This is a genomic window from Collinsella sp. AM36-4AA, from assembly GCF_003467795.1.
Classification (GTDB): domain Bacteria; phylum Actinomycetota; class Coriobacteriia; order Coriobacteriales; family Coriobacteriaceae; genus Collinsella.
Window position 1 is genome coordinate 1 of the sequence record NZ_QSHS01000008.1, and the last position, 57,671, is coordinate 57,671.

The following is a 57,671-nucleotide window of genomic DNA, read 5'->3' on the forward strand; positions in this document are numbered from 1 at the left end:
TGCGCGCGGTCCGGGCACGAGGATGCCCCGAGTCAGTTCCCTTTCCTATACGCCATGCGGCCCCCAGGGCACGTAGATGAGACCCAGGACACCGTAACGGTGGGCGCCGCCCACCGGGCAGCGGCCAGAGCATGGGGGGCACGCCCGGTCCCGTTCCGAACCCGGAAGCTAAGCCCCATCGCGCCGAGAGTACTGCGGGGTCAGCCCGTGGGAGGCCAGGGCGCCGCTGACCGGTGGACGGCACCGAGCCGTCATCGAGATTGAAGAAGGGGGGGGGCTCGCGGCCTCCCCCTTTTTTGCGTTTTATAGAGAGCTGTAATACAAGAACTCGCCTTCTTTTAGCTTGTCTTACTGTTTGGCTGTATTTTGAGTCCTTCTTTTGTATTTGCGCGATAATAACTCCCATTGGCGTTAGGGAGGACTTGATGTTTACCGTTTTTGTCTTGGGCAATATTGCTTCGGGTAAGTCGACTGCCTGCCGCTATCTCGAATCTCATGGCGCCATGCTCATCGATCTGGACGAACTTGCCAAATCACTGTATGTGCCAGGCTCCGATATCGTCAATGCCCTCGCGGAAGAATTTGGCTGGGATATTTTGGACGAGGAGGGCGGCGTTCGCCGTAACATACTCGCTTCTCGAGCTTTTGTTTCTCCTGATGCGGTCGCGAGGCTCAATAGCATTGTGCACCCCGTTCTCATTGAGCAGCTGTCACTGAGGATTCTTGATCCGGTTTGCTGCACGGTTTCGTCCCCCCGTTATCCCTTTGCGGTGGTCGAGGTTTCTGCTCCGACTGGTTTTGAGGATGCATTTGGCTTGGCTGATGAAATTCTGGTCATCAGCGCCCCTTTGTCAGTTCGTCGCGAGCGTGCTATTCAGCGTGGCATGGAGCCATCTGATTTCGATGCCCGTTCTGCTTGCCAGCCCGATGAGTCTGCGCTGTGCAATCTCGCTACAACGGTGATTGATAATGCCGCAGGCGATAATTCGCTCTTTAAGCAGCTTGACTCATGGCTTGCATGCCATGGGTTTATAGACACTGCGAATAAGGAGGATGCCGATGCCTAAGACACGTTTCTTTGCGTGGTATCGCCTTATTCCGCTGGCTGCCGTTTTTGCCTTCGGCCTTATCTCATTCGTTTACTCGTGTGCTCCCGCGGCTTTCTTTAAGCCGCTGTATCCCATTGACTACGAGGCGTATGTAAAGCAATCGAGTATTTCGCATAATCTGGATCCGTATCTGGTGTGCGCTGTCATTAAGTCGGAATCGAATTGGGATCCCGAGGCTGAGTCGAATCAGGGTGCTCAGGGATTGATGCAGCTGATGCCCGAGACTGCCCAGGATATGATCGCCAAGGGTCTTGTCGACGGTGGGGAGTATTCGGCCGACAACCTTAACGATCCGGCTACGAATATCGAGTTTGGCTGCGCGTACCTCTCGTATCTCATAACGTACTTCAACGGGTCGACGGATAGCGCTATTGCCGCCTATAACGCCGGTATGGGCAATGTCGACGGATGGGCGCAGCAGAACACGTCACTCCATAATGCGATTACCTTCCCTGAAACTCAGGCTTATCTGATTCGTGTCAATAATGCCTGGGTTCGCTATAAGACCCTCTATCCCGATCGGTTCGTATAGGACTATGCCTGCCGCCTGCGTATACTGCAGATATATGAGTTAGGAGTATCTATGGCGGAATTTGAAGTAGAACGCGTTGGCGGTGAACTTAAGCGCTTTGGCGTTGAGGGCGCTGAGGTGCCGTTTGAAGTCGTTTCTCCCTATGAGCCTGCAGGTTCTCAGCCTAAGGCCATTGAGTCGCTTGTGCAGGGTGTGAGGGACGGAGATCGCTATCAGGTTTTGCTGGGCGTGACTGGTTCGGGCAAGACCTTCACGATGGCTAAGACTATTGAGGCCCTGGGGAAGCCGACGCTGGTCATGGCTCCCAATAAAACGCTCGCCGCTCAGCTTGCGAGCGAGCTCAAAGAGTTCTTTCCCAACAACGCTGTGGTCTACTTTGTCTCGTACTACGACTACTATCAGCCCGAGGCGTATGTGCCGCAAAGCGATACATATATCGAGAAAGACTCCTCGATTAACGAAGAGGTCGAGATGCTGCGCCATCAGGCGACCGCATCGCTGCTATCTCGACGCGATGTGATCGTTGTCGCATCGGTCTCGTGTATCTATGGCATTGGCTCTCCTGAGGACTATGCGGGTCTGGCTCCAAACGTCGACAAGAAGGTGCCGCTCGAGCGCGATGACTTTATCCATGCGCTTATCGACATTCAATATGATCGCAATGACTATGACCTGGCGCGCGGCACGTTCCGCGTGCGCGGTGATGTCGTCGACGTGTATCCGCCTTATGCCGAGCATCCGTTGCGGTTTGAGTTCTTTGGTGACGAGGTTGAACTGATAGCCGAGATCGATGAGGTCACCGGTGAAATGCTGCGTGAGTACGAAGCAATTCCCGTGTGGCCGGCCTCGCATTACGTGACCGAGAAGCCAAAGGTCAAGGCCGCTCTGAAATCAATCAGTGAAGAGTGCGAGAAGCGTGTGGCCGAGCTCAAGGCGACTGATAAGTTGCTCGAGGCACAGCGTCTGCAGCAGCGCACCGACTATGATCTCGAGATGCTCGAAACGATGGGCTTTTGCAACGGCATCGAGAACTACTCGCGTCATCTGGACGGGCGTAAGCCGGGTGAGCCGCCGTTTACCTTGATTGACTACTTTCCCAAGGACATGCTCTGCATCATCGACGAGAGCCATGTGACGGTGCCGCAGATTCGCGGTATGCACGAAGGCGACCGATCGCGTAAAGTGACCCTGGTGGAGCATGGTTTTCGCCTGCCCTCGGCGCTCGACAACCGTCCGCTTCGCTTCGATGAGTTTGAGGCAAGGATACCCCAGTTTATCTATGTTTCGGCCACACCGGGCGACTACGAGCTGCGGGTGAGCCAAAACGACGTGGAGCAGATTATTCGTCCGACCGGTCTGCTCGACCCCAAGATCGATGTGCGTCCGGTTCGTGGGCAGATTGACGATCTTGAGGACGAGATTCGCGAGCGCGTTGCCCGCAAGGAGCGCGTACTGGTGACCACGCTCACCAAGCGCATGGCCGAGGATCTGACCGACCATCTGCTTGATGCCGGCATTAAGGTCAATTACATGCACTCCGATACAGCGACGATGGACCGTGTCGAGATCCTGCGAACGCTGCGCGAGGGAAAGATTGATGTTCTCGTTGGCATCAACCTGCTTCGCGAGGGCTTGGATCTCCCCGAGGTCTCACTGGTGGCAATTCTCGATGCCGATAAGGAAGGCTTCTTGCGCAACCGCCGTTCGCTGATTCAGACGATTGGCCGCGCGGCCCGTAACGCCGATGGCGAAGTCATCATGTATGCAGACGTTGTGACCGATTCGATGAAAGAGGCCATCGAGGAGACGCAGCGCCGTCGCGAGATTCAGATGGCATATAACGAAGAGCATGGCATTGTGCCCAAGACGGTGCGCAAGGCCATCAACGACATCTCAAGTTTTATTGCCGAGGCCGAAAAAACCGTGGGTTCCAAGGGACGCTCGAAGGGCGACTCTCTCGGCCATGGCGCATTCTATACGCCCGATGAGTTGGGCGAGGGTGGCGTGCCGGAAACGGTGGCGCCCGAGCAGACACTTGCGGAGCAGTTGGAAGAACTGCCGCATGACGAGCTCGTGCGGATCGTCGAAACCATGGAAGAGGATATGCGTAACGCTTCTGCCGCCATGGACTTTGAGGAGGCGGCGCGCCTGCGCGATGCCGTCGTTCAGATTCGGGCGATGCTCGAGGGTGCGTCTGAGGACGAGACGATCGAGCGCTTACGTTCGCAGGCCCGCAAGGGTTCCACGTTCGCATCGGGCAGAAAACGCCAGGGTGCACGGTTTAAGAAATAGTGAACAGGCCCCGAGTTCCCTGTGGAGCTTGGGGCCTGTGTCTTTTGCGCGCTGGAATTCGTGCGTTAGAGGTCTGCGATCAGGGCTTCGGCACAACGGATGCCGTCGGTGGCCGCGCTCATGATGCCGCCGGCATATCCAGCTCCCTCACCACAAGGGTAGAGGCCCGGGGTCGACACGGCATGGCACGTTCGGTCTCGGGTGACAGTGACCGGTGAGCTCGAACGAGTCTCCACGCCGGTAAGAACGGCATCGGGGCAGTCGTAGCCGCGTAGCTTTTTTCCGAGTAGGGGAAGTCCCAGGCGGAGCGACTCGATGATATGCTGCGGCAGGGCTTCGTCAATTGCCGTCCAGGTCACACCGAGCGGATAGGTGGGCTTTACCTTTCCGGGCGCCTTACTGGCGCGTCCTGCGAGGAAATCTCCGACAAGCTGTGCTGGTGCGTTCCAGTTGGAACCGCCCAGGCGATAGGCGGCCGCCTCGCAGGCACGCTGGAGCTCGATGCCGGCGAGCGGGTCATTGTTGGGAAGGTCCTCAGGCGTGACGTTAACGAGCAGGGCGGCATTTGCGTTGCGTCCGTCGCGGGCATTGAGACTGGCCCCGTTGACGCACAGATGGCACGGTTCTGAAGAGGCGGCAACAACCTGTCCGCCGGGGCACATACAAAACGAGAACACGCTGCGGCCGTTGGGAAGATGGGCAACAAGTTTGTAGGGGGCTGCCCCGAGCGCTGGATGTCCCGCCGAGGCTCCATATTGGGCTCGGTCGATGTCGCGTTGCGGATGCTCGATGCGAACGCCCATGGCAAAGGTCTTTTGTGCGAGGGCCACGTTGTGGTCCTTAAGGAGCTCAAAAATATCGCGAGCAGAATGCCCGCAGGCGAGGATGAGGTGCTTTGTCTCGATTGACTCGTAAGCGGCGTCTTGGGACGATTGGACATCAATGCCGGTGATGGCGCCAGACGCGTCGATGCGAATGTCGACGAGCTTCGTTCGATAACGGACGACACCTCCGAGCTGCTCGATGCGCTGGGATATAGCGGTGACAACCTTGGGAAGGATGTCGGAGCCAATGTGCGGCTTGGCATCCCACAGAATATCGCGGGGCGCACCCGCCTCGACGAAGGTTTCGAGGATAAGACGATGGGCGGGATTTTTTGTTCCCGTATTGAGCTTGCCGTCCGAGAAGGTCCCCGCGCCGCCCAGACCAAACTGGATATTGCTCTCGGGGTCGAGGATGCGCTCCTTTAGAAAGAGGTCGATCGCCCGCGAGCGGCGAAATGCCGGGTCGCCGCGCTCGATGAGCAAGGGCTTAAGACCTGCTTCGGCGAGCGTAAGCGCAGCGAAAAGGCCGGCGCATCCGGCGCCGACAACGACAGGGCGTTCTTGAGGTGCGTCGGAGGCGGGGGAGGGGAATGAAGGCTCATAGTCTTCTATCGCGCGTACGCGCGAGCGGTCACGCTCGGCAACGCTGTCGATCGCTTCTCGCTCGAGGTGGGGACTAGTCAGCTCAACACGAAAGCTCAGGATAAAATGGACGTCTCGTTTTTTGCGAGCGTCGATTGACTTGCGGTGGAGCTCGATGGACTTGATCTCGGAGTCCTTGCAACGTAGGACGCACTTGGCGACTCGCTTGCCAACAATGAGACAGGCATTTTCATCGCCGGCTTCATCGAGCGACGCGTTGACTTGGGTGATTTCAATCATCGAGGTCTCCTTAGAGGCAAGAAAGAGGCCGTCCGGTATCCCAGACGGCCCGAATGCGTTTTTGATTATAGACTGCGCGGCTACAGGCTGCTTGCAGCGCGAATGCCCGAGATCCAGGCCCACGCAAGGTTAAAGCCTCCGCAATCGGCGTCGATGTCGAGCGCTTCACCGCAGACGTAAAGCGGGGCGTCGACAACGCTGCGCGCGCGTAGGCTGGGTGTTGAGATGCTCTCGACAAATATGCCACCACGCGTGACCTGTGCTGAGCGCTCCTCGGCTGTTCCCTCGACGAGCAACTTAAAGTGTTTGAGGATCGAGACCAGGTGGATGACATCGTTGGAGCCTGGATGGCACTGCTCGAACGCTGTGCAGACGACGCGGGAGAGTTGCGGGGCGAGCATGCCGTCGAGCCAACGGGGATCGCGGGGTGAAAAGCGGCCGAGCAGTTCAACGCGTCGGTTGAGCGTATCGAGCAGCTCGTCTTTGGAGAGGTCGGGGAAAACGTCGAGCAGGATCGTATCGCCGTGCTGGATACGACGAGAGAGGTTGAAGACAGCGACACCCGAGATACCGAAGGTTCGAAACAGCACTTCACCGTCTTCGTGCCAGAGCTCATTATGATTGCGGGCGAGCGTCAAGCGGGCACGGACGCGCAGGCCATCCAACGTCTTGAATGCCGCCCGATCGCCAACGACCGTTGCCGATACGGGGCAGAGGATGGGGCGCAGTGAAGTGAGGGGGAGGCTAAACGTATCGGCGATACCGGTGGGGTTGCCGCCCGTGGCGATAATTACGGCATGTGCCTGCAGGGCCTCGTTCTTGCGAGGGACATCGGCGAGCGCTTTCCGAAGCGAGCGGAGCTCCGATTTTCGGTCGTCGTGCTTTTTTGCCTTGAGTGCCCGCGCTGGACGGTCTATTTGGAGTGCCCAGCCTTCGGAAGCTTTGTGCGCCGAGGCAACGTTGGCTCCGCAGATTAAGGTGATACCTAGGCGGTCGCAAACGCTGAGAAGCGCGTCGCGCACCGATTCGGCGCGAAGGGAGCGCGGGTACAGCCGGCCTTCCTCGGAGGTTGTCATGATGCCCAGCGAGGAGAAGAAACCCATAAGCTCTTGTTCGGGCTGGGGGCCCATGACGGATGTGACGAATGCTGGGTGGTTATACCGCTGAGGATCGATCGATTCGTTGGAGAGGTTGCAGCGGCCGTTACCGGTCGCAAGGAGCTTAAGGCCGCAGGCGACATCGCGCTCAACGATGCAGACGCTTTTGCCAGCGCGTGCGGCCGTAATGGCGGCGGCGAGGCCTGAAGCCCCGCCGCCGATTACCAAGACGTCATAGAGGGCGCTCGCGTTCACTTAGGCCTCGTCGGTCTCGTGCGGGGTAATAGCCTCGACGGCAGAGACCGCCTTGGGCAACATGCCATCGGGCAGCGCGGTCTCGACCTCGCCCTTATCGCAGGCCTCGGCGAGTGCCGGATTAATGGGAAGCTGGCCCAAGATGTCGAGGTTATAGCGCTCTGCGACCTCGGGGAGCTTGCTCTTGCCAAAGACCTCGATCTTCTTGCCGCAGTCGGGGCACTCAATATAGCTCATGTTCTCGACAATGCCCAGAATGGGGACGTTCATCTTCTCGGCCATGTTGACCGCCTTGGCGACGATCATCGAGACCAGATCCTGCGGGCTCGTGACGATGACGATGCCGTCGACCGGCAGCGACTGGAAGACGGTGAGCGCGACGTCGCCTGTTCCCGGAGGCATGTCGACCAGCAGGTAGTCGATGGGGCCCCACGAGGTCTCGCTCCAGAACTGCCTAATGGCGCCTGCGATGACCGGACCGCGCCAAAGGACGGGGTCGGTCTCGTTTTGGAGCAGCAGGTTGGAGCTCATGACCTTGACGCCGTGCTCGGAGATTTCGGGCAGCATAAGGTTGCCAAGGGCATGGACGTGGCGTCCACTCATACCGAACATCTTGGGGATAGAGGGACCGGTGATGTCGGCATCGAGGACGCCGACCTTGTGGCCGTGACGGGCAAGCTCGGTGGCGATGGCACCGGTGACAAATGACTTGCCGACACCGCCCTTGCCGGAAAGCACGGCGATGACGCGCTTGACCTCGGACAGCGTGTTCTCCTCAAATTGCGACGGCGACGTTTGTCCGCCGGCGGCCTGTGCGTGTTCGCAACCCATGTATGACTCCTTTGTATATGCTGGGGCCGGGGCCCCGCGATGTGACACGAGCGTCATTGTACCCTCGTTTGCGAGCGGGAGTCATTTGCGATGCGTTTGGGCCGAGCGTGCTTGCAATACGATGGGCCCAAGCGAATGGGCGGGCTTACTGAACTTTGCTGGCGAACTCGAGGTATTGCATGCGCTGCAGCTTGTCGATCGTCGAGGCGTAGGGGCTGTCTTCCGATTCCAAGTCGTAGCGCAGCCCGTCGGCACCGAGATAGCCGGCGACATTGATGGTGGGCACATCTGACCTTGTCGCAAGCAGGGCCTTTTGGTAATTGGTGAGCGGGGCGCCGATCTTATTAAGGGTAATGGCTGCAATCTCGTTTGCCCCGACGGTGTCGTAGACGTTGAGCTCGGTATTGCCGGCGATCTCATAGTTAGCCCAGACGAGATATGTCGACTGATAGATACGGAAAGCGTGGCTTGCCGTATCTTCCTGAGGGTACAGCTCGTCGTTGAGAGTCGTTGCGGCGCTCGGCTGATGGTCGCCAAAAAAGACAAGAACAACCGGTCTGCCGATGTTGCGGAGCTCGTTGATAAAGTACTCGAGGTCCCGGTCGGATGCGTTGATGCAGGTGAGATAGGTGTTGAGCGCGCTGTTGGCGCCTTCGCTGGCTCCCTCGACCCAATAGTTTGTCAGCTCTTCGGCGGGAACGGTGCCATAGTCGTAGCCGCCGTGATTTTGCATCGTGACGTCAAAGATGAACTGCGGCGCTTCGTCGGTTCTAAGCAGGTCGAGTATCTTGTCGTAGGTGGCGTAGTCGCATACGCCGGCATGGTAATAGGGCGCACCTTCGAAATCGCCGATTGAAAGAAAGTCTCCAAAGCCCAGCTGCTGATAGATTTTATCTCGATGGTAGTTGACGGGGTTTTGCGGGTGCATAGCGGTAGTGGTATACCCAAGCTCTTTAAGGTCCTTTGCCAGGCTGTTTACGCCATTCATCTGATACAGCTGATAGGGGATCTTGCCTAATCCGACAAAGGCCGTTGTCGCTCCGGTCAAAAATTCGAATTCGGAGTTCGCCGTTCCGCCACCGGCGACCGAAGCGAGCATGGTGCCGCGAACAAGTGTGTCGGGAAGCGAGTTGTAGAATGCGGGGCCGGAGTACCCGGCCGCCTGGAGCTGCTCAAAGCACGAAAGGTCGCTAAAACTCTCGTTCATGACGGCAACAATCGTCGGCTTGATTTCATTGAACTGGGCAACGGCCGCCGCGCGCTGTTCGCTCGAGCCATATGTGCTGTCGTAGACGGCGGCGAGCTCCTGCTCGATGCTCTGCGCCTCATCGGGCGTATAGTCTTCGGGCTTCTCAATGGGCAACTCGTTGACCATTTCGGTGAACGAAGTGATAAAACCCTGAGACGCATACGTGGTGATGGGCTGCCAACGGTCAAATCCAAAATCCAGCGCCTGCTCCAAGTCGATGTTGGAAAAGCCTGAGAGCCCCACAACGGTCACGAGCAGAAAAGCACAGAGGTTAGCGGCGATAGCGGGGAAGACATGGGTGGGCGTACGGAGCTTTCGCGGTCGGATGAGCGAAAGAAGCCCCAGGGAAATCTCCAGCAGGGCGAGAGAGGTTACGATTCCGGCGGTAAAGGTAAACTCGTATCCCTCGCTGACTTCCATTGCGGTGCCAAGGGCCAAGATATCGCTTGGCAGGATGGCTTCGCCTTTAAACGTTATGACGAAGTGCTCGGCAATGCCAAGGATGCAGCAGACGACGGGCACGAGAGCCATGACGCCTCCATGACGCTGTCCCAGCAAATAAAGGGAGAGCAGAACCGTCGCGAGCAGCCCGACGGAAAACCCGAATGAGTTGGCGGGAATGCGATAGAACGTTTCGTTGCAGGCAATTTCGAGTGAAACGAACGAGAGCGCTGAAACAGCGGCGATGACAAGGATGTCACGGCAAATACAGGCAACCGTTCCCGTCGCAAGGTCGGTTTGGTCGATAAGTCCCGAAACCAAGGGCTCGACAAGAAGCATGACGGCGACAGCACCGAGCGCCGAATAAGAAAGGATCCATAGGGAGCTGCCCTCATTTACGAGCAATTGATTCGTAATCCATGCAGCTACCACGCCGAGCGGGACGAGGAGCGTCGCGCACCAAAAGACGCGGGCAATGGGTGGCTTTTCGTTGCGTTTGATTGAAAAATACACGCGCACGACGACGGCGGCCACGATAAGGACGGCGATGAATATGGGCAGATTGGCCATGTCGCTCGAAGTGATTTCAAGGGGGATATCTTCGGTCATGGACGTTCCTCTGGTACAGCAAATTAAGTTCAGTATTAGATTACTGTAACCTTTCCACGGCATTTCGAGAAACAAAGCACCCGATACGCAAAGCTAAAGGTCTGCGAATCTTGTATTACGAACATCTGTGCGCGTCGAGTGCGCTAAACTCATCGGCAGTATGATTCGATGCAATAGGAGGCAAGGAGCTTCCATGTCTGATTCTTCTATCGTTATTCGCGGCGCCCGTGAGCACAACCTCCGTGATATCGATGTTTCCATTCCGCGTGACCAACTCGTGGTCATTACCGGTCTTTCTGGCTCGGGCAAGAGTTCGCTGGCATTTGACACTATCTATGCCGAGGGCCAGCGTCGATACGTCGAGAGTCTTTCGAGCTATGCGCGCCAGTTCTTGGGACAGATGGACAAACCCGACTTGGATTCAATCGACGGCCTTTCGCCGGCGGTGTCGATCGACCAAAAGACGACGTCTAAAAACCCTCGCTCGACGGTTGGCACCGTAACCGAGATTTATGACTATCTGCGCCTGCTGTTCGCCCGTGTGGGCACCCCGCACTGTCCCGAATGCGGCCGTGTCATTGAGCGCCAGACGACCGACCAGGTTGCCGACAAGGTCTTGGCGGCGGGGGAGGGCCGCCGCGCGTTTGTGCTGGCACCGGTAGTGCGCGGGCGAAAAGGCGAGTACGCCAAGCTGTTTGAGGACCTTCGCGCCGAGGGCTTTAGCCGCGTGCGTGTCGACGGCGAGGTTCGCTCGCTTGATGACCCTATCGATTTGGATAAGAAATTCAAGCACGATATCGAGGTCGTGGTCGACCGCATCGTGATCCGTGAGAACTCGCTGGGCCGTATTGCCGAGTCCGTTGAACAGGCGACTGCGCTGGCGCACGGCAATGTGAACGTATACTTGCTGCCCGACCGCGACGCTCCCGAGGGGACCGAAGGCGAGTTGCTGGAGTATTCGCTGGCGTTAGCGTGCCCGGAGCATGGACACTCCATCGATGACCTGCAGCCGCGTGATTTCTCGTTCAACGCGCCCTATGGCGCGTGCCCAGAGTGCGATGGCCTGGGCTTTAAGAAGACGGTCGATGCCGAGGCCCTAATCGAAGACCCCTCGAAGTCGATCGCCGACGGGGTTTTTGGCAGCCTGTTTGGCAACTCTAACTACTATCCGCAGATTTTCGCTGCGGTCTGCAAACACTTTAAGGTGAGCGTCGATACGCCGTGGGAGGATCTGCCTCCGCGGGTGCGTCGCGCGTTTTTAGACGGCATGGGCGACCAGAAGATTTCGGTCGACTATCAAAAGCTCGATGGGCGCCGCAGCCAGTGGGACACCAAGTTTTCGGGCGTGCGCAATATCCTGTACGAGCGCTATACCGAGACGACGAATGAGAACACCAAGGCGCGCTTGGAGAAGTACATCCGCGAGGAGCCGTGCTCGAGTTGCCATGGTGCTCGTCTGCGCCCCGAGATGCTCGCCGTTACCGTAGGCGGTAAGTCCATTTACGAGGTCTGCTGCCTATCGTGCCGCGAGTCGCTCGAGTTTTTTGAGGGCTTGGAGCTTACCGAGCGCCAACAATTTATCGGTGGGCGCATCGTCAAGGAAATCCTGGAGCGCTTGCGTTTTCTGGTCGATGTCGGACTCGACTATCTGACCCTCGATCGTGCCTCGGCGACGCTTTCCGGAGGCGAGGCCCAGCGCATTCGCCTGGCAACGCAGATCGGCGCCGGCCTCATGGGTGTGCTGTACATTTTGGACGAGCCATCGATTGGCCTCCATCAGCGCGATAACGAGCGCCTGATCAAGACGCTTGAGCGCCTACGCGATATCGGCAATACCGTCATCGTCGTCGAGCATGATGAGGATACGATTCGTGCTGCCGACTATGTGATCGACATGGGCCCCGGCGCGGGCGTGAACGGCGGACACGTAGTCGCGGCGGGAACGCCTGCCGATATCATGGCGTGTCCCGAGTCGATGACGGGCGCTTATCTGACCGGCAAACGAATGATCCGGGTTCCCGATGAGCGCCGCAAGCCCGGTCGCGGCTGCCTTAAGATCACGGGCGCCCGCGCCAACAACCTCAAAAACGTTACCGCCAAGATCGAGTTTGGTACGCTTACGGTCGTTACCGGCGTGTCGGGATCGGGTAAGAGCTCCCTGGTTACCGACACTATCGCACCTGCCCTTACGAATGCCATTCACCGTTCGACGCGCCCTGTGGGTCCGTATAAGAAAATCGAGGGCATCGAGTGTATCGATAAGGTTATCGATATCGACCAGTCGCCGATTGGCCGCACGCCGCGTTCCAACCCTGCTACGTACATTGGCCTGTGGGATGATCTTCGCGCGCTGTTTGCGAGTACGCCGGAGTCGAAGGCGCGCGGCTACTCGCCGGGACGTTTCTCCTTTAACGTGAGCGGCGGTCGCTGCGAAGCATGCAAGGGCGACGGACAAATTAAGATCGAGATGCACTTCCTTCCCGATATCTATGTCCCCTGTGAGGTCTGCGGCGGCAAACGCTATAACCGCGAGACGCTTGAGGTCACCTACCGTGGTAAGACCATCTCGGACGTGCTCGACATGAGCGTCACCGAGGCACTGGCCTTCTTTGGGAATATCCCGCAGATTAAGCGCAAGCTCCAGACGCTGTACGATGTAGGCTTGGGCTACGTGAGCCTGGGCCAGCCCGCTACGACGCTCTCGGGCGGCGAGGCGCAGCGTGTGAAGCTCGCCAAGGAGCTTCATCGACGCCAGACGGGCAAGACGTTCTATATTTTGGATGAGCCGACGACCGGCCTTCATTTTGAGGACGTCCGCCAGCTGCTCGATGTGCTGCAGCGCTTGGTCGATGCGGGCAACACGGTGCTGGTGATTGAACACAACCTTGATGTCATCAAGGTTGCCGACCGCCTGATCGATATGGGCCCCGAGGGCGGTAACGGCGGCGGAACCGTCGTGGTTTCGGGCACACCGGAGCAGGTTGCGGACTGTCCGCAGAGTTATACGGGCAAGTTTTTGGCGCCGTTGCTCAGGCGTGACCGGGAGCGTCAGGCTCAACTTGATGCTCAATAAATAGGCGATTCAGTTTATGGGCGCCATCGACTCCTTGTGATTCGATGGCGCTTGCTGTGTCGAAGTGACGTATGCAGCCGAATTGGACATATACTTAATCCTTGCGTCCGAATGCGAGGGAAAGGATATGCCATGGCAAAGGCTGTAAAGACGCCAAAAACCAATGCGATGCGCGAGCTGGAAAGCGCCGGCATTTCCTATGTTCTACATACGTACGAAGACGATGGTGATGAGTCGGCGGGCCTGGGGGTCGCGATTTCGGAGCAGCTTGGCGAGGAGCCCGGACAAGGATTTAAGACCTTGGTCTGCGTGACGCCGTCCAACGACCACGTCGTGTGCTGCATCCCTGTTGCCGACGAGCTCGATCTAAAGTCCGCCGCGCGTGCCGCGGGGGAGAAGTCCTTGGCCATGATGCATGTGAAGGATTTGCTTGCGGCGACTGGCTACGTTCGCGGCGGCTGCAGTCCGGTCGGTATGAAAAAACGCTACCGGACGCTCATTGATGAGACATGTGTCCTTTGGGATACCATTTTTATTTCGGGAGGCAAGCGTGGTTATCAGCTTGAGCTTGCACCTGATGATTTAATTGCATTTTGCGGGGCGACGGTCGCCCCGATTACGAGAGAGGACTGAGCGATGCCGCAGGAAGAATTGAAGTGCGGAGCTCATTTTGCAAAAGAATCTGCGCCTCAGACACCCTCATCCGAAGCTTCTTCGTCGCGAGACGACACTGACGACATGGGCTCGTCGGACTACTCCACGGTTGGTCGTTCCGCCGGGCTTATGACCATCCTGACCATCGTGTCTCGCGTCACCGGTTTTATCCGCACGTGGGCAATGGCGGCCGCTATCGGCATGTCGCTGCTCTCGTCTTCCTATCAGGTCGCCAACAACCTGCCCAATATGCTCTACGAACTCGTGATGGGCGGCATGCTCGTGACGGCGTTTTTGCCCGTGTACATGGGCGTGAGGCGTGAGCAGGGTCGCGAGGCCTCTAACGAGTACGTGGGCAACCTGCTCGGTATTCTGCTATTGGTGCTGGGTGGCATTTCGTTGCTGGGGACCGTGTTCGCCCCGGGCTTTATCTGGACGCAATCGTTCCTTTCGGGTGACGGCGGCAGCATGGATACCGCTGCGTTCATGTTCCGTTTCTTTGCCATCCAGATTCTGTTTTATGGTTTGGGCTCGGTGTTTTCGGGCGTCCTCAACGCACACCGCGACTACTTCTGGTCGACGTTTGCCCCGGTCCTCAACAATGTGATCGTCATTGCGAGCTTTATGGGCTTTGCGCCCGTGTCCGCACAGTTTGGCGAACGTGCCGGCATCATCTTGATTGCGGCCGGTACGACCCTCGGTGTCTTTGTTCAGATGGCATGTCAGATCCCCGCGCTTGGCAAGCACGGCGTGCATCCCCATATCCATATCGACTTTAAGGACCCCGCACTGCGCCAGACGATTGCGCTCGGTATCCCGACGCTGCTCGCCACGGTGTGCATGTTTGTCTCGACTTCTATCACCAACGCTGCTGCGCTGGTGGTCCAGCCCGAGACTGGTCCTTCCGTCATCGCCTATGCGCGCCTGTGGTACACGCTGCCCTACGCGCTGATTGCCGCCTCGCTTTCGACGGCGCTCTATACCGAGCTCTCTCACGACGCACAGGAGAAGGATTACGACAGCGTCCGCACGGGCATTTCGCGTGGCGTCGCCCAGATGCTGTTCTTCCTGATTCCATTCGCGCTGTACCTGATTGTCTTCGCGCGTCCGCTCAACATGATCTACTGCGCTGGCAAGTTCGATGAGTCCGGTGTGGCGCTGGTGTCGGAGTTCCTTATCTACCTGGCACTTTCCCTGCCGCTCTACGGCGTGGTCGTGCTGATGCAGAAGAGCTTCTCTGCCTTGCTCGACATGAAGCCCTATAGCCGCTATTGTCTGTATTCCGCCATCGGCCAGGCCGGCTCGGTTCTGCTGTTTGGCGTTGTGCTGGGCTTCGGTATGCCGGCAATCGCGCTTTCGTATGTCGTCGACTACGTGATCTTGGTCGGTTGCTCGCTGTGGTGGCTGCGTCGTCGTCTGCGTGGTCTTCAGGTTAAATCTATCCTGCATGGCGGTTTCTTTGGCCTTTTGCTCGGTGGCCTGGGTGCTGCCGCAGGCGCCGGCGTCATGTGGGCGCTTGAGCACTTTGTCGGGGCACTTGGCGGCTCGATTCTGATTACTCTTGGCTACGTTTGCGTTGCGGGTGTCGTCTCGCTTGCTGTTACCTTTGGCCTTGCCGTCGTCCTTAAGATGCCCGAGGTCTCGGCGCTGATTCGTCGCAAGTAGGTGCGCGTGGCCGGTCACGACAACATTCCAACGCTTGCCGAGCAGGTTTCGCGCGTTCCCACGCAGCCCGGCTGCTACCTTTGGAAAGACGCCAAGGGCGATGTCATCTACGTGGGCAAGGCGAAAAACCTGCGCGCCCGTATGCGTCAGTACGTGACGCTGCAGGACGAGCGCCAGAAGATCCCGCTGATGATGCAGCTGGTGGCGAGCTTTGACTATATCGTGGTGGAGACCGAGCACGAGGCGTTGGTGCTCGAGCGCAATTTGATTGGTCAGTACCATCCGTACTTTAACGTCGACCTCAAGGATGACAAGAGCTACCCCTTTATCGCCATTACAAAGGGCGACCTGTATCCCGCTATCAAATACACGCGTGAGCGTCATAAGCCGGGAACGCGCTATTTTGGACCTTATACCGATAGCCGCGCGGCACGTGAGACGATAGATACGCTGCGCAAGGTTATCCCCATCTGCTCCGCATCCTGTGCGGAGTGGCGTCGTTGTCGCCGTATCGTCGAGTCCCACAAGGGCGAGGAAGACATCGTCAATATGATTTGCGCGCAAAACGGGCGCCCCTGCTTTGACTACCATGTCGGGCGCGGCCCGGGTGCGTGTGTCGGCGTGATTTCCCCGGCAGACTATGCCAAGAACGTCAAGCGTGTCGAGCGCTTTTTGTCGGGCCATCGCAAGGATGTCGTCGATGAGCTGACCTCCGAGATGACGGATGCCGCTGAGGCGCTCGACTTTGAGCGCGCGGCACGCGTCAAACGTCGTTTGGAGGTCATCAGGGGTCTGGACGATCGTCAGCAAGTCGTTTTTCCCTCCAGTGTCGATATAGATGTCATCGGTTTCTATCGCGAGGAGACCATCTCCGCCGCTTGCGTCTTCGTCGTTCGCGAGGGCCGAACAGTTCGCACCTGCGAGTTCATTCTCGACAAGGGTCTTGATGTTGACGAGGAAGAGCTCCAGTCGGGCTTTCTTAAGCGCTATTACGACGAGACGGCTGATATTCCAGCTGAGGTCAACCTTTCCGTCGAGCTTGAGGATGCGGAGGCGCTGGGGGAGTGGCTTGCGGGCAAGCGTGAGCGTTCCTGCCATCTCCATAGGCCGCAGCGTGGCGAAAAGCACCGTCTGCTCGATATGGCATCCAAAAATGCGCGCCATGCTCTCATGCGCTACATGATGCGAACGGGGTACGCTGACGACCGCACCAATCAAGCGCTCCTGGAGCTCGAAAGTGCGTTGGCGCTGCCATCGCCGCCGTTGCGTATCGAGTGCTTCGATATCTCTACACTGCATGGCACCTTCACGGTCGCCTCGATGGTGGTGTTTACCAACGGGCGCGCCGACAAGAGTCAGTATCGTCGTTTTAAAATTCAGGCCGAATTGGACGAGGCAAACGACTTCGTGTCGATGTCCGAGGTTTTGGGACGACGTTATGCTCCCGAGCGTATGGCCGACGAGCGCTTTGGCTCGCGCCCCGATTTGCTCGTTGTCGATGGCGGTAAGCCGCAATTGACCGCTGCGATCAAGCAACTTGAGGCTCTTGGGCTCGATATACCAGTTTGTGGCTTGGCAAAGGCCGATGAGGAGGTTTTCGTGCCTTGGGACGAGACTCCAGTCGTGCTGCCGACCGGGTCCGCGTCGCTCTATCTAATTAAACAGGTGCGCGATGAATCGCACCGTTTTGCCATCACGTTCCATCGCGAATTGCGCGATAAAGCCATGACGGTTTCGGTACTCGATGACGTTCCAGGCGTGGGACCCACCAGAAAACGTGCCCTTATGCGCCATTTTGGCTCGATGAAGCGTTTGCGCGCGGCGAGCGAGCAAGAGATCGCGGAAGTTCGAGGCATTCCTGCCGATGTCGCCAAAGCGGTTCACGAGGCGCTCGTTGCATGGAATGCCGAGCGCGCCGAGGCGGCGGCAAAGCAATCCGAAAACTAAACACGCCTCTAAACAACTGATATACATGATTGCGTGATTTTCAATCATTTATTTCACGGCGATTACCAGCCGATTTCGGGTTTAATTAACGCTAAAACGTTTGACTAGCCATGGTGAACAACCCTGCTATCCTGCGGGTTGACGAAGACTGATATCTCACCTCGTCGATACATACTGTCTGGCGAATCGTTTGTCAATGAATTCGGTGAACGGTAGTAAATACCGTTCAAGCGTATGTATGTATCGGTCGCCGAGCGCGGCACCTCAGTTGGGTTCGTCGGTAGGTAAGGTATATATCGTCCGCAAGTTGCGCGGGGGCACGTCTAGGTGCTCCCGGGTAAGATTCTCTATTGATAGGAGAAGACATGGCCATCATCAACAAGGGTATGTCCAGGCGTTCGTTCCTCGGCCTCACCGGCAGCGTCGCTGCTGTCGCAGGGCTTGGTCTCACCGGCTGCGGTGGCAGCTCCAACGACGAGGGTTCCGCTTCCGGTTCCACCGATTCCGCCAACCGTGGCGGCGGCGTGATCACCGCTGGTTCCGCTTACGCTCCGTCCAGCTTCGATCCCGCCAGCACCGGCTCCGCTGTGGGCCTGGGTGCTAACTGGCACGTCGTCGAGGGCCTCTACGGCATCGATTACCACGACTACAGCACCTTCAACGAGCTCGCCACCGACGATCCCAAGTCTGTGGACGACACCACTTTCGAGGTCACCATCCGCAAGGGCGCCAAGTTCTCCGATGGCACCGAGGTCACCGCTGACGATGTCGTTGCCTCCTACACCGCTTGCGCCGCTTCCGCTACCTATGCTCCGTTCTTCCAGCCCTTCGAGTCCATCGAGGCCAAGGACGCCAGCACCGTGACGGTCAAGACCAAGGTCCCCAACTTCTCCCTGCTCAAGGATCGTCTGGCCATCGTCCGCGTTACCCCGGCCACCCAGACCGAGGAGGATCGCGCCAAGCAGCCGATCGGCTCCGGCCCCTGGATGTACGACTCTATCTCCGATACCGAGATCACCCTGGTTCCCAACCCCGAGTACAACGGTGAGTATGCTGCCGAGGATAAGAAGATCCAGTACAGCATCCTGACCGACCCCACCGCTCGCGTTACCGCTCAGCAGGAGGGCTCCACGCTCGTTATGGAGCTCGTTACCGCTGACGCCGTCGACCAGCTCGAGAGCGCCGGCTGCAAGATCGATAACGTTCAGGGTTTCGGCACCCGCTTCATCATGTTCAACGTCGCCAAGGAGCCTTGGAACAACGTCAAGGTCCGTCAGGCTGTCATGTATGCGCTCGACACCGAGAAGATGGTCAGCAACACCTTCGCCGGCCTTGCCACCGCTGCCAGCTGCTACCTGCCCAAGAGCTTCACCAACTATCATGAGGCTTCCACGGTGTACAAGACCGACGCCAAGAAGGCTAAGAAGCTCATCGAGGAGTCTGGCATCACCCCGGGTGCCATCACCCTGCGCACCACCGACAACGAGCAGATTAAGGGCATGGCCGCCCAGGTCAAGAACGACCTCGACGCTCTCGGCTTCGATGTGACCATCCAGACCGATACCTCGCCGGCCACCTACGCTGCCATCGACGGCGGCGAGGCCTACGATATCCTCCTTGCCCCTGGCGATCCTTCCTGCTTCGGCGCCGACCCCGACCTGCTGCTCAACTGGTGGTACGGCGACAACGTCTGGATGCAGACCCGTTGCCCGTGGAAGGAGTCCGCTGAGTGGCAGAAGCTCCACAGTCTCATGGACGAGGCTCTTGCCGCCGAGGGCGACGAGCAGCAGAAGAAGTGGAACGAGTGCTTCGACATCATTGCCGACAACGCCGTTCTGTACCCCGTTGTCCACGTCAAGACCGTCTCCGCTTCCTGGGACGATCCGTCCACTGCGCCCAACGGCGAGGCCCTCGATGGCTTCAAGGGCATCGGCACGACGAGCATGTCCTTCAGGGGCGTTGCGACCGTCAAGGCGTAAGACTCGCTTGAGTCTGTATGCAGGATGTCGGTCGTTGGGACCGTATCCTCATAGTTGAAACAAAGACCCGGGCGACCTCGATGTCGCTCGGGTCTTGTAATGAGTATCCGTACTCATATACCAGTTGGTCCTACCGACAAAAGAAAGGGGAGAGAACGTGAACAACTTGCTACGTTTGATTGGAAGGCGTCTTGTGGCGCTGCCGATCATGGCATTGGGCGTCACCGTCCTGGTGTTCTTCCTTATGTCGTTCTCCAAGACCGACCCCGCCTACACGGCGTTGGGTGACGGTGCCTCGCCCGAGGCGGTTGCCGAGTACCATGAGAAGTATGGTCTGGACGACCCCTGGCCCGTGCGCTACGTGCGCTATATGGGCGATTTGATCCATGGCGACATGGGCACCTATGGTGCTGCTCGCAACTCCGTTGCCAAGCGCATCTCCACGGCCCTGCCCGTCACGATGCAGCTGACCTTCATCGGCCTTGCCATCGGTGCGGTCGTTTCGTTTTTGCTCGGCGTCATCGCGGCACTGTATCGCGACAAATGGCCGGACCAAGTGATCCGCGTCTTTTCCATCGCCGGCTTGGCAACCCCGTCGTTCTGGCTTGCCGTTCTGTTGATCCTGCTGTTCTCTTCCTACCTTAAGGTGCTCCCGGCATCGGGTGCTCTGCCTCACTTCACCACGAATCCGGCTGGTTATCTGGGCCGCATGATTATGCCCGCCATCGCCTTGGCATTTCCGCTGACGGGCCAGATGACTCGTATCGTGCGTACCGCCATGGTCGAGGAGCTCGACAAGGACTATGTCCGTATGGCTCGCGGTGCCGGCGTTCCCGAGAAGGTCGTCGTCGGTATCAACGTTCTTCGCAATGCGCTGATCACCCCGGTCACTACCCTCGGTCTTAAGATCGGTTACCTCATGGGCGGCGCCGTCGTCATCGAGGTTATCTTCAACCTCCCCGGCATGGGCACCGCGATTCTGCAGGGCGTTCAGGGCAACGAGGCGAACCTGGTTCAGGGCGTCGTTATCGTCGTTGCTCTTGCCTTCATCATCATCAACATCGTGGTTGACATGCTCTACCTGCTCATCAACCCGCGCATCAGGACGGTGTAGATTATGGTAAAGATTCGAGAGAAGCAAACCGAGCAGCTCGAGAAGGCTGCCTCCAAGGGGCTCAAGCTCGGTGGCTGGAAGAAGATGACGCTGTCTTCTAAGATTGCCGCCGTCGTGCTGGTGCTGGTCGCCCTGACTGCGATTCTGGCGCCCCTTCTTGCCCCCTATAGCCCGGTCGAGATCTTTACGGCTCGCCAGGCTCCCGGCAACGGATTTATCTTCGGTACCGACGATAAGGGTCGCGATATTCTGTCGCGTATGCTCTACGGTGGTCGTTACTCGCTGATTATCGGCTTTGGCGCCACTGCCATGGCTCTGGTCTGCGGCTCGGTCGTGGGCGCCCTTGCAGCGGTTTCGCGCAAGGCCGTCTCCGAGACGATCATGCGTATCTTGGACATCATCATGTCCATCCCGGGCATCGCCCTCGCGGCCGTCTTCGTCTCCATCCTGGGCAACTCCGTGCCGTCGATCATCTTCGCCATCGGCTTTATGTACACTCCGCAGATTGCCCGTATCGTGCGCGCCAACATCGTGTCCGAGTACGGCGAGGACTATGTCCGCGCGGTCATCGTTTCCGGCGCCAAGGCTCCGTGGATTTTAATCAAGCATGTTCTGCGTAACTGCATCGCCCCGATCATGGTCTTCACCGTTACCCTAGTCGCCGACGCCATCATCTTCGAGGCTTCGCTGACGTTCATCGGCGCTGGTATCCAGGAGCCCACCGCTACCTGGGGCAACATCCTCGCCGACGCCCGCGGCGGCGTGCTCGCCGGCCGTTGGTGGCAGGCGTTGTTCCCGGGCCTGGCCATCATGATCACCTGCCTGGCGCTCAACATCCTCTCCGAGGGCATTACCGACGCCATGGCCGCTGCTCCCTCCGCCGCCCTGGATCCGACCGATTCCTCCAAGCGCCGCGAGGCCGACCTGCTGGTCTCCGACCCCGTTCGCGCCTACAAGGAGCAGGCCCAGTCCCTCTCCGCTCGCCTTGGCGCCCTGCGCGATGTCGAGCTCAAGCGTGACGATCGCCATGTGCCCGACGAGTCTGTCGAACCGATTCTCTCGGTCCGCGATTTCTGCATTCAGTTTGAGCATCACGGTGATATCAACGTCGTCGACCATGTCAACTTTGACGTCCGTCCTGGTCAGACCATGGGCCTGGTGGGCGAGTCCGGTTGCGGTAAGTCCATCACCACGCTGGCCATCATGGGCCTGACCGACGATGACGAGCACCTTTCCGGCGAGGTCCTCTGGGAGGGCCGCGACCTGCTCAAGATGAGCAAGAAGGAGTGGTTCGGCCTGCGCGGTACCGATATCGCCATGGTCTATCAGGACGCCCTGTCCTCGCTCAACCCCTCCATGCTCATCTCTGCCCAGATGAAGCAGCTCACCAAGCGCGGCGGCACCCGCAGCGCCGAGGAACTCCTGGAGCTCGTGGGCCTCGACCCCAAGCGTACGCTCGAGAGCTACCCGCATGAGCTTTCCGGTGGCCAGCGTCAGCGTGTTCTGATCGCTATGGCCCTTACCCGCGACCCCAAGCTGGTCATCTGCGACGAGCCCACGACCGCCCTGGACGTTACCGTCCAGAAGCAGGTCATCAAGCTGCTCAACGACCTTCAGGCCAAGCTCGGCTTTGCCATGATCTTCGTCTCGCATGACCTGGCGCTGGTCGCCGAGGTCGCCCATAACATCACGGTGATGTACGCCGGTCAGGTTATCGAGCAGGCGCCCACCAAGGAGCTGCTCACCAACCCGATCCACGAGTACACCCGCGGTCTTCTGGGTTCCGTCCTGTCCATCGAGAGCGGTTCGGGCCGCCTGCACCAGGTGCCCGGCGCCGTTCCGAGCCCGCGCGATTTCCCCAAGGGCGATCGCTTCGCGCCCCGCTCGAGCCATCCGCGTATTGGCCTGGACACCCGTCCGGTCTTCAAGCGCGTGCCTGGCACCGAGCACTTCTATTCCGAGCTCCCCGACGAGGTGCTCAAGGCAAATGGTTTGACCCCTCACGCGGAGGTGATGTAGATGAGCGAGACCGCAGTCAACGGCGTCGAGCCGATCATCTTCCTTGATGACGTTCACGTCACCTTTAGGACCCGTACCGGCTCGATCCTGCACCCCAACCTGGTTCACGCCGTCCAGGGTGTAACGATTAAGCTCATGCCCGGACAGACCATCGGCATCGTCGGCGAGTCCGGTTGCGGTAAGTCCACCACCGCCAACGTCATGTGCGGCCTGCAGGCCCCCACGAGCGGCAAGGTCTACTTTAAGGGCAAGGACGTTACCAAACGTACCGCCGAGGACCGTCGCCACATGGGTCGCGTCATCTCGGTCGTGTTCCAGAACCCGGCCACGGCGCTCAACCCCCGCATGGTCGTTCGCGAGCAGCTGCTCGATCCCATGCGCGTCCACAACTTGGGCACCGAAGCCGAGCAGGAGAAGCGCGTCAAGGAACTCCTGGAGCTCACCGGTCTGCCCAGCTCCGCCGCCGAGGTTCTTCCCGGTCAGCTTTCGGGCGGCCAGCGCCAGCGCGTCGCAATTGCCCGTGCCCTGTCGCTGAACCCCGATGCCATCATCGCCGACGAGCCCACCTCGGCTCTGGACGTTTCGGTCCGCGCGCAGATTCTGAACCTGCTGACCGACCTTAAGAAGGAGCTCGGCCTGGCCATGGTGTTCATCAGCCATGACATCCAGACGGTCCGCTATATCTCTGACGACATCATCGTTATGAATGGCGGCAAGATCGTCGAGCAGGGCGAGGCCAAGCAGGTCTTCCAGCACCCCCAGGACCCCTACACCAAGATGCTGCTCGGCGCTGCGCCGTCGCTGCTGCATCCCAAGCTCGGCGAGTAGCCTCGCTTTCCCTCCCGTGCGCCCGGTTCCCTTGCCGGGCGCACCTCCGTTGCGATTTCGAAAGGTTGGGTTCACGAGCCATGCCAAGTGCTCAGGAGCTACAACAGCAATTTGGTGAATATCGAGGCGCTATGCCCCGTCCATCGGATTTCGATCTCTTTTGGAAGGACCGCATGGCCGAGGCCGACGCCGTCGGGCTTGACTATGCGATCGAGACGGCATCGGTCACCGATGCCGTGACCTGCCAGCTTTTCGACCTCTGGTATACCGGCATGTGTGGCGCTCGCCTGCATGCCAAGTACCTTAAACCCGTCTCGGACGAGCCCGTGCCATTGGTACTTCAGTTCCATGGGTATCCGGGTGCAAGCCGCAGCTGGTTTGAGCAGGCGTCGTTTGCGGGCATGGGCATGGCACTCATCGCCCTCGACTGCCCCGGCCAAGGAGGTCCCTCCGAGGACATTGGTGGATTTGAGGGCACAACGGTCGCGGGCCATATCGTCGCCGGTATCGACGGCGATCCGGCCAACCTCTACTATGTCCGCTTGCACCAAGATATTCGCATCCTGTGCCGCATCGTTCGCGAGCTCGAGGGCATCGATCTTGCCCGTGTGTTTGTGAACGGCGCGTCGCAGGGCGGCGGTTTGGGCATTGCGACCTGTGCACTTAACAGCGAGCTTATCAATCGCGCCGCCATCCTCTATCCCTTCCTGTCGGATTTCCGCCTGGTCTGGGATTTGGATGCCGACGACATTGCCTACGAGGGCCTGCGCTATTGGTCTCGCTGGTTTGACGAGGACTCGACTCGTATCGACGAAGCCTATGCCAAGCTGGCGTACTTCGATTCCAAGAACTTTGCCCCTATGGTCAAATGCCCCGTGCTGTTTGGCACCGGCACAGCCGATACCGTCTGTCCGCCAGCGACGCAGTTTGCGGTCTATAACAACCTGACCTGTGAAAAGCGTCATGAGTTCTTTGAAGGCTTTGGCCACGAGGAGATTCAGGATTTTGACGATCTGATCATTCCGTTTTTCTGCAAGGGAGGGGAGGCTCATGTCTAAGTGCGAGAGCAATGTCAATGAGCTGATTGTCTCCGACCTTGTGGGGATTCCCGGAACGGTCTCGTCAAGGCTCGCTGATTTCCGGGATTGGCGCGGTGATGCTTCTGCGGATGTTTCCGAATTAGAGATAGCCGCTTCGGACCTTGAGGTTTGCGGGCCGAGTATTACGGCGATCGATTTTGCCAATCCGTATGCCCGCTACTCCGAGGTTTCCTTTGAGCTTGGTGGCGATGTGGTCCACGCACGTTTGATCGAGCCTGCCGGTCGCGCCCGAGCATCCGAGCTTGTGCCGCTATGTCTGATGTTTCACGACATCGACCGACCCGTGCGGGGATGGCATCACATGACGAGGTTTGCGGCCATGGGATATGCCGTGCTTGCGCTGGACGATGAGGCGATTGGATCCAGCGAGCTGCAGCAGGGGATTGCCTCTCCTGCTTTTGTCAAGCGCGTCCGTTGGGGTTGCGCGATGGCGAAGGTGGCGCGCAATCTTGATGGCGTGGACCCCGACCGCATCTTTGCATGGGGCGAGGGCCTTGGCGGCGGAGTCGCGCTGGCGGTTTCTGCTCTGGACGAGCGGGGCCTCGCCTGCACGGCGGTTGCCAATCCAATTCCCGGTGGCCTCGAGGCGTTGTCGTCTCGGGTGCGTGGATCGGTGCTCATGGGCACATCGCTCATGGATGCCGTGAGTGATCCCAAGGGCCAGTTTGCCGTATTCAACGGTCTTGAGTGTGACCGGAGGCATATCATCTATGCCAAATACGCTCATGAGCGCATCAACGCGTTCGAAAACGAAGTCATCGACTTTTTTAACCAAACGTTCTACCCGTGTTCTTTGGCCTAGACGGCCTGGACACTGCCAACAAGAGTGGGTGGCATAGGGCCGCCCGCCAGACAACTAAGGAGATTCTTGTGGCAACTCAGAAATTCACCGGCGTTATCCCTCCCGTCGTTGTTCCCGATACCGAAGATCACCAGCTCGATGTTGTCTCCTTTGAGCGCAGCATCAACCGCATGATCGATGCCGGCGTCGATGGCCTGTTCTTCCTGGGATCCTCGGGCGAGGTCGTCTTCTCCACCGACGAGCGCCGTCGCCAGATTATCGCCGAGGCCGTGCGCATCGTCGATCACCGCGTGCCTGTTCTGGTCGGCATCATCGATACCGAGACCGAGCGCATGATCGAGCACGGTAAGGTCGCTCAGGAGCTGGGCGCCGATGCGCTTGTCGCCACCTGCCCGTTCTATGCCCTGCAGGGCATGACCGAGGTCGAGGAGCACTTCCGCATCCTGCACGAGGAGCTCGACCTGCCCATCTTTGCCTATGACATTCCCGTCTGCGTTCACACCAAGCTCCCCTGGAAGCTCCTTGCCAAGCTCGGCGCCGAGGGCGTCCTTGCTGGCGTCAAGGATTCCTCGGGTGATGACATCTCGTTCCGCTACCTCGTTCAGGAGAACGAGAAGAACGGCCATCCGATGAGTATCCTCACCGGTCACGAGGTTGTCGTCGACGGCGCTTACCTCGGTGGCGCCGACGGTTCTGTCCCGGGCCTTGCCAACGTTGAGCCCGAGGGCTACGTGCGCCAGTGGAAGGCCGCTCAGGCCGGTGACTGGGCTACCGTCAAGGCCGAGCAGGATCGCCTCAACGAGATCTCCCACATCTGGGATGTCACCTCGGGCGTCCAGGGCTATGCCGGTGGCGTCGGCGCCTTCAAGACCGCTATGAACCTCATGGGCATCTTCGACAGCCCGACCATGCCGCGCCCGGTGAAGGCCATGACCGGCGAGAACGTCGAGGCGATTAGGAAGGTCCTTCAGGACAACGGTCTCCTGTAAAGCTTCCCAGGCACCCGACCTCGCCGTTCAACCGTGTGGCCATGACCCATTAGGTCAATGGCCACACGGTTTCTCGGCGATCTCGGACACCTGGAAAACCTTTACTGCGCTGTGACGGCTAGCCTGACGGCGCATTTCCTGTAGTTGTTTTTATCTCCGAAGGAGAGCGACATGGAGAACAAGTACGTCTGCTCTGTCGATATCGGCGGAACTAAAATTGCGACTGCCATCATGGAGTACCCGGCTGACGGTAGTGTGCCCCATCCCGTTTTTGAGGCCGAGGTTCCCACAGAGGCCCAAGAGGGCGGCGAGGCCGTCTTCCAGCGTATCGAGGCGTCTATCAAGGCCGCTCTTGAGGCGAATCCCGATGTCGAGGTTCTCGGTGTCGGTATCGGTGCCGCAGGCGTCGTCGATCCCAAGACGGGCGCCATTGCGTATGCCAATGAGATCATGCCCGGCTGGTCCGGCGTTCAGTTGGGGCCGCGTCTGCGCGAGGACCTTGGTCTTCCCGTTGCCGTTGTGGGCGACGTGCAGGCTCATGCTCTGGGCGAGGCCCACTGGGGTGTCGGCAAGGGCAAGTTCTCCGTCTTGTGTCTTGGCATCGGTACGGGTATCGGCGGCGCATATGTCGAGAACGGCCGCGTGATGCAGGGCTTCCATGGTGCTGCTGGCCATATGGGCCACATCGAGTGCTCGGCTGCCGCCGGCATTCCCTGCGCCTGCGGGCGTTCCGGCCATCTGGAGTCGGTTGCTTCGGGCACTTCCATTGGTCGTATGTACGATGAGCGCTTTGGCCGCGTCGACCCCAGCCGTCCTTCGGTCGGTCGCGATGTGAACGACCTGTGCCGTGCAGGCGACGCAAAGGCGACCGAGGTCATCCATGATGCCGGCTTTGCGCTGGGTGCCAGCTTGGGCTCGCTCGCTAACATCCTGGACCCTGAGGTCATCGTGCTTTCGGGCGGCGTGATTCACCAAGGTCCCGATTGGCGTTCGCAGACGTGGAAGGATTCGGTGCACGAGGGCTATGCCAGCCAGGCGCTCGATCCGCTTCAGGACACGCCGATCCTCATCGGTTCTCTGGAGGGCGATGCTCCGCTCATCGGTGCCGCTGAGCATCTTCTTGCCTCGTTGAAGTAAACATAACTACCAAGTGCGCCTTCTGAGGTGCCGCAGATTGACGTGAAAGAGGAGCGAAGCGTACTTCGGTACGCGAGCGACGGTTTGAACGTCAAGGTGCGGTGTCTCAGAAGGCTGTTTTGAGAAAGGTTGAGTCGCACATGACCGTTGATCCTTTGATTCAATCCCTGAAGGGCAAGCTCGTCGTGAGCGTTCAGGCGTATATGGGCGAGCCGCTTCGTACGCCCGAGACCATGGCTCAAATGTCTCGCGCTTGCGAGCTTGGCGGCGCCGCCGCCATTCGCTGTCAGGGCCTTGCCGACATTGCCGCTATTAAGGGTCGCTGTGAGGTTCCCGTCATCGGCCTGTGGAAGGATGGACACGAGGGCGTTTACATCACGCCGACGCTGCGTCACGCTCGCGCCTGCGTTGCTGCCGGTGCCGATATCGTGGCGATCGACGCCACCGATCGTCCGCGTCCCGATGGCAAGACCGTCGAGGATACCTTCCGCCCGCTGCACGAGGAGGGCGTGCTCCTGATGGCGGATTGTGCCACCATCGAGGACATTCGCCGTGCGGTTGATATGGGCTTCGACCTGGTATCCACCACGCTTTCTCACGGCGTCGCCGCCATCGACTGCACCATGGCCGATGGCCCCGACCTGCCACTCCTGCGTCAGGCGACCGAGGAATTCCCCGGTCTTCCCATCATCTGCGAGGGCCGCGTGCACACGCCCGAGGAGGCTCGCGCTGCGATCGATGCTGGCGCCTGGGCCGTTGTCGTCGGCACCGCCATCACGCACCCCACGAGTATTACGAGTTGGTTCAAGGCTGCGCTTGAGGCGTAAGACAGGCCTCGTATCCGCTCGGGGCGGTATACTCAATATAGGCAATTGACCGCGCGGGATCTGGGTTGCTGGGTCCCGCGCTTGTTTTTGGGAGGCAGCACATGCAAAAGGGAGATGCCATGGATGCGGCGGAGCGCTCGGAGCGCATCCCCGATATCGTCATCATCACCGGAATGTCCGGATCGGGCCGCACGCAGGCCATGCACGTGTTCGAGGACATGGGCTATTTTTGCATCGATAACCTGCCTCCGCGTCTGATCGCCCAGCTTGCCGAGCTCGTCGGCATTAATACGGGCGTGGGCAGGCATCTCGCCGTCACCTGCGATTTGCGTAGCCAGGGCTTGTTCGATGAGCTGCTCGATGCGGTCGCCGCGCTCGAAGAGCGCGAGATGAGCTGCGACATCGTGTTCCTGGAGGCTTCTGACGAGGTACTGATTCGTCGCTACAGCGAAAATCGCCGCCGTCATCCCATTGCCAAGCCGGGGGAGACTACGGCCGATGCGATTCAGCGCGAGTGCCTGCAGCTGCAGGGTGTGCGCGATCGAGCCGATATGATTATCGACACGAGCCGCCTACGCACCTCTGCGCTGCGCAACAAATTGCGCATGGCGTTCTCCGAGTTGTCCGACCAGCAGCTCATGGACGTTCACGTGTTCTCGTTTGGCTTTAAGCACGGTATGCCCGTCGAGGCGGACATTATGATTGACGTTCGCTTCCTGCCCAATCCGTTCTACGATCCCGAGATGCGCACCATGACCGGTCTCGATAAGAAAGTCTCCGACTTTGTTCTGGACCATCCTAAGACGCAGGAGTTCTGGAAGGCCTGGACGCAGCTGCTCGATACGGTCATGCCCGGTTATATCGCAGAGGGCAAGCCGCAGCTTTCTATTGCCATCGGTTGCACGGGCGGTCAGCACCGCAGCGTTGCCATCGCCGAGGCCACGGCACGTTATTTGGAAGGCGCCCAGTATCACGTGAGCATTTCCCATCGCGACTTGTCGCGCGCCAACACGAAAGCATAGGCCTGCATGTCGTTTACCGCCGAGGTGCGTGACGAGCTTGCGCGCTGCGAACCCGAATGTGAATACTGCGATTTGTCGACGCTTGCCGCCCTGACGCGTGTGAGCGGTACGCTTTCGTTGGCCGGCTCCGGGCGGTATCGTTTGACGGTCGCGACCGAGACGGGAGCCGTCGCGCGCACGATGATCACGCTGACGCATCGCATTCTTAAGCTCAAAACGGAATTCACCGTTCGTAAATCGGTCTTGCATAAGGTCCGTAACTATCTCATTACCCTGCCCGATCAACCCGACCTGGACAAGGCTCTGGTGCTGCTGGGCATTCTAGACCGCAGGGGAGGGCTCGTTGCTGGTGTTCCCCGACACATCGTTGCCCGTCCCTGCTGCAGGCTTGCCTACATCCGCGGCGCGCTCATCGCGGGCGGCTTCGTGGCCGATCCACGCGGCGATTTTCATTTGGAGATCGCGGTGCAGGGCGAGCAATATGCTAAGGGGCTTTGCGACCTGTTGGGGCAGATTGGGGTCCATGCTCGTGTTAATGCACGGCGGGGGTCATATGCCGTGTACATTAAGAGCGCCGAGGAAATCGAGCATCTATTAAAGCTGATTGGTGCCAAGCGCAGCGTTGCCGAGATTGAGGAGGCGCGCGCGGTCAAGTTGGTTAAGAACGATGTGAACCGTCGCGTGAACGCCGAGCTCGCCAACCAGACCAGAAGCGCCGGTGCTGCCCAACATCAGCTTGCGCTTATCGATGAGCTCGAGCAGCGCGGCCTTCGCGATGCGCTTCCGGATGCCTTGGCGGTCTTTTGCGACCTGCGCGAGCGCTATCCCGATCTGTCGCTGCGTGATTTAGGGGAGATGGCTGACCCTCCCTTGTCGAAGTCGGCCCTCTACCATCGAGTTTTGAGGCTTGAAAAGCTCATTGAAGCAAATCGGTAGTTTAAAGTATCGACTTATATACGGATTTAGCTGCTATTTTATTCTTTAAAACGTTTTAACGTAAATTTGATTTTCAATTTCGACTATTCTCGTGAAATTCAAGTCAAAAAAAAGGTATATTAGGCGAGTGGTTAGTTTGTGGGCCTCAACGGCGGGCGCTGTAGCTTGCGGGGGCCTTACGAAAGGAGACACAATGGCAGTAAAGGTTGCTATTAACGGCTTCGGTCGCATCGGTCGTCTGGCTTTCCGTCAGATGTTCGGTCATGAGGGCTCCGAGATCGTCGCTATCAACGACCTCACCTCTCCCGATATGCTCGCTTACCTGCTGAAGTACGACTCCACGCAGGGCAACTACGCTCGCGATCACGAGGTCGTTGCTGGCGAGGATTCCATCACCGTTGACGGCAAGGAGATCAAGATCTACAAGGAGGCCGACGCCAACAACCTGCCTTGGGGCGACCTCGACGTCGACGTCGTTCTCGAGTGCACCGGCTTCTACACCAGCAAGGCTAAGGCTCAGGCCCACATCAACGCTGGCGCCAAGAAGGTCGTCATCTCCGCTCCGGCCGGCAGCGATCTGCCCACCATCGTGTACAACGTCAACCACGAGACGCTGACCGCTGAGGACAACATCATCTCCGCTGCTTCCTGCACCACCAACTGCCTCGCCCCGATGGCCAAGGGTCTGAACGACTTCGCTCCCATCGTGTCCGGCATCATGACCACCATTCACGCCTGGACCGGCGACCAGATGCCGCTCGACGGCCCGCAGCGCAAGGGCAACAAGCGTCGTAGCCGCGCCTGCGCCGTCAACATCGTCCCCAACACCACCGGTGCTGCCAAGGCTATCGGCCTGGTTCTCCCCGAGCTCAACGGTAAGCTCATCGGTGCCGCCCAGCGCGTCCCGACGCCGACCGGCTCCATCACCAACCTCTACGCTGTCGTTGACAAGAAGGTCACCGTCGACGAGGTCAACGCCGCTATGAAGGCCTACGCTTCCACCATCTCCGAGACCTTCGGTTACAACGAGGACGACATCGTCTCCACCGACATCATCGGCGAGACCCACGGCTCCATCTTCGACGCCACTCAGACCATGTGCTCTGACCTCGGCAACGGCCAGACCCTCGTTCAGGTCACCTCTTGGTACGACAACGAGAACTCCTACACCTCTCAGATGGTCCGCACCATCAAGTACTTCGAGAAGTTCGTTGCTTAATTTAGCTTTTAGCGAATAGCTCGTTGAGCGTCTAAAGAAGGGCGCGGCCTCATAGGGCTTACACCCTAGGGTCGCGCCCTTTTTATAGGAAATCGTCTGCCGTAATGGGAGGCAGACACGTACGAAAGGTAGAAGCAAACATGGCCTTTACCAAGAAGACCGTCCGCGACATCGATGTCGACGGCAAGCGCGTTCTCGTCCGCGTTGACTTCAACGTGCCTATCAAGGATGGCGTCGTTGGCGACACCACCCGCATCAAGGCTGCCCTGCCCACCATCAACTACCTCGTTGAGCACAACGCTCGCGTCATCCTCATGAGCCACCTCGGCCGTCCCGATGGCACCGGCTTCCAGCCCGAGCTCTCCCTTGAGCCTGTCGCCAAGAAGCTCGCTGAGCTCTCTGGTCTCGATGTTGCCTTTGTCGCCGACACCTACGGCGAGAAGGCTGCTGAGGCTGTTGCCGCCGTCGAGCCGGGCAAGGTCCTCGTTCTCGAGAACGTCCGTTTTGACAAGCGTGAGAAGAAGAACGATCCCGAGATCGCCAAGAAGCTCGCTTCCTATGGTGACGTCTTCGTTCTCGATGCTTTCGGTACCGCTCACCGCGCCCAGGGTTCCGTCGTGGGTCCCGCCGCTTACCTGCCTGCCGTCGCCGGCTTCCTGCTCGAGAAGGAGGTCGACACGCTGACTGGCATCTTCGCCGAGCCCGAGCGCCCCTTCGTCGCTATCGTCGGCGGTTCCAAGGTTTCCTCCAAGATCGGCGTTCTCGATCACCTCATCGACTCCGCTGATACCCTGATCATCGGTGGCGGCATGGCCTACACCTTCTTCCTGGCTCAGGGCCTGACCGTCGGTCAGTCCCTCAAGGAAGAGGACTGGGTCGAGCGCGCTGGCGAGATGCTCAAGAAGGCCGAGGAGAAGGGCGTCAAGATCCTGCTCCCCATCGACAACCGCGTTGCCGATCACTTTGGCGAGGACGCTGTCCCCGAGGTTGTCGCTTCCGACGCTATCCCCGACGATCGTGAGGGCATGGACATCGGCCCCAAGACCGAGGAGCTTTACGCCGAGGCCGTCAAGGGTGCCAAGACCGTGTTCTGGAACGGCCCCATGGGTGTCTTCGAGTTCGACAACTTCGCTCACGGCACCCAGGCTATCGCCGAGGCCGTCGCCGAGGCCGACTGCACCTCGATCATCGGCGGTGGCGACTCTGTCGCGGCTGTCAACAAGTTCAACCTGGCCGACAAGATGAGCTGGATCTCCACCGGTGGTGGCGCTTCCATGGAGCTCGTCGAGGGTAAGGCCCTGCCCGGAGTGGAGGCGCTTCTCGATGCCTAGTCGCACCCTTCTTATCGCTGGTAACTGGAAGATGAACAACGACGTCGCTGAGGCCGCCAAGCTCGCCGACGAGCTGGCTCAGGCTCTGCCCGAGGTTCCGGCTGGCGTCGAGGTGCTCGTCTGCCCTCCGACCATTGACATCACCACGGTTCATGACCGCATTCAGGCTGCCCCCATCGCCCTCGGTGCACAGAACGTGTACTGGGAGGCCAAGGGTGCCTTCACCGGTGAGTCCTCTTGCGACATGCTCAAGTCCGCTGGCTGCACCTACTGCATCATCGGCCACTCCGAGCGTCGCGACTACTTCCACGAGACCGACGAGGACCAGAACAAGAAGGCCAAGGCCCTCGTTGCCGCCGGTCTTGTTCCCGTCTTCTGCTGCGGCGAGTCCCTCGAGGTCCGCGAGGCTGGCACCTATGTCGAGCACGTCGTGAACCAGGTCAAGGCTGGCCTTGCTGGACTTGAGATCACCTGCCCCAAGCAGGTCGTCGTCGCCTACGAGCCCATCTGGGCCATCGGCACCGGAAAGACCGCTACCGCTGAGGACGCCCAGGAGGTCTGCGGCGCTATCCGTGAGACCCTCAAGGAGATGTTTGGCGAGGAGCTCGCCGACGGTATCCGCGTCCTGTACGGTGGTTCCGCTAAGCCCGGCAACATTGCCGAGCTCGTCGCCAAGCCCGACGTTGACGGCGCCCTCGTGGGCGGCGCTTCGCTCAAGGCTGCCGACTTCGCCTCTATGGTCGTCAAGGCAGGCGAGTAGGACATATGGCACAGCGTCATCTTCCTGCACTCCTGATCATCATGGATGGCTGCGGCCTTGCTCCGGCCGATGGCGAGAACGCCGTCGCCGCTGCCAAGACGCCCTTCCTTGATAGCCTGTACGCTCAGTATCCCCACACCACGCTCGGTGCTTCGGGCGAGGACGTGGGCCTTCCCGACGGTCAGATGGGCAACTCCGAGGTAGGCCACCTCAACATCGGTGCCGGCCGCATCGTGTTCCAGGAGCTTTCGCGCATCAACAATGCCATCAAGGACGGCTCCATCGCCAAGAACGAGGTCTTCGTCAAGGCTATGGACGACGTCAAGGCTGACGGCAAGACTCTCCACCTCATGGGCCTTATGAGCCCTGGCGGTGTTCATTCTCACATGAACCACGTCGAGGCTCTGGTCAAGATGGCTGCCCAGCATGGCGTCAAGACCGTTCGCGTCCACGCCTTCATGGATGGCCGCGACGTTGACCCGCAGTCCGGTGCCGGCTACATGAGCGAGTTCTGCGCCTTCCTGGCTAAGATCTCCGAGGAGACCGGTTGCGACGCTCGCGTTGCCACCGTTTCGGGCCGCTATTGGGCCATGGACCGCGACAACCGTTGGGAGCGCATCCAGCGCGCCTACGACGTCATGGTTAACGCGTCCGATGCCGATACCGACCCCGTTGCCGGTATCAAGGCCTACTACGAGAAGGATCCGCGCGGCGACGAGTTCGTCGAGCCTTTCGCGGCCCACAACGAGGGCATCCACGAGGGCGACGCGGCCATCTTCTTCAACTTCCGTCCCGACCGCGCTCGTCAGATGACCCGCGTGTTCACGGACAAGGAGTTCGATGGCTTTGAGCGCGAGCAGATTAAGCTCTCGCACTTCGTGACGATGACCGAGTACGATCCGACGTTTGACGTCGAGGTCGCCTTCCCCAAGACGTTCCCCGAGAACGTCCTGGCCGACGTTATCGCCGCCAATGGCCTGAAGCAGCTGCACACCGCCGAGACCGAGAAGTACGCCCACGTGACGTTCTTCCTCAACGGCGGCATCGAGGAGCCCAAGGAGGGCGAGGAGCGCGTGCTCGTCGCTTCCCCCAAGGTCGCTACCTACGATCTGCAGCCCGAGATGAGCGCTCCCGAGGTTACCGAGAAGCTTGTTGCCGCTATCAACGAGGATCGCGCTGATTTCTACATCGTGAACTTCGCAAACTGCGACATGGTTGGTCACACCGGTGTCTTCGACGCTGCCGTTAAGGCCGTCGAGGCTGTTGACGATGCCCTGTCCAAGGTTGTCCCGGCGATTCTCGCCAAGGGCGGCTTTGCGCTGATTACCGCCGATCACGGCAACGCCGATCACATGTTTGACGTTGCTTCCGACGGTTCCAAGCATCCGTTTACGGCTCACACCACCAACCGTGTGCCGTTCATCATCGTTGATGAGAAGGCGCAGCTCACCGGTATCGAGGACGGCCGTCTTTCCGATATCGCTCCGACCATGCTCACCATGGCTGGCATTGAGCCTTCCGCCGAGATGACGGGTCGCGTACTCGCCACCGAGGCCTAATAGAAAACAAATACCGTTTTCTAGTAAGGGGGTTGTCCGCAACCGGACAACCCCCTTTTTGGTATTTCTGCCATTTCTACCCCGTCCCCAAATGGCAGGTGGGGGAGTGCTGGGGGTTGTGGTACAGTACTGGAGTTTGAATTGTTCTATTAAGGAGCTTATCTATGGGTCCGTTTCAGATTCTTCTGTTTGTCGTTTGGGCTGTCTCTGCCGTGGCGTTGACGATTCTCGTCCTGATGCATTCCGGTAAGGGCACCGGCGTTTCGGATATGATCGCTAGCTCGCTGTATAACTCCAGCTCTGCCACGGGCGTCATGGAGCAGAACCTCGATCGCCTGACCGTCATCATGGCTGTCGTATTTGCCGTGTGTGTCGTTCTGTGCATGTTCTTCTTCCCGCAGGGCATCGTCGGCTACTAAGCATCGGCGTATATACGTTTGTAAAGGGTCCCGCACGTGCGGGACCCTTTTTGTTTACAGACTTGTAACAGAGTCAAAATATCCCCACATACTTCGCCCAACTAAAGAAATTCTCGACCGTTAACCGGAATTAGCGCCATATTGTGCATAAAATGCGCTACTGTATTGCGAAACGTTGGTCCGCACTGCATAACCAGCCATAACGGCGGACCGCGTTTGAATGGTTCGAAAGGGCTGTCTCGACGTTGCCCGGCCGAATTCACTTTGTCCTATCTCATAAGGAGGATGGCATGGCTGATTCTATGTTCCACCAGCCCGTTATGGGTCGTCGCGCCTTTGTCGGCGGTACCCTTGCTGCGAGCTCCATGGCTTTTCTTGCCGCATGCGGCAAGAAGGGCGGCGACGCTTCCGGTTCTGAGTCCGGTTCGACGCTGAACTTCTACATCAACAACCCGGTCTGCATCGACCCCTACAACGTCCAGGAGGATCAGGGCACTCAGGTCGAGTACCAGCTCTTCGACGCTCTGACGGAGTACGATAACGAGAAGGGCGAGATCGTTCCGCTGGCTTGCGAGTCCTTTGAGGCTAACGACGACGCCACCGAGTTCACCTTCAAGATCAAGAAGGCTAAGTTCCACAACGGTGACGACGTTACCTCCAAGTCCTTCAAGCTCGGCTGGGAGCGCCTGGTCAACACTAAGTCAGCCATCGCTACCGAGTATGGTCCTTCCGAGGTCTCCTACCACCTTTCCATGGTCGAGGGCTATGACGATCTGCTTGCCGGTAATGCTACCGAGCTGTCCGGCGTTACCTGCCCGGATGACGAGACCCTCGTCGTCAAGCTGACTTCCGCCTACGCCGACTTCCCGTTCGTCGCCTCTCACCCGGCTCTGTCCCCGGTTCCCGAGTGCGCCGAGTCCGATGTCAAGAGCTTCTACCTTGCCCCGGTCGGTAACGGCCCGTTCATGATGGACGGCAAGTGGGAGGATGGTCAGGAGATCAACCTCAAGAAGTTTGACGATTACTATGGCGACAAGGCCAAGATCGACGCCATCCACTTCCAGGTCATCAAGGACGTGGAGACCGCTTACAAGGAGTTCCAGGCCGGCAACCTCGATGTCTGCGACGTTCCCGTTGCTCAGATCGACGCCGCCAAGAAGGACCGCGGCGAGTCCAAGGATGGCTACACCATGGGTGATGGCGAGCGCATGCTGCTCGGCTCCGAGCCTTCCACGTACTATCTGACGTGCAACACCACGGCCGAGCCGTTCAACAACGCTGACCTGCGCAGGGGTATCTCCCTGGCTATCAACCGTGAGGCCATCTGCAAGACCATCTTCAAGGGCACCCGTACCCCCGCTGACGGCATCGTTCCTCCGGGAATCGCCGGCTACAAGGAGGGCGCATGGGAGTTCTGCGCCTATGACGTCGACAAGGCTAACGAGTACCTCGACAAGGTCGCTCCCGCTGGCGCTAACGGCGATCGTGGCATCAATGTGACCCTGTCCTACAACCAGGACGGTGGCCACAAGGAGATCATGGAGTCCATCATCGGCGACCTCGCCAAGGTGGGCGTCACCGCCGTCTCCGATACTCCCGAGTGGTCTGCCCTGCTTGAGCAGTATCAGAACTTCAACTATCAGTTCGGCCGTCTGGGCTGGATCGCCGATTACCCGATCATGGACAACTTCCTGTACCCGCTGTTCCACTCCGACTCCCTCGGTGGCGACAACCGCTCTGGTTACAACAACTCCGAGTTCGATGCCAAGGTCGATGAGGCCCGTGCCACGGTTGACGACGACGAGCGCATCGCCAAGATGCAGGAGGCTGACGCTATGGTCGCCGCTGACTGCCCGGTTATCCCGGTGATGTTCTACACGCACACCATCGTCGGCTCCGATCGCGTCAAGTACCTCTATGTCGATCCGCAGAAGCACGCCGATCTGGGTACCGCTGAGCTCGCCTAAGAGTTTTGCAGCTTCCATGAGGGTCAAGTATTTACGTAGACCTCATGGGAAACATACAGTTCTCCCTAACCTGGGGTAAACTGGCTGATGGTAATTTTGGGATGCCGGTCTGGCGATCGGCATCCCATTTAGGTTAATCCCTAGATAGGGGAGTGGTATGGGTAAGTACATCGTTAAACGTGTGCTTCAGTTCATCCCGGTATTTTTGGGCGTTACGTTGATTCTGTTCGCCCTCCAGAATATTGTGCCGGGAGACCCGATCAAGCTGATCGGTGGAGACAAGGCTCTGTCCCCCGAGGTAGAGCTTCAACTTCGCGTGCGCTATCACCTGGTCCAGGCGGACGAGGACGGCAACGCGATCCTTGACGAGAACGGCGATCCCGTTCCAACGTCGCTTGTGGACCAATACTTGAATTACATGAATGGTCTGCTTCATGGCGATCTGGGCAATTCGTATCAGCGCAAGCTGCCGGTTGCGGAAATCTTTGCCCAGAAGTATCCGTATACGGTTAAACTCGCCGCGTGCGCCATTGTGCTCGAGGCAATCATGGGTATCGGTGCGGGTATCATTTCGGCGGTAAAGCGCTATTCCTTCTGGGATATTTTGGTAACGCTCACCACGTCGATCCTCGTTGCTGTTCCTGCCTTCTGGCTCGGCATGCTGCTGCAGCTGTTCTTTGGCGTCATCCTTAAGGATGCCACCGGCGGCGCTTTCTCCATGCCGATTTCGGGTGCCGGCGGCTCCAGCTCTCAGTATCAGGATTGGATGCACTATGTGCTTCCGACCATCACGCTGGCTTCGGTTTCGACCGCCTATGCTGCCCGCATCATGCGCTCGCAGCTACTCGACGTCATGAATCAGGATTACATCCGCACGGCAAAGGCCAAGGGTCTCTCCAATCGCGCGATCATCGTCAAGCATGCGCTTAAGAATGCACTCATCCCCGTTGTTACCTATATTGGTGTCGACTTCGGCGGCATGCTTTCGGGCGCCATCCTGACCGAGACGGTCTTTAACTGGCCCGGTATCGGCTCTGAGGTCTACCGCGCCATTAGCATGCGCGACTGGCCCATCGTTATGGGCGGCGTTACGCTCATCGTTGTCGTCGTTATGGTGATCAACCTTCTCGTCGACATTAGCTATGCATTCCTCGACCCGCGTATCCGCCTCGGCGGTCCGTCGGATAAGGCCTAAGGGAGGTACGTCTCATGCAGGAAACTGATTCTCAGTCTCAGGAGCAGGCTACCGCCACCAAGGCCGCATCTGCTCCCGCCAAGTCCCGCACGCTGTGGGGCGACGCTTTCAAGCGTCTTCGCAAGAATAAGCTCGCCGTTATCGGTATCTGCTGGATTATCATCGTCGTTTTGGTTGCCTTGACCGCAGACCTGTGGGCTAAGCCCTGGCTCGGGTCGCCGACGGCTTCTGACTCGACGACCATGGCCGAGACTTCGCTGCTGGCTCCGTGTGCCGAGCACCCGTTTGGTACCGACGCCCTTGGCCGCGACATTCTCGTCCGAGTTATCTACGGCGCGCGCGTTTCGCTTTCCGTCGGTATTATGGCCACCGCCATCTCCACGGTGATCGGTCTGATCATGGGCGCCCTGGCCGGTTTCTATGGCGGCATCTGGGATACGATCATCATGCGCTGTGCGGATATCTTCCTGGCGTTCCCGTACGTGCTGTTCGTTGTCGCCATGATCGCCGTTATCGGCCGTGGTCTTCAAAATGTTTTCATCGCCATCGGTATTCTCGGCTGGCCCTCGATTGCCCGTGTCTTCCGATCTGCAATCTTGACGGTCAAGGAAAACGACTATGTTGACGCCGCTCGCGCTATGGGTGCATCCGATGCCCGTATCGTTATGCGCCACATCTTCCCGAACTCCGTTGCTTCCATCGTGGTCTATGCGACCATGAACATCGGTGGCGCTATTCTGACCGAGTCCGCTCTGTCCTTCCTCGGTATGGGCGTTATTCCGCCTACGCCTTCGTGGGGCTCTATGATTCAGGACGGTCAGCAGTATCTTCTGACTGCTCCCTGGATGATGATCATGCCCGGTCTGGCAATTCTCTCGACGGTGCTCGCCTTCACCCTGCTGGGTGACGGTCTGCGCGACGCCCTCGACGTCAAGATGAAGGACGCATAAGGATGAAGAAGAACAAGAACTATGTGGACCTGAAGGACCAGCCGGTTCCCGAGGGCCAGCATCTGCTCGAGGTCGATGACCTTAAGATGTATTTCCATACCGAGGATGGCGTCGTCCGCGCTGTCGACGGTGTGTCCTACACACTCGATCGCGGCGAGACTCTGGGTGTCGTCGGCGAGTCCGGCTCCGGTAAGTCCGTGACCGCCATGACTATCATGGGCCTCATCTCGATGCCTCCGGGAAAGATTGAGGGCGGTGACGTTCGCTATCGCGGCCGTTCCATCCTCCACATGACCGAGGAAGAGATGCAGCACATTCGCGGTAACGATATCGCGATGATCTTCCAGGATCCTATGACCTCCTTGAACCCGGTCTATAAGATTGGTAAGCAGGTGGGCGAGGGCCTTCGTCTGCACCGTGGTTACTCCAAGCAGGAGGCGCTCAAGCGCGCCACTGAGCTTTTGGACCTCGTTGGCATTCCCGAGCCCGAGAAGCGCGTCAATGAGTATCCGCACCAGTTCTCTGGTGGTATGCGTCAGCGCGTTATGATTGCCATGGCCCTTGCCTGCGATCCCGATATTCTGATTGCCGACGAGCCCACGACTGCCCTGGACGTTACCATCCAGGCTCAGATTATTGAGCTTATGCAGGAAATGCAGGAGAAGAACGGCAACGCCATCATCATGATTACCCATGACCTGGGTGTTGTTGCCGATATGGCCGACAAGATTATGGTTATGTACGCCGGCCGTCCCGTCGAGTTCGGTACTGCTGAGGAAATCTTCTACGAGAGCCGCCACCCCTACACCTGGGGCCTGATCCGCTCCATCCCGGAGCAGGCCATCGATGAGAAGAAGCCGCTTACGCCGATTCACGGCAACCCGCCTTCGCTCATGAACCTGCCCGAGGGCTGCGTGTTCTCGCCTCGTTGCCCCTATGCAACCGATAAGTGCCGCAAGCAGCGCCCCGAGCGCGTTGTCACCGAGTCCGGCCACTATTCTGCGTGCCATTATTCCGGTGACCCCGAGTTCCTCAAGAACGCTCCCGAGACGTCTCGTACGCGCAAGGATTCCAAGAAGGGAGGCGAGGCGTAAATGGCAGACAATAACGAGCGCACTCCGCTGCTGAAGGTCGAGCACCTCTCTAAGGAGTTCCCCGCTGAGTCCGGCATGTTCGCCAAGCGTTTTTCCAAGCGCGTCGTCTCTGCTGTAAACGACATCTCTTTTGAGATTTATCCGGGCGAGACCTTTGGTCTGGTTGGTGAGTCTGGTTGCGGTAAGTCCACGACGGGCCGCACGATTATGCGCTTGACCAAGCCGACTGCCGGTAAGGTGTTCTTCCAGGGCAAAGATGTTGCCGAGATGAGCAAGCATGAGATCAAGGACATGCGTCGCGAGATGCAGTTTATCTTCCAGGATCCCTATGCTTCGCTGAATCCTCGTATGACCATCGGCGAGATTGTCTCCGAGCCCATGACCATTCACGGCGTGGGCACCAAAGAGGAGCGCATTGAGCGTGTCCGCGAGCTTCTCGACGTCGTTGGACTGAACCCCGAGCACATCAACCGCTATCCGCATGAGTTCTCGGGCGGCCAGCGCCAGCGTGTCGGCATTGCCCGCGCCTTTGCGCTCAAGCCCAAGCTGATTATCTGCGATGAGCCCGTCTCTGCGCTTGACGTATCCATTCAGGCCCAGGTTCTGAACCTTCTTAAGGAGCTCCAGGACAAGTTCGGTACGGCTTATCTCTTCATTGCTCACGACCTCTCTGTCGTGCAGCACATTTCTGATCGCGTTGCCGTTATGTATCTGGGCAAGATGGTCGAGGTTTCGGACTGGAAGACGCTCTACAGTGAGCCGCACCACCCGTACACGCAGTCGCTGCTGTCTGCCGTGCCGGTGCCCGATCCAGATATCCAGAAGACCCGCAAACGCATCATCCTCGCTGGCGACCCGCCGTCGCCGCTGGATCCGCCGACCGGCTGCCGTTTCCACACGCGCTGCCCGATCGCGCAGGGCATCTGCTCCGAGAAGCTTCCTGAGTTTAAGGAAGTTGCACCGGGTCACTGCTGCGCCTGCCACTTCGCCGAGCCGTTCCCGATCAAGGAATCGCACATCGACCTGTAGTCGGTTGTTTTCGTCCGGGCCCGCCCTGGTGTTATTTTTCAGAACGTCCTCGGACATGTCGGAAGCCCCGCTGCGCGCTACGCGCCGCGGGGCTTCCTCCGTCCTGCGGAATGTTCTGAAAAATAACACCAGGGCGGGCCCTGCGGTAACTCGGCAGGGGGAGTGCGATTCCGTGATCGCTCACTTAGCCTAATTCGTAATTGAGTGAGGCCGGAGCTTTAGCTCCGGCCTCCCCATATAAGGGCTCGGCAAAGCCGAGCCACTAAATTCTTATCAGCCTCAGAATATGCTTGAGAATTGTGCCTGAAGTACGTATTAGCAGGTCCCGGATCGGTGTTGCCTCCCGGCGCATTCCGCAGGGGGAGCGATATTTTGCAGCACGAAGTGCGTAGCAAAATATCGCCCATGCCCGAGGACGCGCCGGGAGGCAACACCGATTCGGGGCCGGGCATACGGATCTACCTGCGCATTTACAAATTCGTAAACTTTTTTGAAAAAAGTGCTTGCACAGTTCTCGAATCATAGGTTATCATCTTCTTCGTTGAACGCGCGGGTCGAACAAAACGAACTGCGAATCAACAACATAGCATGTCGGAGTGGCGGAATTGGCAGACGCGCTAGCTTGAGGTGCTAGTGACCGCTTTTTGGTCATGCGGGTTCAAGTCCCGCCTCCGACACCATCGCATTTGAGAAGCCTCTTCGGAGGCTTTTTTGTTACCGATAGACGGTGAGGTTCACGATGGAAACGCTTGAGCGCAACGAGTGGGCAGACGTTGCCCAACTAGTCGAGATCACGAGCGATGCTGTCATCATCTGCGAGCTCGACGGAACCATTCTGCATGTGAATAATCGCTTGCTCGACTTGATGTGCGAGGAACGCGCCGACGTCATCGGTGGAGATGTCAAAGACGTCTTGTACTCGTCCGCTTTTGAACGTGCGACGGAACATCGTCTGCCATTTGAAACTGATGGCTCCGAGAACGAACTGATGCTTAAGCTGAGTGACGGCTCTTTTATCCCCGTCTTGGTTCGCGCGGGCTCCGTAACGCCTCCACGCATCTTTGGGCGCCGCGCGCCACGTGTCCTGGTGGCACTTCATAGTATCGAGGAACAGTATTCTCACGACCGTCAGCTCAAGCGTGCGTTATCGGAGCTTAGAGTGGCGAACAAGCGTCTCTCTGGCACGCTCTCGGTCATTATGAGCACGGTGGGCTCCGATGAGTTACCCAGTCTGATCGATACCGTTTTGAACCAACTTGTAGGAACGCTCGATGCATCGGGTGCCGCTATCTATTTTTCTGAGAGCGGTGGTTTTAAGCTTCGCGGTGTTTCCAAGGAGCTGTACGACAGCTACCTGCCCGAGTTTTTGCCGTATGGCGCTGGCATTCCGACGTATGTGCTTCGCGAGTCGCGCGCCTGTCGCTTGTCGATTCAACAGGACCTTGAGGGTGATAGGGTCGCCTCCGGTATGTTCATGGACCTGGACAATCGTTCTAAGCACCTGTTGCGCGTTCAGGATATGCCTCCGTACCGCAGCGAGATCTGTCTTCCCGTTTTTTACGGTACGCAGGTCCTTGGCGTGCTGGAAGTTGGTTGGAAGCGCCCCCAGGCACCGCTCGCCTATGACGTCAATGTACTCGAGGTCATTTGCGATTACCTGTCTATCCAGCTGGTCGGCATGGCATCGAGCCTTCGCTCTCGTCGCACGGCCGAGCTTGGCCGCTCGCTCAATGTCTTACGTGATGAGTTGTTTACCTTTCTAGACGATTCCGCCGCGGCTACCCAGGCGGTATCGTCCGAGATCTGCAATATGCTCAACTGCCATTTTTGCCCTGTTGAGTATGACGCCGGTCTGGACTCCTACGTCATAGATTTTGAAGGCGGCAGTCGCGTTGCTTTGCCGGACGATCCCGAGAAGCTTTTCTTTTCCACGACGGCGCCGGCGGCACGTCTGGGGGCTGGCCCTGATGGCTTTGAGGCATCTGTTTTGGGCGGCACGAGTGCCGAGGACCTTAAACACGTCCGTATAACTCGCGTTGACGAATCGATGCCTATGGGAGGCTGGCTTAGGGCGCATGGTCTGCCTTGCCAGGGTCTCTACGTCGACACCGGCATCGAGGCGGGGCGTCCGCGCTCTGAGGGCGATGGCAAGCGCAGTAACGACGCGATTGTTCCTGCTTCTGTTGCGAAGGGCCCGACGACGCGCGCGTTGCTGCTTCGTGATGGTAGTCAAGAGCCGATTGATGACCTTGAATATGACTACTTGGTGCACTTGGCGCATGACTTTGAACTGATCTATGAAGGCGAATCTCAAAAGCGCGAGGAGCGCCATATCGCTCAGACCCTCCAGATCGGCATGAGAAATTCCCTAGGGGATGTTCCGGGTATCGCGACCGATTCGGTATACCTTTCGGCAACGAATTCGGCGTTGGTCGGCGGCGACTTTTATACGCTTGTCCGTCTTCCCGACGATTGCGCCGTAATGATTTTGGGCGATGTATCCGGCAAAGGAATCGAGGCGGCGTCGATGTCGGCGCTCGTCAAGACGGCGCTGACGGCCTATGCTTGGGAGGGCGCTGGGCCTGCCCGCATGGCACGCTCCCTTAACAGCATGCTTATGGGCTTTTCGAGGGTCGAGACGTTTGTGACGGCGTTTATCGCCAAGATTGATCTTAAAGCGGGTCGCGCTACCTATTGCTCTGCGGGACATCCTCCCACTATGGTCATTAGGCCCTCGTCGACGCCGCTTGGCGGTGGAGAAATCCGAGGGGGAGAAGTGGAGCTCCTTGGGTGCCAATCGGGCGTGATCGGCGCCTTTGAGAGTATGGTGTATGAGACGGGCGTGTTTACGTTCGCTCCTGGTGACATGCTATTTATGTATACCGACGGAACAATCGAAGCACGTGATCGCTCGGGTGCTTTCTTTGGCGAGCAGCGCCTTCGTGACCTTTTGCTCTCTGTCTCGGGTGAGGGCGTATCGGGAATCTGCGGTAAGGTCTTGGGCGAGCTTGACCGCTTTACCGAGTCGGCGTTGGACGATGACATCGCGCTGGTTTCTCTTGAGTTTTTACGGGGTCGATCGTAGGCCGCGACGCTTGACGGGCAAAATCTTCGCAGTTACAGATACGTATGCATCGAGCGAGCTCTTTTGGGGAACCATGGTCGTATGAATGAGTGGAATGACATAGCGGTTTTGACGCCACCGGGTGATGTCGACATCGCCTCGGTGTCCGTGCTGCGCCCACGGTTGGATAATCTGATCGACCGGGGCGTGCGTCGTGTTGTTATCAATTGCCAGGCCGTGGGCTTTATCGACTCGACGGGTTTGGCGTTTTTGCTTACACGTGCCAGAGAGCTTATGAGGCGAGAGGGCCTGCTTTCGCTCGTTAACGCCTCCGATGAAGTCATTCGCTTTTTGGAGATTGCCCGACTTGTCGACATCCTTCATGTTGCGGGTCCGGCGCGTGAGTCGATTCCCGCCATTCCGGTGGGAGAGTTGCCACGATGGAGCAAGAGCATCGAAGTGCGGCGAGGCATCGAGAACCTCCCGTATTATCGGCACCGTGTGGCCGAGCTTCTCGAATCGCTTCCCCTGAGGCGTGATGAGCGTTATGACGTCGCATTGGCGTTGGGGGAGGCATTGGGTAACGCGTATGACCATGCGGGCGGTGTTGGCTGCATCCTGACGGTTCAGGCCTATGGGGACCGTGTTGTTCTTGAAGTGCTTGATCGGGGCGCTGGCTATTCTATCGATGGGGCGAGCGAGCCGGTGGCATCCGAGGAGCGCGGACGTGGTATCAAGCTTATGCGCATGCTCGTCGATAATGTGGAGGTTGCCCGTCGTGCGGATGGCGCCGGCACACGCGTTCGGATGGTGAAGCTGTTTAGCTCGGCATTGGAATCGTGCGCTTAGCGCCTTAGGTTGACATGATTTCCCTGCGTGAACTTGCTTTGAACAACTTTTTTGAAAAAAGTACTTGCGTCTTTTGGACAACTCGCGTAAATTAATAACCCGCAAGCGGACATGGCTCAGTTGGTAGAGCACACCCTTGCCAAGGTTGGGGTCGCGGGTTCGAGCCCCGTTGTCCGCTCCATTGCATTTCCGGACCGTTTAGGCGGTCCTTTTTCGGCGAAGTGGCCAAGTGGTAAGGCAGAGGCCTGCAAAGCCTTTACCCCCGGTTCGAATCCGGGCTTCGCCTCCAGGCAACATCCGGGCGCTCCGGCGCCCGTTTTGTTTTACATATGCGGACATGGCTCAGTTGGTAGAGCACAACCTTGCCAAGGTTGGGGTCGCGGGTTCGAGCCCCGTTGTCCGCTCCAAGCGCAACAGCCCGTCTACCACGGTAGCCGGGCTTTTTCGTACCCATCGCCTGGGCTCGAACCCGAGAGGGAGCGAGCGTTAAGCAAGCGCGGAGCGTTTGTAGCGAGCTGGCGAGGGCGCCGGCAGGCGGCCGAAGCCGGTGCGGATCCGCGAAGCGGATACGCGGACGCCCCGTTGTCCGCTCCAACTATCTTACGCGGTTCTAACGAACCGCGTTTTTTGTTGACGTTGCGCGAGCCCCGGGCACCCCATCTTGCCCCTCAATCGTCGGTCACGTACATAAAGTACGCTTCCCTCCTCTTTCGCGGCAACCTGGGGCACCCGGAGCCCGCTCGCTGTTGTGGCCGGGGGAGTGGGTCTTCCGTTCTTTTCACTAATCGATCGATTCGTCCCAGGAGGCTCGAGCCCGAGAGGGGGCGAGCTTTTTGGGGCGTGGCTGTGGCGTTGTTTACCGCGAATGACAGCTTTGGGCGTATCATCGTGGGCATCTCGCAAAACCTCGTTGCAAGGGAGACTCGCCCCATGGCTACAGAAAAGTCCTCTTCGCGCTCATGGATGTCCGACGCCGCGATCTATCAGATCTACCCGCGCTCGTTTAAGGATTCGACTGGTTCGGGTCTGGGCGATATCGCGGGCATTACCCAGAAGATGGACTATCTTGAGCGGCTGGGTATCGAGGCCATCTGGCTGAGCCCGTTTTACCCATCGCCTCTTGTCGATGGCGGCTATGATGTGGCGGACTACTGCGATGTCGACCCACGTCTCGGCTCGCTTGACGACTTCGATGGCATGATCGCTGCGGCTCACGCGCGCGGCATCAAGGTCATCGTCGACATCGTGCCCAACCATTCATCCAACCAGCACCCCTGGTTCAAAGCTGCTCTTGCCGCCGGCCCCGGATCGCCCGAGCGCGCCCGTTATATCTTCCGCGATGGTCGCGGCGAGCATGGCGAGATGCCTCCCACCAATTGGAATGCCAACTTTGGCGGCCCCGCCTGGACGCGTGTTGCGGACGGTCAGTGGTATCTGCACATGTTTACGCCCGAGCAGCCGGACTTTGACTGGACATGCCCCGAGGTTCAGGCGTTCTTTTGCGACGTCCTGGCGTTTTGGAGCGATCGAGGCGTCGATGGCTTTCGCATTGATGTGGCGCACGGTCTCGCCAAGGATCTCGACCGCGATGATCTCGACCAGTGGCATCTCGCCGAGGGCGATGACATGGTTGACGACGGCACCCATCCGCTGTGGGATCGCAACGAGGTTCACGAGATCTATCGCGAGTGGCGCCGCGTGTTCGACCGCTATAATCCGCCGCGCAGCGCTGTTGCCGAGGCGTGGGTGCTGCCCGAGCGCCAGTATCTCTACGCGCGCCCCAGCGAGCTTGGCCAGACATTTAACTTTGAGTTCGCCAAGGCCACTTGGACCTATGATGACATGCACGCTGCAATCGAGGAGGGCTTGAAGGCAGCCATCGAATCCGATTCCGCCTCGACCTGGGTACTTTCCAACCACGACGTGCCTCGTGTGGCGACGCGCTTCGCCCTGCCGCAGATCAAGGCGACGCGCTACCACCAGATTGCGCTCGACTGGCTCTTACGCGACGGGTCGTCTTATGACGAGGACCGTGAACTCGGCGAGCGCCGCGCGCGGGCGGCCCTTTTGCTTGAGCTGGCGCTTCCGGGCTCGGCATACGTGTATCAGGGTGAGGAGCTCGGCCTTTTTGAGGTGGCTGACATCCCGTGGGCTGCACTCGAAGATCCCACTGCGACCAATACGCACGGATCGAAGCGCGAGAAGGGGCGCGACGGCTGTCGTGTACCCCTGCCGTGGGTGGCGACGGACGATCCCGCGCAGGGCGGATCGTTTGGATTTTCGCCGATGGACGCCGATGCGGCGCCCCATCTGCCGCAGCCTGCATGGTTTTCCGATTACGCTGCCGATAGGGAAGAGGCGGACCCGACATCGATGCTTGCGCTCTATCGTGACGCCCTCTGGCTGCGGCGCAAGCTGCGCGGGTGCGCTAACGATCTTGCGTGGCTCGATCTTGACGGGCGCACCGGCCTTGCGGATGGTGCCGAGGGCGCTGAGGGCGGCGTCATCGCCTATCGCCGCGACAGCGGCTGGGCGTGTGTGACGAACTTCGGTGCAGCACCCGTGGAGCTGCCAGCGGGCAAGGTCCTGCTCACCTCATCACCGCTTGCAGACGGCAGACTTGCGCAGGACAGCTCTGCCTGGATCATGCTCGCTGAGTTGTAGGGGGCCTCTTGCGGCGAGTTTGCGTTTGCTCGCGCTTTCCGTGGTGGCTGATGTCTTCGCGAGGTTCGAGAGGGCGTCGCAAAACTTTTCAAAAAAAGTTCTTGCATAGGATGCGGGTATCACGTAAGATTAATCCTCGTAAGCGGACATGGCTCAGTTGGTAGAGCACAACCTTGCCAAGGTTGGGGTCGCGGGTTCGAGCCCCGTTGTCCGCTCCATTTGGGCGTTTAGCTCAGGGGGAGAGCGCTTCCCTGACACGGAAGAGGTCAGAAGTTCAAATCTTCTAACGCCCACCAAATGTTCACAGCCCAGAGGCTTAGCCTCTGGGCTGTTTTGTTTTGCTCGCCAAATGGGTCGCCAAATACGTCACCAAATTTCGAGTTTTTTGATCTTCTGGGATGCTTCTCAGTAGTCATCCGAGAAAACTCTCATCTTCTCTGTTTGCATACACATATCTTTCAAGGATTCGTGCCGCGGTTACATGGGGCTCGGCAAGGCACGACCGCAACATGTTGGTCAAGCATAATCTTTTGGATTCTTTTGGCGTGAGCGGCTTGGTTTTGGTAGGATTTGTCAGCGGCTTGACTAAGGGGGTTTTATAACTGCCATGCAGGTAGCCGTGTTGGTAACGTTTTACCGACTTGCCAAGAACCCCTCATAATTAATGCGTCTGCAAAATGACCAATTGCTTTGACCTGCTGAAACACTATATGTTGTGTTTGAACTAAAAAAAGAATACAGGATATAGATGCCTCTTTGTCGTATGATAGATGGCGGACAGAGAACGAGGACCTTATTTGCCCCATTTGGATAGATCTTTGAGCCGCTTGATCGGCCGCGAGGATTGTCCGCATGAGGACCTATGGTTTATCGAGAACACAGATTGCGCGACGGCGCCGCAAGACAGGGGCAAGCCCTGCCGGGCATCGTTTGGCTCTGAAGCGCAATGAGACTACGACGCGAAAGAGGCAAGAGGATGAAGATCATCAAGCGCAGCGGCACCGAGGTTGTCTTTGACATCGATAAGATCGTCAATGCGATTCGCGCCGCAAACTTGGAGGTCGAGGAGAGCTCTCGTCTAACCGACCGCCAGGTGGTTTATGCGGCGCAAAACGTCGCCGAGGCATGCGAGAACGCGGGCCACACCGTTTCGGTCGAGGAGATCCAGGATTTGGTCGAGGACGAGATCATGCGTCTCGACTGCTACGAGGTCGCCCGCCACTACATCATCTATCGCTATGTTCAGAGCCTGAAGCGCCAGAAGAACACGACCGATGACAAGATCCTGTCGTTGATCGAGTGCAATAACGAAGAGGTCAAGCAGGAGAACTCTAACAAGAACCCGACCGTCAACTCCGTTCAGCGCGACTACATGGCCGGCGAGATTTCCAAGGACCTGACTCAGCGCGTGCTGCTGCCCCAGGAGATCGTGGATGCCCACAACGAGGGCCTGATCCACTTCCACGATTCCGACTACTTTGCCCAGCACATGCATAACTGCGACCTGGTGAACCTGGAGGATATGCTCCAGAACGGCACCGTTATCTCGGGCACGCTGATCGAGAAGCCGCATAGCTTCTCGACTGCCTGCAACATCGCGACGCAGATTATCGCCCAGGTTGCTTCTTCCCAGTACGGCGGCCAGTCTATTTCGCTGACCCATCTCGCCCCCTTTGTTGAGGTGAGCCGTCAAAAGATTCGCGGCGAGGTTGCCCGCGAGCTCGAGGAGCTCGGTGTTTCGGCATCTGCCGAAAAGGTCCGTGAGGTCGTTGAGGACCGTCTGCGTGACGAGATCCGTCGCGGCGTCCAGACGATTCAGTATCAGGTCGTGACCCTTATGACCACCAATGGCCAGGCGCCGTTCGTGACGGTCTTTATGTATCTCAATGAGGCCCGTACGCCCCAGGAGAAGCACGACCTTGCCATGATCGTGGAGGAGACGCTTCGTCAACGCTATGAGGGCGTTAAGAACGAAGCCGGTGTGTGGATTACCCCGGCATTCCCCAAGCTTATCTATGTACTCGAGGACGATAACGTTCACGAGAATTCCCCGTACTTCTACCTGACCCAGCTTGCTGCCAAGTGCACCGCCAAGCGCATGGTGCCCGACTACATCTCCGAGAAGAAGATGCGCGAGCTCAAGCTGTCGAAGGGCGAGACCGCCGGCAACGGCGATTGCTACACCTGCATGGGTTGCCGCAGCTTCTTGACGCCCGACCGCTCGGGCAACGGCTTTAACAATGTCGCCAACGCGCTGAACTATGACCCGACCAAACCCAAGTACTATGGCCGCTTTAACCAGGGTGTTGTGACCATCAACCTGCCCGATGTCGCGCTGAGCTCGCATCAGGACATGGACAAGTTCTGGAAGATCTTCGACGAGCGCCTTGAGCTGTGCCACCGTGCTCTGCTGTGCCGTCATGAGCGCCTGATGGGCACGCTTTCGGATGCCGCGCCGATTCTTTGGCAGTACGGTGCCCTAGCGCGTCTGAAGAAGGGCGAGACGATCGATAAGTTGCTCGTGGGCGGATACTCTACCATCAGCCTTGGCTATGCCGGCCTGTATGAGTGCGTCAAGTACATGACGGGCCACAGCCACACCGAGAAGGAGGGCACGCCCTTTGCCATGGCGGTCATGCAGCGCATGAACGACAAGTGCGCGGAGTGGAAGGCCGAAAGCGATATCGATTTCTCGCTGTACGGTACGCCGTTGGAGTCGACGACCTACAAGTTCGCCAAGTGCCTGCAGCGCCGTTTTGGTATTATCCCGGGCGTGACGGACAAGGGCTACATTACCAACAGCTACCACGTCCACGTGTCCGAGGAGATCGATGCCTTCGATAAGCTTAAGTTTGAGGGCATGTTCCAGCAGCTTTCGCCGGGCGGTGCTATCTCTTACGTTGAGGTTCCCAACATGCAGGACAACCTCAAGGCTGTCATTCGCGTGATGCAGTACATCTACGACAACATCATGTACGCCGAGCTCAACACCAAGAGCGACTACTGCCAGGTGTGCGGCTACGATGGCGAGATCAAGATTGTTGAGGACGATGGCAAGCTGGTGTGGGAGTGCCCCAACTGCGGCAACCGCGACCAGGAGAAGATGAATGTCGCCCGTCGCACGTGCGGCTACATCGGTACCCAGTTCTGGAACCAGGGTCGAACCGAGGAGATCCGCGACCGCGTGCTGCATCTCTAATAGTCATCCCAGGCCGCCCCGTAGCGAGGCCCCGGACCTTTACTCGCTATTTCGGACAGTCCTGGCTCACGACGGAGGCGCCACTGGCGCCTCCTGTTCGTGCGGAACTCATATCGAGCAAAGGTCCGGGGCCTCGCTACGGGGCGGCCAAGTTGATGTAGCTGAGATGCAGCATGCGGTCTGCTCACTCCTCGAAGTTCTTAGCGGAAATAATTCGAGCTGCAGCTGCGATTTACTTGCGATGGCGGTTGAGCCGCAACCCAGTTTTTATTGGACCTCGAACCCTATACTCGATGTTCGCTTCGTTCATTGAGTTGCCTTTTGCATGAGGCCGGGACATATCGTCCCGCCCGCAGTTTCGCAGGCCGCAGGCCGAGAATGTTTGAGGACGGGATGATATGCTCCAGACCCCCAGGAAGGTTACTTATGAACTACGCGAACATTAAGTATTTCGACATTGCTGATGGAGAAGGCGTCCGTACTTCTCTGTTTGTAAGCGGGTGCCGTCGTGGGTGCAAGAATTGCTTTAACTCTGTTGCGTGGGACTTTGCTGCGGGTGAGCCGTTCGATCGTGCCGTCGAGGACAAGATTATCAAGAGTCTCGATCATCCCTTTATCGATGGTCTGACGATTCTGGGCGGCGAGCCCATGGAGCCCGAGAATCAGGCGGGGCTCGTTGAGTTTGTCGAGCGTGTTCGCGCGGCCTATCCAGTGGGGTCGGGGAAGACCATTTGGTGCTTTACCGGTGACGTGCTCGAGGAGCTTATGCCGGGCGGCCGTCATCATACCGAGGTGACTGACCGCATCCTTGCCTGCCTCGACATGTTGGTGGACGGCCCGTTTGTTCAGGACCTGTACGATATCACGCTGCGCTTTAGGGGCTCGAGCAACCAGCGCGTGATCGATATGAACGCTACGCGCGCCCGTGCTGAGCGCGAGGGCGTTGCGCTTTGTGATGCGGTTGAACTTTGGCGCGATGATCCGGTCTATTCGACCCATACTATGTAGCTTGTGGTCGATGCCGAAGGGCGTGGTACCATAGCGCGAACGTGAAATCGGAAAAGTGAGGCCCAGATGGTCGATCAGGAAAAAGTCGAGGCCGCCATTGAGCTGTTGCTTGAGGGCATAGGCGAGGATCCAGCTCGTGAGGGCCTGCTGGAGACCCCGGCGCGCGTTGCCCGTATGTATGGTGAGATCGCCGGCGGTATGGACCAGAGTGCCGAGGAACACCTGTCCAAAACCTTTGCCGTCGCTTCGAACGATTTGGTTATCGAGCGCGACATCACGTTCTACTCGCTGTGCGAACATCATCTGCTGCCGTTTTATGGCAAGGCCGCCATTGGTTATATCCCTAACGGTCGGGTGGCTGGGCTTTCCAAGCTCGCCCGCACGGTTGAGGTTTATGCCCGCCGTCTTCAGCTGCAGGAGCAACTGTGCGCACAGGTTGCCGATGCCCTCATGGATTATCTCGCTCCCCAGGGAGCGATTGTGTTGATGGAGGCCGAGCATATGTGCATGACGATGCGTGGCGTGCAAAAGCCCGGCGCCAAGACCGTGACGCTTGCTCGCCGCGGCGTCTTTGAGACCGATCCCGCGCTCGAGGAGCGTTTCTTTAGGATGCTGGGCCGCTAACCATGAGAGTCGTCAACGACTTTACATCGAAGACCGATGAGGGGACGTCGCGTCGCGGCTTTATGGCTTCGGGCCTGGCCCCCTTTGGTGCCATGCCTCACATTGATTACATTTGTGCCAACGGGCTGTTCCGGCGGCACCTGGGCAACATCGTACAGTTGGAATCGGGGCGCATCTTCTGCCGCCACGGTATTGACCATCTGCTCGATGTCGCTCGCATTATGTGGATCAAGAATCTCGAGGAGCAGCTCGAATTTGACCGCGAGGTCATCTACGCCACGGCACTTCTTCACGATATCGGCAAAGATGAACAGTATGAATCGGGTATATCCCATGATGTTGCAAGTGAACGCGTCGCTGATGCGATTCTCGGTGGCATGCCCGATGACGTGGCGTTTGAGCCGGCCGATGCCGCAGCCATTAAGACGGCCATTCTGGGCCATCGAAAGCTGCGCGTGAACAGCCAACCGCTTGAGCGTCTGCTCTATGCAGCCGACAAAGCGTCGCGTGCCTGCTTTGCATGCCCCGCGCGCAACGCTTGCAACTGGAGCGATGATAAAAAGAACCTGTCGATTCGCGTGTAGTTAGTTTGCGCGGTCGGGGTTCTAAACGAAGGAGACGATCGCGTTGAGTAACAAGAAACTGCCCGAGAATGCAACCAAGACCGAAGGCGCCGAGCTCGCCCGCCGTGGAAGGGGCGAAATATCCACCACAACGGCGGTGCCTCACGTGAGCTATGACGATTTGCGCCATGCCGATCGTATTGTCATTGATGGCCTTGAGGTTTTTGCCAACCATGGCGTGTATCCCGAGGAGAACGCGCTGGGTCAGAAGTTCATCGTTTCTCTGGTGCTCTATGCCGACCTGCGCGCGGCGGGGGAGCACGATAACCTGGACGCCTCGATTGACTACGGCTCGGTGTGCCACGATGTCGATGGCTATCTGCGCGAGCATACGTTTAAGCTCATCGAGGCGGCAGCCGAGGGGACAGTCCAGATGCTGCTGCGCCGTTATCCCTCGCTGCTTGGTGTGCGCATAAAGCTCGATAAGCCGTGGGCTCCTGTTGGCCTGCCCCTGGCAAGCTGCGGCGTCGAGATCGAGCGCGTGCGCTAGTCGACGCTAGAGCTTGTTGAGGGGTGGCTGCTTGAGCCGCTGAGACAGTGCTCTATTGTTGGGACAGTACGTGTCGAGCAGGGCGTGAAAGCGCTGATTGTGGCTCGGCTCGAGTAGATGGACGAGCTCGTGGGCGACAACCATGTCGAGGCATTCGACAGGGTAGGCGGCGAGCTCGCGCGCGATGCGAATGGCGCCGGTTTTGGGTGTGCAGGAGCCCCAACGCGTTTTCATGCTGCGCACGGAGACGCGGGCCACGGTGACGCCCATTGCGATTTCGTACGCGTGCACGATGTCGCGTAGCGCTGCGGTGACCTCGGACGCGTAGAGCTGGTCGATGTGGGCTTGGAGCTCGTCGGACGTTAGGCCGTCGAGGATTGCGTGCCGCTTGGCCTGCGGGCCTTCGTCCGATTCATCGGTACCCATAAAACTTGCGAAGGTGGCCTGTTTGGGTCGCGGTGCGGGTGATGCAAAGTTGTGATCGAGTGCATCCTGTACCGTGATGGGCTTGCCCCAAAGTGCAATGATGGACGAGGGGCTGAGCGGCTCTCGTGCCGTCGCCTGACGTTGCTCGCGCTGGGCAAGTCGGCTGATAATCCAGGCGCTGTTGCGCTTCACAAACGCTTCGATACGCTCGCGGCTGGCGCCGATCGGTGCGCTGGCGTGGACCTCGCCGCTCGATGTGACGCGTAGGTTGAAGTTCTTGACGCGCTTTTTGGTAACGACGACGGGGATGGTCGTCCCATCCGGTCGGGATGCGGAAATCGTAAACTGCTGCGTCAAAAGCGGTCCTTCAGATCGGGGACGGGCCGGCATGTCGACCGTTCGGCATGCCGGCCCGCTCAAGGGATGTGAAATTAATAACGCTCGAAGAAGGCAAGCGCGTTGTCGCTGCAGAGCTTTTGCATCACGGTCTTGCCAAAATGCTTGGAAAGCATGTTCTGGAACTCGGGCATCTTGCTGGCATCGGAGAGGAAAGCGGGCACCGTGGCGCCGTCCCAGTCGCCGCCGAGCGCGATGACGTCCTCGCCGCCCAGGTCGAGCCAGTGCTCGATATGCGCCGCCAGCTGGTCGAAGGTGACGTCTGCGGCGGTCTTGTCGGTTGCGTCGTTGGAAAGGAACTCGCTGCAGTAGTTGAGGCCGACGATGCCACCCATGTCGCGAATGGTGCGGAACTGGTCGTCGGTAAGGTTGCGTTTGGCGCCGCAAACCGCACGGGAGTTGGAGTGGCTGGCGACGAAGGGACGCGTGGCGCGGGCGGCGACCTCGTCAAAGCACTCATCGTTGAGGTGGGAGACGTCGAGCACCATGCCGGCGTGCTCCATCTGCGTAAGCGCCTCGATGCCGGCGGCGGTGAGGCCGGCGTGGGTGTCGTGGCCGCTCGCGAGCGGTCCCTGCGCGTTCCAGCTGAGTGACGACATAAGCACGCCCAGGCTCTTGAGCACCTCGATCAGCGCGGGGTCCTCGGCAAAGAACGTGGCGTTTTCGATGGTGTGGATGCAAGCGACCTTGCCGTCCTTGAGCGCGGGGCGAATGTCTGCGGCGCTGCGCACGTTGACCATACGGTCGTGGTTGAGCATTGCCTGGCCGCTCATATGCGCCATGATCTGCGCCTGGAAGCGCGCGGCGTGGGCGGTGGGAATCTCGTCGGGGACAAACGTGGCGAAGCACTGTGCCCACGGCGTGTTGCCGATCTTTGCGAGCGAGATGGCACAGGCGTTACCCTCGATGAGGTCGAAATCTTGCGGATGCGTTTCGTCGCCGGGGAAATAACCGTCGGTGCCGGCGGTAAAGCGCAGGTCGAGATCGAGCGTGGCCCAGCCGATTCGGTCGGCAGTGTCGCAGTGAAGGTCAAATACGGGATATGCCATGGTTCCTCCGGTTGCAGCGTTTCTTTGCAAACTGTCATTGAATTGTATGACTAGGGTATAGTTAGCGCCATATGTTCACGGCGGCCCGCGTTGTGCGCCGCCCTTATCACGGAGGTTACCATGTCCAACCAGGGCAAGAAGGTCAAGACCCATTATCGCGGCACGCTCGATGACGGCACGCAGTTCGATAGCTCCTACGATCGCGGCGAGCCGCTGGAGTTCACCTGCGGCGCCGGTCAGATGATCAAGGGCTTCGATGCCGCTGTTGTCGACATGCAGGTGGGCGAGAAGAAGACCGTGCACATTCCTGCTGCCGATGCCTACGGCGAGTACAACCCCGAGATGGTCCTGACCTTCCCGGCCGAACAGGTTCCCAACATCGAGCAGGTCGAGAAGGGCATGAAGCTCTTCCTGTCCACGCCGAGCGGTATGCCCGTCCCCGCCGTGGTCATCGACGTAACGCCCGAGGCCGTGACGCTCGACGCCAACCACGAGCTGGCCGGCAAGGACCTCAACTTTGATATCGAGCTCGTCGAGGTCGAGGGCTAGAGTATGCCTGAACGCTTGGTTTCGACGACATGCTTGGGAAATCTCAACGATCCGTCCTATGAACTCCTACTTCGCCGGGAGCTGGGCGGTGTCTTTGAAGTTGACGAGCTCCTGCTCGATTGGGACCAGGCTGATGCGCGCACGTTTGTGGGCGTGACGGAGCTGGGACGCACGATCGATGTTCGGCTGGATACTGCCGACGGCGGTCGTCTTGCCGATGGCGACGTGCTCACCATTGACCGTTCGGGCATGGTGCCCGTGGCGGTTGTCGTGCGCCTGCGCAGCGCCGAGGTCTATTTGGTCGAAGTCGACCGCATGGATCCGATTGCACTCGCGCATGCGTGCTGGGAGATCGGCAACATGCATGCGCCGCTCTTCCGGGGCGACTCGGACGAGCATACCGTGCGCATGTATACGCCGGTGCAGCCTGTTTTGGGCCGCATGCTTCGGGGTGTCGAGGGCGTTCGGCTCTCGGTGGTTACCCGTGAACTCGATGCGGACCGGCGCTTTGCGTCGAGTGCGGCGGAGGTCGTCGTGAGCATAGCTCCCGACTTTGCCATCGTAAAAAAGACGCGCGGCTAAGTGCGCGCATGCGCAAGACGGGCTTTGAGGGGCGACCAATCAAAGTCCGTCTTGCTGTTGATAAGAGGCTTTGGGGGAAAGCATATGGGTCTTGAGGGAATCAAGCTGATTGCATGCGATTTGGACGGCACGTTGCTGCATCCGGGGGAGCGCGAGCCGCGTTCCGAGGCCTTTGAGCTTATCGATGAGCTGCATCGTCGCGGTATCGTGTTTATGCCGGCGAGCGGCCGTCAATATGCGAGCTTGCGCTACCTGTTTGCCCCGGTGGCCGATGAGCTCGCCTACGTATGCGAAAACGGAGCCCTGGTGATGAGCGAGGGGCGTGCCGTTGTCAAGCGTTCCATGGAGCGTTGCCTTGCTATGGATATCGCGAATGCCGTGGTTGCGTATCCCCATGCCGACGTGACCCTTT

Annotated in this window: 45 protein-coding genes, 6 tRNA genes and 1 rRNA gene (1 of these 52 running past the window's edge); 46 read left to right on the plus strand and 6 right to left on the minus strand. The window is 58.8% G+C overall.

Annotated elements, in window-relative coordinates:
- Positions 1-116: 116 nt before the first annotated feature.
- From rrf to uvrB, 4 genes are all read left to right on the plus strand, one after another.
- Positions 117-232, plus strand: a 5S ribosomal RNA gene (gene rrf, locus DW850_RS03955).
- Positions 233-425: 193 nt separating this feature from the next.
- The gene (gene coaE, locus DW850_RS03960; protein WP_117786304.1) at positions 426-1,067 is read left to right on the plus strand and encodes a dephospho-CoA kinase; all 642 of its coding nucleotides are present in this window, start codon (positions 426-428) and stop codon (positions 1,065-1,067) included.
- On the plus strand, positions 1,060-1,641 hold the full coding sequence (locus DW850_RS03965; protein WP_117786305.1) for a lytic transglycosylase domain-containing protein: 582 nt from the start codon (positions 1,060-1,062) through the stop codon (positions 1,639-1,641). Before coaE ends, DW850_RS03965 begins: the two co-directional genes overlap by 8 nt.
- A gap of 51 nt (positions 1,642-1,692) precedes the next feature.
- The gene (uvrB, locus tag DW850_RS03970; protein WP_117640771.1) at positions 1,693-3,933 is read left to right on the plus strand and encodes an excinuclease ABC subunit UvrB; all 2,241 of its coding nucleotides are present in this window, start codon (positions 1,693-1,695) and stop codon (positions 3,931-3,933) included.
- Positions 3,934-3,998: 65 nt separating this feature from the next.
- Here uvrB and DW850_RS03975 read toward each other — a convergent pair whose 3' ends face one another.
- The 4 genes from DW850_RS03975 to DW850_RS03990 all read right to left on the minus strand — a co-directional run bounded on the left by DW850_RS03975 (position 3,999) and on the right by DW850_RS03990 (position 10,121).
- Entirely contained in the window at positions 3,999-5,639 is a 1,641-nt protein-coding gene (locus tag DW850_RS03975) for an NAD(P)/FAD-dependent oxidoreductase (RefSeq protein WP_117786306.1), read from the minus strand.
- Positions 5,640-5,719: 80 nt separating this feature from the next.
- Complete coding sequence (locus DW850_RS03980) at positions 5,720-6,991, minus strand: NAD(P)/FAD-dependent oxidoreductase (protein WP_117786307.1); 1,272 nt, start codon at positions 6,989-6,991, stop codon at positions 5,720-5,722.
- Positions 6,992-7,822, minus strand: a complete 831-nt coding sequence (locus DW850_RS03985) for an Mrp/NBP35 family ATP-binding protein (protein ID WP_022094864.1) — start codon at positions 7,820-7,822, stop codon at positions 6,992-6,994.
- Between the two features lie 145 nt (positions 7,823-7,967).
- A complete protein-coding gene (locus tag DW850_RS03990) occupies positions 7,968-10,121 on the minus strand; it encodes an LTA synthase family protein (protein ID WP_158565218.1) in 2,154 nt (717 codons plus the stop codon).
- Between the two features lie 193 nt (positions 10,122-10,314).
- On the opposite strand from DW850_RS03990, the gene uvrA reads away from it, so the two are divergent.
- From uvrA to folB, 39 genes are all read left to right on the plus strand, one after another.
- Positions 10,315-13,194, plus strand: a complete 2,880-nt coding sequence (gene uvrA, locus DW850_RS03995) for an excinuclease ABC subunit UvrA (RefSeq protein ID WP_117786309.1) — start codon at positions 10,315-10,317, stop codon at positions 13,192-13,194.
- 132 nt (positions 13,195-13,326) lie between these two features.
- Positions 13,327-13,827, plus strand: a complete 501-nt coding sequence (ybaK, locus tag DW850_RS04000; RefSeq protein WP_089573609.1) for a Cys-tRNA(Pro) deacylase — start codon at positions 13,327-13,329, stop codon at positions 13,825-13,827.
- Between the two features lie 105 nt (positions 13,828-13,932).
- Positions 13,933-15,513, plus strand: coding sequence for a murein biosynthesis integral membrane protein MurJ (gene murJ / locus DW850_RS04005; RefSeq protein WP_117564878.1), 1,581 nt, complete (start codon positions 13,933-13,935; stop codon positions 15,511-15,513).
- A gap of 6 nt (positions 15,514-15,519) precedes the next feature.
- Positions 15,520-17,460, plus strand: a complete 1,941-nt coding sequence (gene uvrC, locus DW850_RS04010) for an excinuclease ABC subunit UvrC (protein WP_311774759.1) — start codon at positions 15,520-15,522, stop codon at positions 17,458-17,460.
- A 365-nt stretch (positions 17,461-17,825) separates the two neighbouring features.
- On the plus strand, positions 17,826-19,439 hold the full coding sequence (locus DW850_RS04015; protein ID WP_117564876.1) for an ABC transporter substrate-binding protein: 1,614 nt from the start codon (positions 17,826-17,828) through the stop codon (positions 19,437-19,439).
- 157 nt (positions 19,440-19,596) lie between these two features.
- A complete protein-coding gene (locus tag DW850_RS04020) occupies positions 19,597-20,553 on the plus strand; it encodes an ABC transporter permease (RefSeq protein ID WP_055251823.1) in 957 nt (318 codons plus the stop codon).
- 3 nt (positions 20,554-20,556) lie between these two features.
- Complete coding sequence (locus DW850_RS04025) at positions 20,557-22,572, plus strand: dipeptide/oligopeptide/nickel ABC transporter permease/ATP-binding protein (protein ID WP_035138893.1); 2,016 nt, start codon at positions 20,557-20,559, stop codon at positions 22,570-22,572.
- Complete coding sequence (locus tag DW850_RS04030; RefSeq protein ID WP_006236159.1) at positions 22,573-23,400, plus strand: ABC transporter ATP-binding protein; 828 nt, start codon at positions 22,573-22,575, stop codon at positions 23,398-23,400. It abuts the gene before it with no gap.
- An 80-nt stretch (positions 23,401-23,480) separates the two neighbouring features.
- Entirely contained in the window at positions 23,481-24,458 is a 978-nt protein-coding gene (locus DW850_RS04035; RefSeq protein WP_117786310.1) for an acetylxylan esterase, read from the plus strand.
- Entirely contained in the window at positions 24,451-25,302 is an 852-nt protein-coding gene (locus DW850_RS04040) for an acetylxylan esterase (RefSeq protein WP_117786311.1), read from the plus strand. The genes DW850_RS04035 and DW850_RS04040 overlap by 8 nt, the downstream gene beginning before the upstream one ends.
- 68 nt (positions 25,303-25,370) lie before the next feature.
- Positions 25,371-26,291, plus strand: a complete 921-nt coding sequence (locus tag DW850_RS04045; protein WP_117647503.1) for a dihydrodipicolinate synthase family protein — start codon at positions 25,371-25,373, stop codon at positions 26,289-26,291.
- 171 nt (positions 26,292-26,462) lie between these two features.
- Positions 26,463-27,428 (plus strand): ROK family protein, encoded by a 966-nt coding sequence (locus DW850_RS04050; RefSeq protein ID WP_022094876.1) that lies wholly within the window; start codon positions 26,463-26,465, stop codon positions 27,426-27,428.
- 140 nt (positions 27,429-27,568) lie between these two features.
- Entirely contained in the window at positions 27,569-28,255 is a 687-nt protein-coding gene (locus tag DW850_RS04055; protein WP_022094877.1) for an N-acetylmannosamine-6-phosphate 2-epimerase, read from the plus strand.
- A gap of 101 nt (positions 28,256-28,356) precedes the next feature.
- A complete protein-coding gene (rapZ, locus tag DW850_RS04060) occupies positions 28,357-29,277 on the plus strand; it encodes an RNase adapter RapZ (RefSeq protein WP_117786312.1) in 921 nt (306 codons plus the stop codon).
- Between the two features lie 6 nt (positions 29,278-29,283).
- Complete coding sequence (gene whiA, locus DW850_RS04065; protein ID WP_099431435.1) at positions 29,284-30,213, plus strand: DNA-binding protein WhiA; 930 nt, start codon at positions 29,284-29,286, stop codon at positions 30,211-30,213.
- A 193-nt stretch (positions 30,214-30,406) separates the two neighbouring features.
- A complete protein-coding gene (gene gap / locus DW850_RS04070) occupies positions 30,407-31,432 on the plus strand; it encodes a type I glyceraldehyde-3-phosphate dehydrogenase (protein WP_099431436.1) in 1,026 nt (341 codons plus the stop codon).
- Between the two features lie 140 nt (positions 31,433-31,572).
- A complete protein-coding gene (gene pgk, locus DW850_RS04075) occupies positions 31,573-32,763 on the plus strand; it encodes a phosphoglycerate kinase (protein ID WP_117564871.1) in 1,191 nt (396 codons plus the stop codon).
- A complete protein-coding gene (gene tpiA / locus DW850_RS04080; RefSeq protein ID WP_117635934.1) occupies positions 32,756-33,523 on the plus strand; it encodes a triose-phosphate isomerase in 768 nt (255 codons plus the stop codon). Before pgk ends, tpiA begins: the two co-directional genes overlap by 8 nt.
- A 5-nt stretch (positions 33,524-33,528) precedes the next feature.
- On the plus strand, positions 33,529-35,082 hold the full coding sequence (gene gpmI / locus DW850_RS04085) for a 2,3-bisphosphoglycerate-independent phosphoglycerate mutase (RefSeq protein WP_117786313.1): 1,554 nt from the start codon (positions 33,529-33,531) through the stop codon (positions 35,080-35,082).
- A gap of 164 nt (positions 35,083-35,246) precedes the next feature.
- Positions 35,247-35,501 (plus strand): preprotein translocase subunit SecG, encoded by a 255-nt coding sequence (secG, locus tag DW850_RS04090; RefSeq protein ID WP_006236144.1) that lies wholly within the window; start codon positions 35,247-35,249, stop codon positions 35,499-35,501.
- Positions 35,502-35,791: 290 nt separating this feature from the next.
- Positions 35,792-37,468, plus strand: a complete 1,677-nt coding sequence (locus DW850_RS04095) for an ABC transporter substrate-binding protein (RefSeq protein ID WP_117635932.1) — start codon at positions 35,792-35,794, stop codon at positions 37,466-37,468.
- Positions 37,469-37,625: 157 nt separating this feature from the next.
- A complete protein-coding gene (locus tag DW850_RS04100) occupies positions 37,626-38,663 on the plus strand; it encodes an ABC transporter permease (RefSeq protein ID WP_117635931.1) in 1,038 nt (345 codons plus the stop codon).
- 14 nt (positions 38,664-38,677) lie between these two features.
- On the plus strand, positions 38,678-39,613 hold the full coding sequence (locus tag DW850_RS04105) for an ABC transporter permease (protein ID WP_117786314.1): 936 nt from the start codon (positions 38,678-38,680) through the stop codon (positions 39,611-39,613).
- Positions 39,614-39,615: 2 nt separating this feature from the next.
- Positions 39,616-40,707: an ABC transporter ATP-binding protein gene (locus DW850_RS04110; RefSeq protein ID WP_117635929.1), complete on the plus strand. Its 1,092-nt coding sequence runs from the start codon at positions 39,616-39,618 to the stop codon at positions 40,705-40,707.
- A complete protein-coding gene (locus tag DW850_RS04115; RefSeq protein WP_006236139.1) occupies positions 40,708-41,736 on the plus strand; it encodes an ABC transporter ATP-binding protein in 1,029 nt (342 codons plus the stop codon). It abuts the gene before it with no gap.
- Positions 41,737-42,326: 590 nt separating this feature from the next.
- Positions 42,327-42,416 (plus strand) — tRNA-Leu (locus DW850_RS04120).
- 59 nt (positions 42,417-42,475) lie between these two features.
- Complete coding sequence (locus tag DW850_RS04125) at positions 42,476-44,821, plus strand: GAF domain-containing SpoIIE family protein phosphatase (protein ID WP_117786315.1); 2,346 nt, start codon at positions 42,476-42,478, stop codon at positions 44,819-44,821.
- An 81-nt stretch (positions 44,822-44,902) separates the two neighbouring features.
- On the plus strand, positions 44,903-45,649 hold the full coding sequence (locus tag DW850_RS04130; RefSeq protein ID WP_117786316.1) for an anti-sigma factor antagonist: 747 nt from the start codon (positions 44,903-44,905) through the stop codon (positions 45,647-45,649).
- A gap of 105 nt (positions 45,650-45,754) precedes the next feature.
- Positions 45,755-45,830 (plus strand) — tRNA-Gly (locus DW850_RS04135).
- 34 nt (positions 45,831-45,864) lie between these two features.
- Positions 45,865-45,938: transfer RNA gene (locus DW850_RS04140), tRNA-Cys, on the plus strand.
- 42 nt (positions 45,939-45,980) lie between these two features.
- Positions 45,981-46,056, plus strand: a tRNA-Gly gene (locus DW850_RS04145).
- A 523-nt stretch (positions 46,057-46,579) separates the two neighbouring features.
- Positions 46,580-48,313 (plus strand): glycoside hydrolase family 13 protein, encoded by a 1,734-nt coding sequence (locus DW850_RS04150; RefSeq protein ID WP_147334502.1) that lies wholly within the window; start codon positions 46,580-46,582, stop codon positions 48,311-48,313.
- A gap of 142 nt (positions 48,314-48,455) precedes the next feature.
- A tRNA-Gly gene (locus tag DW850_RS04155) sits at positions 48,456-48,531 on the plus strand.
- A 3-nt stretch (positions 48,532-48,534) separates the two neighbouring features.
- Positions 48,535-48,609 (plus strand) — tRNA-Val (locus DW850_RS04160).
- Between the two features lie 680 nt (positions 48,610-49,289).
- Positions 49,290-51,512 (plus strand): anaerobic ribonucleoside-triphosphate reductase, encoded by a 2,223-nt coding sequence (nrdD, locus tag DW850_RS04165; protein ID WP_117583876.1) that lies wholly within the window; start codon positions 49,290-49,292, stop codon positions 51,510-51,512.
- Positions 51,513-51,938: 426 nt separating this feature from the next.
- Entirely contained in the window at positions 51,939-52,520 is a 582-nt protein-coding gene (gene nrdG, locus DW850_RS04170; RefSeq protein ID WP_117564448.1) for an anaerobic ribonucleoside-triphosphate reductase activating protein, read from the plus strand.
- Positions 52,521-52,586: 66 nt separating this feature from the next.
- Positions 52,587-53,144, plus strand: a complete 558-nt coding sequence (gene folE, locus DW850_RS04175) for a GTP cyclohydrolase I FolE (protein WP_117786318.1) — start codon at positions 52,587-52,589, stop codon at positions 53,142-53,144.
- 2 nt (positions 53,145-53,146) lie between these two features.
- On the plus strand, positions 53,147-53,728 hold the full coding sequence (locus DW850_RS04180; protein ID WP_199575531.1) for an HD domain-containing protein: 582 nt from the start codon (positions 53,147-53,149) through the stop codon (positions 53,726-53,728).
- Between the two features lie 43 nt (positions 53,729-53,771).
- Positions 53,772-54,257 carry a dihydroneopterin aldolase gene (gene folB / locus DW850_RS04185; protein ID WP_199575533.1) on the plus strand — a complete coding sequence of 162 codons (486 nt, stop codon included), beginning with the start codon at positions 53,772-53,774 and terminating at the stop codon, positions 54,255-54,257.
- 6 nt (positions 54,258-54,263) lie between these two features.
- Here the strand turns inward: folB and DW850_RS04190 are convergent, their stop codons facing one another.
- Together DW850_RS04190 and DW850_RS04195 are read right to left on the minus strand one after the other, a co-directional pair.
- Complete coding sequence (locus DW850_RS04190; protein ID WP_233502862.1) at positions 54,264-55,040, minus strand: M48 family metallopeptidase; 777 nt, start codon at positions 55,038-55,040, stop codon at positions 54,264-54,266.
- Positions 55,041-55,114: 74 nt separating this feature from the next.
- Positions 55,115-56,128 carry a dipeptidase gene (locus DW850_RS04195; RefSeq protein WP_089572972.1) on the minus strand — a complete coding sequence of 338 codons (1,014 nt, stop codon included), beginning with the start codon at positions 56,126-56,128 and terminating at the stop codon, positions 55,115-55,117.
- 120 nt (positions 56,129-56,248) lie between these two features.
- Here DW850_RS04195 and DW850_RS04200 point away from each other — a divergent pair, with 120 nt between their 5' ends.
- From DW850_RS04200 to DW850_RS04210, 3 genes are all read left to right on the plus strand, one after another.
- Positions 56,249-56,677 (plus strand): peptidylprolyl isomerase, encoded by a 429-nt coding sequence (locus DW850_RS04200; protein ID WP_117786319.1) that lies wholly within the window; start codon positions 56,249-56,251, stop codon positions 56,675-56,677.
- Positions 56,678-56,680: 3 nt separating this feature from the next.
- Positions 56,681-57,259 (plus strand): urease accessory protein UreE, encoded by a 579-nt coding sequence (locus DW850_RS04205; RefSeq protein WP_117786320.1) that lies wholly within the window; start codon positions 56,681-56,683, stop codon positions 57,257-57,259.
- An 84-nt stretch (positions 57,260-57,343) separates the two neighbouring features.
- Positions 57,344-57,671: the beginning of an HAD-IIB family hydrolase gene (locus DW850_RS04210; protein WP_117786321.1), read on the plus strand. Its footprint extends 470 nt past the window's final position; the window shows 328 of its 798 coding nt (coding positions 1-328); it begins with the start codon at positions 57,344-57,346; its stop codon lies off the right edge, out of view.

Excerpts from the sequence above, each read along its gene's own strand:
- tpiA (WP_117635934.1), top strand. The coding sequence starts at position 32,756 with ATGCCTAGTCGCACCCTTCTTATCGCTGGTAACTGGAAGATGAACAAC.
- DW850_RS04035 (WP_117786310.1), top strand. The coding sequence starts at position 23,481 with ATGCCAAGTGCTCAGGAGCTACAACAGCAATTTGGTGAATATCGAGGC.
- DW850_RS04110 (WP_117635929.1), top strand. The coding sequence starts at position 39,616 with ATGAAGAAGAACAAGAACTATGTGGACCTGAAGGACCAGCCGGTTCCC.
- DW850_RS04200 (WP_117786319.1), top strand. The coding sequence starts at position 56,249 with ATGTCCAACCAGGGCAAGAAGGTCAAGACCCATTATCGCGGCACGCTC.
- rapZ (WP_117786312.1), top strand. The coding sequence starts at position 28,357 with ATGCAAAAGGGAGATGCCATGGATGCGGCGGAGCGCTCGGAGCGCATC.
- DW850_RS04105 (WP_117786314.1), top strand. The coding sequence starts at position 38,678 with ATGCAGGAAACTGATTCTCAGTCTCAGGAGCAGGCTACCGCCACCAAG.
- DW850_RS03985 (WP_022094864.1), bottom strand. The coding sequence starts at position 7,822 with ATGGGTTGCGAACACGCACAGGCCGCCGGCGGACAAACGTCGCCGTCG.
- whiA (WP_099431435.1), top strand. The coding sequence starts at position 29,284 with ATGTCGTTTACCGCCGAGGTGCGTGACGAGCTTGCGCGCTGCGAACCC.
- coaE (WP_117786304.1), top strand. The coding sequence starts at position 426 with ATGTTTACCGTTTTTGTCTTGGGCAATATTGCTTCGGGTAAGTCGACT.
- uvrB (WP_117640771.1), top strand. The coding sequence starts at position 1,693 with ATGGCGGAATTTGAAGTAGAACGCGTTGGCGGTGAACTTAAGCGCTTT.
- ybaK (WP_089573609.1), top strand. The coding sequence starts at position 13,327 with ATGGCAAAGGCTGTAAAGACGCCAAAAACCAATGCGATGCGCGAGCTG.
- pgk (WP_117564871.1), top strand. The coding sequence starts at position 31,573 with ATGGCCTTTACCAAGAAGACCGTCCGCGACATCGATGTCGACGGCAAG.
- nrdG (WP_117564448.1), top strand. The coding sequence starts at position 51,939 with ATGAACTACGCGAACATTAAGTATTTCGACATTGCTGATGGAGAAGGC.
- DW850_RS04180 (WP_199575531.1), top strand. The coding sequence starts at position 53,147 with ATGAGAGTCGTCAACGACTTTACATCGAAGACCGATGAGGGGACGTCG.
- DW850_RS03965 (WP_117786305.1), top strand. The coding sequence starts at position 1,060 with ATGCCTAAGACACGTTTCTTTGCGTGGTATCGCCTTATTCCGCTGGCT.
- nrdD (WP_117583876.1), top strand. The coding sequence starts at position 49,290 with ATGAAGATCATCAAGCGCAGCGGCACCGAGGTTGTCTTTGACATCGAT.
- DW850_RS04100 (WP_117635931.1), top strand. The coding sequence starts at position 37,626 with ATGGGTAAGTACATCGTTAAACGTGTGCTTCAGTTCATCCCGGTATTT.
- DW850_RS04195 (WP_089572972.1), bottom strand. The coding sequence starts at position 56,128 with ATGGCATATCCCGTATTTGACCTTCACTGCGACACTGCCGACCGAATC.
- DW850_RS04050 (WP_022094876.1), top strand. The coding sequence starts at position 26,463 with ATGGAGAACAAGTACGTCTGCTCTGTCGATATCGGCGGAACTAAAATT.
- DW850_RS04115 (WP_006236139.1), top strand. The coding sequence starts at position 40,708 with ATGGCAGACAATAACGAGCGCACTCCGCTGCTGAAGGTCGAGCACCTC.
- DW850_RS04125 (WP_117786315.1), top strand. The coding sequence starts at position 42,476 with ATGGAAACGCTTGAGCGCAACGAGTGGGCAGACGTTGCCCAACTAGTC.
- gap (WP_099431436.1), top strand. The coding sequence starts at position 30,407 with ATGGCAGTAAAGGTTGCTATTAACGGCTTCGGTCGCATCGGTCGTCTG.
- DW850_RS04025 (WP_035138893.1), top strand. The coding sequence starts at position 20,557 with ATGGTAAAGATTCGAGAGAAGCAAACCGAGCAGCTCGAGAAGGCTGCC.
- DW850_RS04150 (WP_147334502.1), top strand. The coding sequence starts at position 46,580 with ATGGCTACAGAAAAGTCCTCTTCGCGCTCATGGATGTCCGACGCCGCG.
- DW850_RS04040 (WP_117786311.1), top strand. The coding sequence starts at position 24,451 with ATGTCTAAGTGCGAGAGCAATGTCAATGAGCTGATTGTCTCCGACCTT.
- uvrA (WP_117786309.1), top strand. The coding sequence starts at position 10,315 with ATGTCTGATTCTTCTATCGTTATTCGCGGCGCCCGTGAGCACAACCTC.
- gpmI (WP_117786313.1), top strand. The coding sequence starts at position 33,529 with ATGGCACAGCGTCATCTTCCTGCACTCCTGATCATCATGGATGGCTGC.
- DW850_RS03990 (WP_158565218.1), bottom strand. The coding sequence starts at position 10,121 with ATGACCGAAGATATCCCCCTTGAAATCACTTCGAGCGACATGGCCAAT.
- DW850_RS04130 (WP_117786316.1), top strand. The coding sequence starts at position 44,903 with ATGAATGAGTGGAATGACATAGCGGTTTTGACGCCACCGGGTGATGTC.
- secG (WP_006236144.1), top strand. The coding sequence starts at position 35,247 with ATGGGTCCGTTTCAGATTCTTCTGTTTGTCGTTTGGGCTGTCTCTGCC.
- DW850_RS04030 (WP_006236159.1), top strand. The coding sequence starts at position 22,573 with ATGAGCGAGACCGCAGTCAACGGCGTCGAGCCGATCATCTTCCTTGAT.
- DW850_RS04205 (WP_117786320.1), top strand. The coding sequence starts at position 56,681 with ATGCCTGAACGCTTGGTTTCGACGACATGCTTGGGAAATCTCAACGAT.
- DW850_RS04095 (WP_117635932.1), top strand. The coding sequence starts at position 35,792 with ATGGCTGATTCTATGTTCCACCAGCCCGTTATGGGTCGTCGCGCCTTT.
- folE (WP_117786318.1), top strand. The coding sequence starts at position 52,587 with ATGGTCGATCAGGAAAAAGTCGAGGCCGCCATTGAGCTGTTGCTTGAG.
- DW850_RS04015 (WP_117564876.1), top strand. The coding sequence starts at position 17,826 with ATGGCCATCATCAACAAGGGTATGTCCAGGCGTTCGTTCCTCGGCCTC.
- DW850_RS03975 (WP_117786306.1), bottom strand. The coding sequence starts at position 5,639 with ATGATTGAAATCACCCAAGTCAACGCGTCGCTCGATGAAGCCGGCGAT.
- murJ (WP_117564878.1), top strand. The coding sequence starts at position 13,933 with ATGGGCTCGTCGGACTACTCCACGGTTGGTCGTTCCGCCGGGCTTATG.
- DW850_RS04055 (WP_022094877.1), top strand. The coding sequence starts at position 27,569 with ATGACCGTTGATCCTTTGATTCAATCCCTGAAGGGCAAGCTCGTCGTG.